Annotated in this window: 34 protein-coding genes; 18 read left to right on the top strand and 16 right to left on the bottom strand. The window is 63.2% G+C overall.

Annotated elements, in window-relative coordinates:
- Positions 1-282: 282 nt before the first annotated feature.
- On the bottom strand, positions 283-519 hold the full coding sequence (locus tag VJ811_RS01935) for a hypothetical protein (RefSeq protein WP_324070587.1): 237 nt from the start codon (positions 517-519) through the stop codon (positions 283-285).
- Positions 520-610: 91 nt separating this feature from the next.
- Positions 611-1,897 (bottom strand): cytochrome P450, encoded by a 1,287-nt coding sequence (locus VJ811_RS01930; protein WP_324070586.1) that lies wholly within the window; start codon positions 1,895-1,897, stop codon positions 611-613.
- A gap of 126 nt (positions 1,898-2,023) precedes the next feature.
- On the opposite strand from VJ811_RS01930, the gene VJ811_RS01925 reads away from it, so the two are divergent.
- Positions 2,024-4,723 (top strand): M1 family metallopeptidase, encoded by a 2,700-nt coding sequence (locus VJ811_RS01925; RefSeq protein WP_324070585.1) that lies wholly within the window; start codon positions 2,024-2,026, stop codon positions 4,721-4,723.
- A 16-nt stretch (positions 4,724-4,739) separates the two neighbouring features.
- Here the strand turns inward: VJ811_RS01925 and VJ811_RS01920 are convergent, their stop codons facing one another.
- From VJ811_RS01920 to VJ811_RS01910, 3 genes are all read right to left on the bottom strand, one after another.
- Positions 4,740-6,377, bottom strand: coding sequence for a recombinase family protein (locus VJ811_RS01920; protein WP_324070584.1), 1,638 nt, complete (start codon positions 6,375-6,377; stop codon positions 4,740-4,742).
- Between the two features lie 73 nt (positions 6,378-6,450).
- Positions 6,451-6,657: a hypothetical protein gene (locus VJ811_RS01915; protein ID WP_324070583.1), complete on the bottom strand. Its 207-nt coding sequence runs from the start codon at positions 6,655-6,657 to the stop codon at positions 6,451-6,453.
- A complete protein-coding gene (locus VJ811_RS01910) occupies positions 6,654-6,881 on the bottom strand; it encodes a helix-turn-helix transcriptional regulator (RefSeq protein WP_324070582.1) in 228 nt (75 codons plus the stop codon). The genes VJ811_RS01915 and VJ811_RS01910 overlap by 4 nt, the downstream gene beginning before the upstream one ends.
- A 339-nt stretch (positions 6,882-7,220) precedes the next feature.
- Here VJ811_RS01910 and VJ811_RS01905 point away from each other — a divergent pair, with 339 nt between their 5' ends.
- Complete coding sequence (locus VJ811_RS01905) at positions 7,221-7,877, top strand: hypothetical protein (RefSeq protein ID WP_324070581.1); 657 nt, start codon at positions 7,221-7,223, stop codon at positions 7,875-7,877.
- A gap of 29 nt (positions 7,878-7,906) precedes the next feature.
- On the opposite strand, the gene VJ811_RS01900 is transcribed toward VJ811_RS01905, so the two are convergent.
- Entirely contained in the window at positions 7,907-8,509 is a 603-nt protein-coding gene (locus VJ811_RS01900; protein ID WP_324070580.1) for a poly-gamma-glutamate hydrolase family protein, read from the bottom strand.
- Between the two features lie 50 nt (positions 8,510-8,559).
- Between VJ811_RS01900 and VJ811_RS01895 the strand changes: the two genes are divergently transcribed.
- The 3 genes from VJ811_RS01895 (at position 8,560) to VJ811_RS01885 (ending at position 12,723) form a co-directional block, all read left to right on the top strand.
- Positions 8,560-9,504 carry a hypothetical protein gene (locus VJ811_RS01895; RefSeq protein WP_324070579.1) on the top strand — a complete coding sequence of 315 codons (945 nt, stop codon included), beginning with the start codon at positions 8,560-8,562 and terminating at the stop codon, positions 9,502-9,504.
- 214 nt (positions 9,505-9,718) lie between these two features.
- Positions 9,719-11,677 carry a ParB/RepB/Spo0J family partition protein gene (locus VJ811_RS01890; RefSeq protein WP_324070578.1) on the top strand — a complete coding sequence of 653 codons (1,959 nt, stop codon included), beginning with the start codon at positions 9,719-9,721 and terminating at the stop codon, positions 11,675-11,677.
- Between the two features lie 125 nt (positions 11,678-11,802).
- Complete coding sequence (locus tag VJ811_RS01885; protein WP_324070577.1) at positions 11,803-12,723, top strand: nucleotidyltransferase and HEPN domain-containing protein; 921 nt, start codon at positions 11,803-11,805, stop codon at positions 12,721-12,723.
- Between the two features lie 7 nt (positions 12,724-12,730).
- Here VJ811_RS01885 and VJ811_RS01880 read toward each other — a convergent pair whose 3' ends face one another.
- Positions 12,731-13,213 (bottom strand): GFA family protein, encoded by a 483-nt coding sequence (locus tag VJ811_RS01880; protein ID WP_324070576.1) that lies wholly within the window; start codon positions 13,211-13,213, stop codon positions 12,731-12,733.
- A 286-nt stretch (positions 13,214-13,499) separates the two neighbouring features.
- Between VJ811_RS01880 and VJ811_RS01875 the strand changes: the two genes are divergently transcribed.
- The 3 genes from VJ811_RS01875 to VJ811_RS01865 are packed head-to-tail and all read left to right on the top strand — an operon-like array spanning position 13,500 to position 14,996.
- Positions 13,500-13,991 carry a hypothetical protein gene (locus VJ811_RS01875; protein WP_324070575.1) on the top strand — a complete coding sequence of 164 codons (492 nt, stop codon included), beginning with the start codon at positions 13,500-13,502 and terminating at the stop codon, positions 13,989-13,991.
- Entirely contained in the window at positions 13,988-14,500 is a 513-nt protein-coding gene (locus VJ811_RS01870; RefSeq protein ID WP_324070574.1) for a sigma-70 family RNA polymerase sigma factor, read from the top strand. Before VJ811_RS01875 ends, VJ811_RS01870 begins: the two co-directional genes overlap by 4 nt.
- A 52-nt stretch (positions 14,501-14,552) precedes the next feature.
- Entirely contained in the window at positions 14,553-14,996 is a 444-nt protein-coding gene (locus VJ811_RS01865) for a MucR family transcriptional regulator (RefSeq protein WP_324070573.1), read from the top strand.
- A gap of 3 nt (positions 14,997-14,999) precedes the next feature.
- Here VJ811_RS01865 and VJ811_RS01860 read toward each other — a convergent pair whose 3' ends face one another.
- The 5 genes from VJ811_RS01860 to VJ811_RS01840 form a co-directional block, all read right to left on the bottom strand.
- Positions 15,000-15,167, bottom strand: coding sequence for a hypothetical protein (locus VJ811_RS01860; protein ID WP_324070572.1), 168 nt, complete (start codon positions 15,165-15,167; stop codon positions 15,000-15,002).
- A gap of 224 nt (positions 15,168-15,391) precedes the next feature.
- Positions 15,392-16,045, bottom strand: a complete 654-nt coding sequence (locus VJ811_RS01855) for a hypothetical protein (RefSeq protein WP_324070571.1) — start codon at positions 16,043-16,045, stop codon at positions 15,392-15,394.
- A gap of 167 nt (positions 16,046-16,212) precedes the next feature.
- On the bottom strand, positions 16,213-17,178 hold the full coding sequence (locus tag VJ811_RS01850; protein WP_324070570.1) for a hypothetical protein: 966 nt from the start codon (positions 17,176-17,178) through the stop codon (positions 16,213-16,215).
- Between the two features lie 92 nt (positions 17,179-17,270).
- The gene (locus tag VJ811_RS01845) at positions 17,271-17,489 is read right to left on the bottom strand and encodes a conjugal transfer protein TraD (protein ID WP_324070569.1); all 219 of its coding nucleotides are present in this window, start codon (positions 17,487-17,489) and stop codon (positions 17,271-17,273) included.
- A gap of 22 nt (positions 17,490-17,511) precedes the next feature.
- Entirely contained in the window at positions 17,512-17,817 is a 306-nt protein-coding gene (locus VJ811_RS01840; protein ID WP_324070568.1) for a conjugal transfer protein TraD, read from the bottom strand.
- A 172-nt stretch (positions 17,818-17,989) separates the two neighbouring features.
- Between VJ811_RS01840 and traA the strand changes: the two genes are divergently transcribed.
- From traA to VJ811_RS01795, 9 genes are all read left to right on the top strand, one after another.
- Positions 17,990-20,995, top strand: a complete 3,006-nt coding sequence (gene traA, locus VJ811_RS01835; protein ID WP_324070567.1) for a Ti-type conjugative transfer relaxase TraA — start codon at positions 17,990-17,992, stop codon at positions 20,993-20,995.
- Between the two features lie 13 nt (positions 20,996-21,008).
- Complete coding sequence (locus VJ811_RS01830; RefSeq protein WP_324070565.1) at positions 21,009-21,755, top strand: DUF6118 family protein; 747 nt, start codon at positions 21,009-21,011, stop codon at positions 21,753-21,755.
- Positions 21,756-22,315: 560 nt separating this feature from the next.
- On the top strand, positions 22,316-24,280 hold the full coding sequence (locus VJ811_RS01825; RefSeq protein ID WP_324070564.1) for a putative bifunctional diguanylate cyclase/phosphodiesterase: 1,965 nt from the start codon (positions 22,316-22,318) through the stop codon (positions 24,278-24,280).
- A 250-nt stretch (positions 24,281-24,530) separates the two neighbouring features.
- Positions 24,531-25,169 (top strand): PilZ domain-containing protein, encoded by a 639-nt coding sequence (locus tag VJ811_RS01820; RefSeq protein WP_324070563.1) that lies wholly within the window; start codon positions 24,531-24,533, stop codon positions 25,167-25,169.
- 1,628 nt (positions 25,170-26,797) lie between these two features.
- Positions 26,798-27,418 (top strand): hypothetical protein, encoded by a 621-nt coding sequence (locus VJ811_RS01815; protein ID WP_324070562.1) that lies wholly within the window; start codon positions 26,798-26,800, stop codon positions 27,416-27,418.
- A 151-nt stretch (positions 27,419-27,569) separates the two neighbouring features.
- On the top strand, positions 27,570-32,495 hold the full coding sequence (locus VJ811_RS01810; RefSeq protein WP_324070561.1) for a YadA-like family protein: 4,926 nt from the start codon (positions 27,570-27,572) through the stop codon (positions 32,493-32,495).
- 41 nt (positions 32,496-32,536) lie between these two features.
- Positions 32,537-32,977 carry a hypothetical protein gene (locus tag VJ811_RS01805; protein WP_324070560.1) on the top strand — a complete coding sequence of 147 codons (441 nt, stop codon included), beginning with the start codon at positions 32,537-32,539 and terminating at the stop codon, positions 32,975-32,977.
- Between the two features lie 19 nt (positions 32,978-32,996).
- On the top strand, positions 32,997-33,527 hold the full coding sequence (locus tag VJ811_RS01800; protein ID WP_324070559.1) for an OmpH family outer membrane protein: 531 nt from the start codon (positions 32,997-32,999) through the stop codon (positions 33,525-33,527).
- Positions 33,528-33,896: 369 nt separating this feature from the next.
- The gene (locus VJ811_RS01795; RefSeq protein WP_324070558.1) at positions 33,897-34,187 is read left to right on the top strand and encodes a DUF1153 domain-containing protein; all 291 of its coding nucleotides are present in this window, start codon (positions 33,897-33,899) and stop codon (positions 34,185-34,187) included.
- 640 nt (positions 34,188-34,827) lie between these two features.
- On the opposite strand, the gene VJ811_RS01790 is transcribed toward VJ811_RS01795, so the two are convergent.
- The gene (locus VJ811_RS01790) at positions 34,828-36,207 is read right to left on the bottom strand and encodes a tetratricopeptide repeat-containing sulfotransferase family protein (protein ID WP_324070557.1); all 1,380 of its coding nucleotides are present in this window, start codon (positions 36,205-36,207) and stop codon (positions 34,828-34,830) included.
- A gap of 34 nt (positions 36,208-36,241) precedes the next feature.
- Positions 36,242-50,212 carry an autotransporter-associated beta strand repeat-containing protein gene (locus VJ811_RS01785; RefSeq protein ID WP_324070556.1) on the bottom strand — a complete coding sequence of 4,657 codons (13,971 nt, stop codon included), beginning with the start codon at positions 50,210-50,212 and terminating at the stop codon, positions 36,242-36,244.
- Positions 50,213-50,384: 172 nt separating this feature from the next.
- Here VJ811_RS01785 and VJ811_RS01780 point away from each other — a divergent pair, with 172 nt between their 5' ends.
- Positions 50,385-51,320 (top strand): helix-turn-helix domain-containing protein, encoded by a 936-nt coding sequence (locus tag VJ811_RS01780; protein ID WP_324070555.1) that lies wholly within the window; start codon positions 50,385-50,387, stop codon positions 51,318-51,320.
- Positions 51,321-51,431: 111 nt separating this feature from the next.
- Here VJ811_RS01780 and VJ811_RS01775 read toward each other — a convergent pair whose 3' ends face one another.
- Positions 51,432-51,581, bottom strand: a complete 150-nt coding sequence (locus tag VJ811_RS01775) for a hypothetical protein (protein WP_324070554.1) — start codon at positions 51,579-51,581, stop codon at positions 51,432-51,434.
- On the bottom strand, positions 51,578-51,886 hold a 309-nt coding region (locus tag VJ811_RS01770; RefSeq protein ID WP_324070553.1), incomplete at its 5' end, for a helicase HerA-like domain-containing protein. The genes VJ811_RS01775 and VJ811_RS01770, both read right to left, overlap by 4 nt.

Raw genomic sequence — 51,886 nt, 5'->3', positions numbered from 1 at the left:
CTAGGGTCAGGACCCATTAATTGCACGATCGAGGCGTCGAAATGGCGAAGATATTGGGTTCGGGTGGCCGCAGCGGGTAGCATCGCTACCCGCAAGGTCGCGCGGACCCAAGATCGAAGCCATTTCGACGTCCCTTCGGGATTTGATCGATTTTGTCCATTGCGTCGTCGGCAAGTCTTGAAATATCGACATATTTCCGCGCCTTGCCTCCTCGCACTGAACAAAATCGCTTCAAACCTCGATCGCGCAATTAATGGGTCCTGACCCTAGCTTAGGCGAATATTACGGGCTTACCGGCTCGTCGTCATCGTCGCCATCGACCACCAGCCAGATTCCGCCGGCAATGATCGCAAGACCCAGCACAATCGGAAGCCAGCTTGCCCCGTCGAGTTCATTTTGACCATCAATGACGGACGCCGCACGGGCACCGTCCAGCGCAGGCGCCGCCGAAGCAGCGACCGGCGAAAGAACCATCGACACGGCGGCGATCGAAATCGCGGCTTTTTTCCATAAAATCATGGCAGACTCCTTTTTTAGGCCGGTGTGAAACGCGGCCGACCGGCCTTCGTTCCATTTGTCCAACGCGACGTAACGCGCCCGGTGCCGGCGCTTAGGCTGCCGTGAACCGGATCGGCAGGCGTTTCAGTCCGCCGACGAACACCGATTCGACGCGCGCGGGCACACCGGCCAGCTCGAGGCTTTTCAGCCGCGGCAGCAATTCCTCCATCAAGATGCGCATCTCCATGCGCGCAAGATGCTGGCCAAGGCAGACATGCGCGCCGAACCCAAAGGCGATCTGCTGGTTCTTCTCGCGGTCGGGGTCGAAGGCGAAGGGGTCGCCGAACACCGCCTCGTCGCGGTTGCCCGAGACATAGTTGAGCATCAGCCAGTCGCCTTCGCGGATCGTCTGTCCGCCGATCTCGACGTCCTCTTTCGCGCTGCGCATGAAATGCTGGACCGGGGTCGTCCAGCGGATCGCTTCTTCGATCAGCCCCGCCTTGTCGCTGTCAGCGGCGCGGAAGCGGTCGAACAGCGCCGGGTTCTTCGCCAGTTCCATGATCGCACCCGCGGTCGACGCGCTTGTGGTGTCGTGCCCCGCGGTCGCGACGATCATATAATAGCCCGCCAGTTCGCGGTCGGGGATCGGCTCGCCATCGATCGTCGCATTGGCGATGACCGTCGCGATATCCTCGCGCGGGTTGGCGCGGCGTTCGGCGGTGAGCGCGCCGAAATAATTTTCGAAATCGGCGATGACATAATTGAGCATCGTGATCGCCTGTTCGGCGCTGGTGATCGCCTCGCGGCTGCGATTGAGGTCGGGGTCTGTCGATCCGAACAATTGCTGCGTCAGCATCAACATGCGCGGTTCGTCTTCGGGCGGCACGCCCAAAATGTCCATGATGACGCGCAAGGGATAATGCGCCGCGACGTCGCGCGCGAAATCACATTCACCGCCCTGTTCGAGCATATGATCGACCGTCTCGCGTGCGATCTGGCGGATGCGGTCTTCGACGATCTTCAAATTCTTGGGCATGAACCAGCTCTGGGTGAGCAGGCGGTATTTCATGTGATCGGGCGCATCCATCTGGACCAGCGAGCGGATCAGATGCCCGTCGTTGTTCGGGGTCGCCGCGCGCGCGATCGCCTCGCCGCCGCGATTGGTGAGCACCGTCGGGCGGATGCCGTTCGCGAAACGCTGCGGGTCGCGGCTGATCGCCATGATGTCGGCGTGCCGCGTCACCAGCCAGAAGGGATCGATCTCGGGATTTTCCGCGACCGCGAGCGGCGCATTGGCGCGCGCCCAGGCGAGCTGTTCGTGCAGCGGATCCCATTGGCCATATGCGACGGGGTCGACGACGGCGGCGGCTACCTCTCCAGGCAATATAGGTTTTGTCATGCAACCAAAGCTGCCGCATCGCGTGCCGTCTGTCGAGCCTCGACGACGGCCTGCCGAAAGGGGGGCGTTGCGGGAGCTGGCGCATGCGCCTAGCCGGGACCGCAAAATCATACGGGGATCGCAATCATGAAACTCTCGACTCGTCATTTGCTTGTTGCCGCCGTTTCGTCACTCAGCCTCGCCGCCTGCGCCGCGCAGCCGGGAGTCGAATCGCCCGCGTCCGTCGCGGCGGCGCCCGCGCTCGCCGGCGCACCGCTCGATGTGAGCGTGCCGAGCCAGCTGCCGCGCATCGCACGGCCGGTGCATTACGACATCAACGTCACGCCCGACACCAAGGCGCTGAGTTTTGCCGGCGACGCGGGCATCGACCTCGAGCTTTACGAACCCTCGGCAACGCTGACGCTGAACGCGCTCGACCTCAGCTTTTCGAGCGCGAGCCTGACCGGCGCCGACGGCAAGGCGACTCCGTTGACCGTCGCGGTCGACGCCGCGGCGCAAACCGCGACCTTCACCGCCCCGGTGCCGCTCGCACCCGGCAAATACCGCCTGACCACAAGCTACACCGGCACGATCAACACGCAGGCGAACGGGCTGTTCGCGCTCGACTATCCCGACAAGGCCACGGGGAGCGAGGTGCGCGGGCTGTTCACCCAGTTCGAGGCGCCCGACGCGCGGCGCTTCGTCCCGAGCTTCGACGAGCCGAGCTACAAAGCGACCTTCACCCTCGCGGCGACCGTTCCCGCGGACGATCTGGCGGTGAGCAACATGCCCGTGGCGAGCGAAACGCCGGTCGAAGGCGGCAAGAAGAAGGTAACCTTCCAGATCTCGCCCAAAATGTCGTCCTACCTGCTTTTCTTCGCGACCGGCAATTTCGAGCGGCTCGCGGCCAAGAGCGGCAGCGGCGCCGAGGTCGGCATCGTGTCGCCCAAGGGGTCGGGCGAGCAGGCGCGCTTCGCGCTCGACAGCCTCGGCCCCTTGCTCGGATATTACAGCGACTATTTCGGCCAACCCTATCCGCTGCCCAAGCTCGACAATGTCGCGGGGCCCGGCCAGTCGCAATTTTTCGGTGCGATGGAAAATTGGGGCGCGATCTTCACTTTCGAGCGTATCCTGCTCGACGACCCGAAGATCACCAGCGATGCGACGCGCCAGCAGATCTACTCGACGCAGGCGCACGAGGTCGCGCACCAATGGTTCGGCGATCTCGTCACCATGGCGTGGTGGGACGACCTCTGGCTCAACGAAGGCTTCGCAAGCTGGATGGAAACCAAGGCGAGCGACCATTTCCACCCCGACTGGCAGCCCTTGCTCGACCGCGTCGACGGCCGTGAGCGCGCGATGGGGCTCGACGCCTTTGCGACGACGCACCCGATCGTCCAGACGATCCGCACCGTCGAGGACACCAACCAGGCGTTCGACGCTATCACTTACCAGAAGGGCGAGGCGGTGATCACGATGCTCGAGGCCTATGCCGGCGAGGATGTATGGCGCGGCGGGCTGCAGAGCTACATGGCAAAGCATAAATACGCCAACACGCGCACCGACGATCTGTGGAACGCCGTCGAGGCGGCGGGCGCCAAGGGGCTGACCGCGATCGCGCATGACTTCACGAACCAGCCGGGCATCCCGCTGCTCCGCGTCGGCGGCGTGACCTGCGCGGGTGGCAACACGACCGTCGAGCTGACGCAGAGCGAATTTTCGCGCGATCGCAAGGACAGCATCGCCGCCGAAGGCCGCCGCTGGCAGGTGCCCGTCCTCGCGCGCGCCGGCGATGGCGCGGTCGCGCGGCAGGTGATCACTGGCGGGACGGGCAAGTTGACCCTGCCCGGCTGCGGCCCGGTGCTGATCAATGCGGGGCAAGCGGGCTATTACCGCACCCTCTATTCGCCCGCCGCGCTGACCGCACTCCGCGGCGATTTCGCGAAGCTGGCCCCGATCGACCAACTCGGACTGCTCGGCGACAATTTCGCGCTCGCTTATGCCGGATACCAGCCGATGGGCGCCGCCCTCGATTTGCTCACGGTGGCACCGCGCGATGCGAACCAGAAACTGCTCGGCGACGTCGCGGGGCGTTACGCGGCGCTATATGGCTATTTCGACGACCAACCCGCCGTGCAGAAGCAGATCGCGGCACGCGGCACGACGGCGCTTGCCCCCGCGTTGGGACGCCTCGGCCTCGACGCGCGCGCCGGCGAACCCGTGCTCGACAGCATCCTGCGCTCCGAACTGCTCGGCGCGCTCGGGACATTGGGCGACGCCAAGGTGCTGGCGGAGGCCCGCCGCCGCTTCGCATTGCTCGATAGCAATCCCGCGGCGCTCGATGGCCCGCTGAAATCGCGCTGGCTCGACATCGTCGCGGCGAACGCGAGCGAGGCCGAATGGACCAAGCTGCGCGCCATGGCCAAGGGATCGAAATCGGCGGTCGAACGCGGCGCCTTCTACACCTTCCTCGGCAATGCGAAGGACGCAGCGTTGGCAAAGCGCGCGCTCGACCTCGCGCTCACCGCCGAACCCGGCAAGACCGTCAGCGCCTCGATCATCGGCGCCGTCGCGAAGAAACACCCCGAACGGGCGGTCGATTTTGCGCAGGCGAACCAGGCCGCGGTCGACCGGCTGATCGACGCTTCGGCGCGTGCGCGTTTCCTCGCGGGACTGGCGGCGTCGTCGAACGATCCCGCGATGATCGCCAAGCTCGAACGGATCGCGGCGCCGCTGCCCGCCGATGTCCGCAAACCCTATGACAAGACGCTGGCGTCCTTGAAGGAACGCAGCGTCAGCCGCCCACGGATCAAGGGCGAAATCGCCGGCTGGCTGAAGGCGAAATAAAAGATATTCCATCTCGTCATCCCCGCGAACCCGAGGACACCTTTGTTATAACTCGGGCTTCGCGGGGTTGCTGGCTGTCGCTGGCGAAGTCAAGAATACCCATTAGCGAGCCATGGAGGGTCGCATGGACCTCACCGCGCCTGTCGCCCGGATAGAGGACGATTTTGCCGACGAGCGAGCGGATGTCGCTTGAAGCATCAAGCCGCGTGTCGGGCTCGCCGAGCGTTTCAGTGAGCCGGGCGACCTTGCGCTTGTAGATTTCGGCGATGCCGGGATACACGTCGGGAACATCCTGCGGCGCTTCGGCAAGCCGCGCGGCGATCTCGACCCGCTCGCGTTCGAGTTCGGCCATGCGCGCCTTCATGACCGGCTGATACAGCCCGTCCTCGATCGCCGCGATGATGCCCGTAACCGCCTTGTCGACCTTGGCGAGCGCCCGCCGGTCGGTATCGGCCTGTATCCGCCGCTCACGATTCTCGCGGTTGATATGCTTCGCATAGGCCGCAACTGCCGCCTCGATCTTGTCGGCGGACACCAGTCGGTCGGCAATGCCCGTGAGCGCGCGGCGCTCCAACTCTCCGCGCCGGATCGTCCGGTTATTGGAACAGGAGCGGCTGCGATGATGGCGGACGCAGCCATATCGGTCGCCAACGACGACGGCGTAGGTTCCGCCGCAGTTGCCGCATTCGAGCAGTCCCGAAAGCAGGTAGGCCGGACGGCGCAGCCCTTGCGCACCCCTCGACTGTGCGGCCTCTTTGACCGATGCGTAGCGCTCAGCAAGCGCCTGCTGCTGACGTTTGACCGCTTCCCACAGCGCATCGCTGACGATGCGGAGCTCAGGAACCGCATTCCTGATCCATTCGGATTCAGGGTTGAGCCGGGTTACCTCCCTGCCGGTGCTCGGGTCTTTCACACTATGCTTGTGGTTCCAGACGCGGATCCCGACATAAAGCTCGTTGTTCAATATGCCTGTTCCCCGGCGCACATCACCGCGGATGCTCGTGTCACGCCACGGCTTCCCTGCCGGGCCGGCGATGCCTTCGGCGTTGAGATCGCGCGCGATGGCGCGCGGGCTCTTACCTGCCGCGAACTCCCGGAAGATGCGCTCGACGATCAGCGCCTGGGCCGGATCGACCTCCCGCTCGCCACGTACCAGTTCGCCTTCGCTGCTGAGGCGCCGGATCATGCGATATCCATAGCCTACCGCTCCTGCCGAAAAGCCCTTCTCCACGCGCCCGCGCAGGCCGCGGTGCGTCTTCTTGGCGAGGTCTTTCAGGAACAGCGCGTTCATCGTGCCCTTAAGCCCGACATGCAGCTCGGAAATTTCTCCTTCGGAGAGCGTCACCAGCGGCACCCTTGCGAACTGGAGATGCTTGTAGAAGGTCGCGACATCGGCCTGATCGCGCGACACGCGATCAAGCGCTTCGGCGAGCACGATATCGAACTTGCCAGCCTGCGCATCGGCGAGCAGCTTCTGGACACCGGGCCGCAGGATCATGCTCGCGCCCGAGATCGCGGCATCCTCATAGCTGCCGACAATCTGCCATCCTTCGCGTGTCGCGCGCTCGCGGCAGATGCGCTGCTGGTCGGCGATCGACGCGGCATTCTGCTGGTCGGAGGAATAGCGGGCGTAGAGCGCGGCGCGGATCATCATGTCTTCCTTTCGAGTGGCGGGACAAGGTCCTGCACAGCCGGGTAAGACAGTGTCCCGCGCGAATACCCTATGGTCAATGCTTTGGCGCGTTCGGGTTTTTCGGCGCGGCGTCATTGTCGTTGGCGGCTTTTCGGGCATTGACATGCTCGCGCGCGATGTGCCGTCCGATCGCCTCCGCGATGCGGATCAGGGCTGCGTCGATGACAACCGGATCGGAAACGATGTCATTATCGTTCGCGGCTGTGACGAGGCGAGAGCCGCGTGCCTCGTCCTTTTTCATACCGGCCCCGGACCCAATTCCCGATTGTCGTTGTCGGCCCGGTAACTGGGCGGGTCCGCAATCCAGCGATTGATCGCGGATTCACGCCAGCCAGCGCCATGAACACTGATGCGCACCTGCGGAGGGAACGTGCCTTCGGCGATCTTGCGATAGATGGTTGAGCGGGATAGCCCGGTGCGGGTAAGAACGGTCTGAAGGCGGATAATCCTGTCAAGGTTAGGCATGATCGAGCTTCCATCGTCTGAGTGTGGGTGGCGCGCCCCAGGATCAGAATTGGCGATGGAATAATCTCGCGCAAGAGTGCCAAAAACAGTGCCGGTGTGGCTCCTGTTTCCTGTTGCTTTCCGTTGCGCTCCATTGCGTCCCAATGTTGTCAAATGCGGTGAAAGAAATTTTCCCATACTGTCCCGAAAGGAGCGAGGCGCTCAGCCGGCGGCACGATTAAATATGGATTCAATCGGGATAGCGTGATTCGCGAAACCCTCTGGCTAGCGAAGACCGACTAAGCCACACTGCTGCGAACTACTAAATGGGCGCAATGGGAACGTGGAGTAATAGCAACAGTGACGCAAGCACTAGCCGAGATTGTCGCCGCGATGCCTTGGCTCGAAGTCATCAAAACCGTGGCGACCGTCGCGACGGCGTACATCGCCTTTCGAGCGCTACGGAACTGGCAGCGCCAGGATCGCGCGAAGCGCGAGGTCGAGTTTTTGGACGGCCTCATTGATGCGGCGCACCAACACATCATCGAGATGCAAAGGCCAGTCGAACTGTTGCGTGCCGCAAAGATCGGCATGGCCAGTCATGTTCAGAGTTGGAACGCGGGTGACGAAAATGACAAGATCACTGCCGGGGCGATCGCATACATAAAGCGGCGTGGCGAAGATGACGGCAAGCGATTGGGCGACGCGCTGACAGCGATCGAACACCCGGTTATCAAACTGAGGTCGCTCGCTGTGAAGGGGCAGATGTTCAATTTCAAGGAATACCGAAAATGCCAAGACGCGGTGACAAAACTCACTTGGCACTTTGGCCGCATCCGCGCCTTTACATCGATGATCGACAATCCGTCGTGGAACTGGGAAAATCCACAGGTCAGCAGCCTTCTCGCGAAAGTCATGGTAATCGATCCCGATGAGATCATTCAGGATCTGAGCAGCAATAACGCGATCATCATCAGCTTTGCCCGCGACACATATTCCTGCATCTACGGCAAATAGACTCGCCCACGAGCAGGGCGGCATTGCCCCTAGACGAGACTCGCTTCGCCGGCCACCGCCGCGCTGCGAACGGCATTGCAAAACGCCGCTAATCTCATCGGCTTGGTGCTCAATTGAATGCGCAGCGTCCGAGGCAGCTCAAGTTGTGCCCCCGCGCCGGTCGCGCCTCGGTTACAGATATTCGCTGCGTCCCGCCCTGCGAGACCACCGTGGGTGACGGGAACTGCGTCGAAGCCGGCTGCTGTCAATGCGGCCACGATTGCGTCGCGAAGCGCCGTATCTCGTCCGCCCACTCCCACCGTCACCGGGTCACCGTTATCGGCGCGTCCGTGGATAGCGATCGCCTTTTGGGCCGCACCGACGAGCGCAAGCGCTTGCGGCTCGTCGAATCTTGTCGACGTGATGTGCAAGCTCCCGCGCTTGCCGGAGGCGCGGAGCGCCTCGAAAGCGTAGAATGATAGTGCGTCACCCGCGATCGTTGCGGCGATCTCCAATGTTCCCGGTTCGATGCGTCCGCCATGCGGGGCGATGATGACTACGGGCGTGCCTCGGTTCTCGGCGCGAATTCTGTAGTCGACCTCGGCCGTCTCATTCGCCGCCAGCTCGGCGAAGTTAGAATATTTGTCGACCATGCCGCGAAGCAAGTTATGCAAGCGTGGGGAATTTGGCGAGGGGAAAAGCTGTGAGACAAGGCCTGCGGATCGACGCCAACTATACGGAAGATGTCGTCGGCTTCGCATTGGAATCCTTCCTGACCCTGCTGAGCTTCCCGAGACAGCGCTTTTCGATCGAGCCCTTTTCAAGAAGCAAGGAGCGCTGGCTTGGGGCCGACGCGCGGCTCCACACTAGAATCCGCGGGTTTCGGGTCTTTTACATGCAGTTCAAGCGACCGGCCGCTTATCCGGATTTCAGCACCTCGAAAATCATCACCGACCGCCGCAAGGCGGGGCTGGCGACGACACCCCGCGCGCTCTACTTTCCGCTGCGCCAAAAGCGGGAGACGCATCGTGACTTTCAGCACAATGTCCTGTTTCGCTTGCGGGAGCGATTGCTCAATCGCGGGCTAGGCGACGCAGCCTATGTTTGCCCGCTGTTCATGGATCGCTCGGCCTACCGGCTCAACCTGCATTGGTCTGGTCTCACGCGGTGGGGGCGTTTCTGGCGCCACTATCCCTGGGAACTCGATGAGGTACTGATCGAGGATGGCGGACGCTGGATTCGGTTCGATCGAATGCCGGTATTCGCAGAACATATCTCCGTGCCGCCGCACGCCGCAGTCACCACTGCGTCGCATAAATACAGTTTCACCGAAAGCGGGACCGAACTTTGCTTTCACTCACCCGAGGCGCTGCCGGACGGATCGATGGACCTGGCAACCTTTCTGGGCAAGGTCTCGGCGGGGTTCCTCGATCGCGGAGAGAAACTGCGCCCGGATGGATCGGATCACCTGCTGAATGACCTGATCGCCGGCGTTTATGGTGATGAGAAGACCGTGGCGCCGACGTTCCACGTCGAGGGGGAAGATCCTATCGTGCGCTGGTTCTCCTGGGGCGATCATCTACGCAGCGAATATGCGATCGAGCAATTTGCGTTGGTCCGATGGGAGGACGAAACGGACCTGTACTAGAACGACCCAACCAACAGCAATCGCCTAGCTTCGGGCGATATTCCGCCTCATGGTACGAAGCTGGAGTGGCGCCCCGCCTTCGGCGGCCGCGCTCTATTCCGCTTCGCTCCACCGAGCCACCGCTGCGCGCCGTCTCGTCGGCGTCGCCGTAACAATCGCTGACGTAAGGGCCGGAGCCAGGCTCCGGCTCTGAAGGTCATCGCGCGTTCGCGCGATGGCGGTGGCCTCCGGCCGTGCGGAGTGGTCGTCGCTCTCCTCTGAGGCCCGCCCGGCAGCGCGCAACCCCTTCGGGGTTCTCCACATTCGTTCCGACCCTTCGGGTGCGCCCTGCCTTCATGGCGAACCTCTCCGGTCGCTCTCGCCGCCCACCCCGCTCAGCCGGGGCTGCGGTGGTTTGGAAGAGCACAGGAGACAAGTCATGGAACTCAAGCATATCGACATCGCACACCTGTCGGTTTCGCCCGTCAACATGCGCGGGATCACGAAGAAGCCGGACCTCACCAATATCCTGCCGTCCGTTCGGGCGCGCGGCATTCTCGTGCCGTTGATCGTCAGGCCGGGGGCAGAGGACGGCGGTTACGAGATCGTTGCGGGCAAGCGGCGTTATCATGCGGCGCTGACTATCGCCGAAGAGTGCGGCGACATCGACCCGCTGCCCTGTGCGGTGATGGAAGCCGGGGATGATGCTGCGGCGCTCGAAGCCTCGCTGATCGAGAATATCGCCCGTCTCGATCCCGACGAGATCAACCGCTGCGAATCCTTCACGCGCCTTGTCCGCGAAGGGCGGAGCGTCGAGGACATCGGTTTGACCTTCGGACTCACGTCGTTGCAGGTGAAGCGGACGCTGGCCATCGGCAATCTTTTGCCCCGCATCCGCAATTTCTACCGGGCCGAGAAGATCGATGTCGTCACCATGCGCCACCTGACGCTGGCATCGAAGGCACAGCAGCGCGACTGGCTGGCGCTCGTCGATTGTCCCGAGAAGCACGCCCCGATCGGCACCCAATTGAAGGCATGGCTGTTCGGCGGCAGCGCGATTGCGGCCAAGGTCGCGATGTTCGATGTCGCAAACTACGCCGGCGAGATCATCTCCGACCTGTTCGGAGAGGACAGCTATTTTGCCTGTGCCGATACCTTCTGGACGGCGCAGATGGCCGAGGTCGAGAAACAGGCAAGCTTCTATCGCGAGACGGGTTGGTCCGAGGTCGTGGTCATGGAGCGCGGCGCATACTTCAATTCGTGGGAGTACGAACGCTGCCCGAAGAAGAAGGACGGCAACGTCTTCGTGTCGGTCAGCCATCGCGGCGAGGTCGGTTTTCACGAGGGCTATATCACCATGAAAGAAGCACGGCAGCGCGCCAAAGGAGAAACGGGTTCCGACACTCCCAAGCCGGTGCGTCTTGAGGTCAGCGCGGCGCTCGGCAACTATATCGATCTGCACCGCCACGCCGCCGTGCGCGCGTCGTTGCTGTCCGAACCGGGCGTGGCGCTGCGCATGATGGTTGCCCATGCCATCGTCGGATCACCGCTATGGCGCGTCGATGTCGAACGGCAGCGCGCCGCGAGCGATGCCATCGCCGAGAGCGTCGAGTTGTCGGAGAGCGAAGTGGCGTTCGATAAGGCGCGCCATGTGGTGATCGATCTGCTCCGTTTCGATCCCGAAACGCCCACCGTGGTCGGTGGCTACGACGGCGAGCAGGGTATCGCTGGACTGTTTGTTCGCTTGGCTGCGCTGTCAGATGAGGCGGTGATGAGCATCCTTCCCATCATGATGGGCGAGGCGCTTGCCGTTGGCAGTGCCGAGGTCGATATGCTGGGCCAGTTGCTCGGAACCGACATGCGGGCTTGTTGGCAGGACACGGCCGTGTTGCCCGACCTGATCCGCGACAAGCAGTTGCTCACCGCCGTTGTTGCCGAGGTTGCGGGTGCCGATGTGGCAGAAGCCAACGCGGGAGCGACCGCCAAGGTGCAGCGGGGCATTCTCGTCGATTGCCTCACTGGCAGCAATGGCCGCGCCAAGGTCGAAAACTGGCTTCCCAAATGGTTCGCCTTCCCGCCGTCCGGCTATACCGAGCGCGGCGGCATCGGCTGCGTCGAACGGAGCGGGCGCATGGCGGCGTTTTTCGCCCCCGCCGAAATCGAGGAGGAACCGGCGATGCGCGAAGCAGCCTGATCGCCGTCCGCAAGCAGCACTGGAGGAACGACTTCGCCCGTTCCTCCAAATTTTTGCCCGGCGCGAAAGCGCCGGGCATTCTGTCCTTGCCAAAGCGCAGGAACTTCCCGAAGATTCTCGGGCACATGCGTACCGACATCGATCATCTTCCTGCCGCGAAGCAGCGCGAGCTTGAGCGCATCGTCGAAATCATTTTCGACGAGTTCGGCCAAGCGACGGAAAATGCAACCGGGCGCCGCAAGGGCGCTCGCATTTTGAAGATCATCCTATTCGGGAGTCACGCGCGCGGCGATTGGGTCGATGCGCCGATGTCGGCGAACCAGTATAAATCCGACTATGATATTCTCGTCATCGTCAGCCAGAAAGAGCTGACCGACCGCGCCGCGTATTGGGCGAAGGCCGAGGAACGGCTGATCCGCGCCTACACGATCGAGAAGACGCTTCGCACGCCTGTCAATTTTATCGTCCATTCGCTGCATGAAGTGAACGATGGCCTCGCTCATGGCCGCGTCTTCTTCATGGAAGTCGCCAAGGACGGCATCGCGCTTTACGAGGCCGATGATCGCGAACTGGCTACGCCAAAGCCGAAGACACCAAAACAGGCGCTGGGAACGGCCAAAGAGTATTTCGAGGACGGTTTCCCTTCGGCGATGAAACGATATGAAGGGGCGCAATTCTATCTTCAGAAGGGATATTTGAAGGACGCGGTCTTCGATCTGCATCAGGCAACAGAGCGCCTTTACTCCTGCGTCCTGCTAACGCTGACTTTCTACACGCCCTACAATCACAATATCGCCTTCCTGCGCTCGCTCGCCGAAGGGCTCGACCGGCGGCTTTATGGCATCTGGCCCGAGACCAATCGCCGCGAGCGTGCGACGTTCCAGAAGCTAAAGGAAGCCTACACCAAGGCGCGCTATTCCAAGCATTACAAGATCAGCGAGGAGGAACTGACCTGGCTCGGCGAACGTGTCGAGGAACTGGGCCGGGTCGTCCATCAAGTCTGCACCGACAAGATCGCCGAACTTAGTGAAGCCGCGCGCGGATAGTTGAAACTCAATCGTCGAGAGGCGCGGGAATACCTTCCGCAAATTCGGGCGTCCCGGTAGCGGCTTCCAAGCTATGGTTTGAATGGCTCATCCATATATGCACTTTGGGACGCTCGCTTAGCTTGGTGTCGACTGCGCCAACGCGCAGTATCACCTGATCCTGATCCGACCATTCTGCCATGAGATGTGTTCCGCATTTTGGGCAGAACCAGCGAGTTTTCCCCGGCGTGCTCATGAATCCCGCCACTAGATCGGCACCGGTTTTCCACTGAAAATCAAACCGGGCAACTCGCGCCGTCGCAACGGCGCCGCTTGCATGGGCTTTCTGGCAGGTGCGGCAATGGCACAAGCCAATCGGAGTCAGCAGATCACCGCATTCATATGCAACGGCACCGCACAGGCAACTTCCTTCTATCACTTGTTCGCTCTTCCAAAATTCGCCCACAAAACGTGGGATGCTGAGTGTCCCATCATGGCGGCTTTCAGGCAAGGCGCTTCGCGACGTCGATGATCGATGCCTGCCGATTCCGAACAGGCGGTCTTTGGGCCGCGTGCGTGGTCGCAGCACAACTTGTCGAGACTCCCCGATTCTGGCATAATCGCCGTCACGGGATGGAGTGACTGGCGGCCATCCCGAGGATAACCCTGCCAGGCATCATGTAGGTTCGGCCATCACGGTCGGGCAGTTGCTGTAGGCCGATAGATCGGCGCCACACAGCGGACACCGCTTGCACATCCGCGCGCCGACGCGCGGACCGCCAGTGTGCGAGCTTACCATGACCACCCCAACGAACGACGTTTACGCGCGCGAAGTCGTGATGGCGCGCGTCGGTCATCTCATCCGCCGCAAGCAGAGCGAGATCGAACGGATCACGCGCATCCTGCGATGCTTCTTCGATCCCGATCAGGTGCAGGCGCCCGAACCGGGCATCATCAAGCGCATCATCCTGATCGGCCCTTATGCGCGCAGAAATTGGTACGAAGACAAGCATACGATCGATTTTTCCGATTACGAACTTTGGTTCGTCGTCAATCATCCGCTGTTTACCGACGAACGCTGCTGGCGTCGCGCCCGCGATGTCGTTCGCAGCGAGTTCGGCAATCGCTGCGCGGTCGATCTGGCAATCTATTCCAAGTCCGACATCCGCATCGCGAAAGCCGAGCGCGACACCTTCATCCTCGATCGGATCGAAGCGGGCATCACCCTCTATCGCGCATCGCGCGATGCGCCGTTGGGCGCGCGCGAACGTCAGGGGCCACGGCCATGATGTTTCCCGGCTCGGTCGCGTCGTTTGACGCATTCTATCGCTCCCAGAATGAACGGCTCTTTCACTATTTCAGAAAGAGGGCTGGCCGCGACGCGGCGCCCGATCTGGTGCAGGAGGCATTCACGCGAATGCTCCGCTGCGGGGCGTTTGAAAGGGTCGAAAATCCCCAAGCCTATCTGACCCGGACTGCGCACAATCTGCTGATCGAGCGCGCGCGTCATTGGCAGCGGAAGCAAAGCACCCTCTGTCCCCTTGACGAAGGGCGCGACGCGCCCGTGCAACCTGAACAGGAATGGAGGATCGAGGCAGCGGAATTGCGGCGCATCTTTCGGCGGGCGCTTCGCGCCATGCCGCGCAGGACGCGGCGCATCTTCCTGATGCACCGGCTGCGAGGCATGTCCTACCGGGAAATCGGCGAGAGGCTTGGCATCGGTGACAAGGCCGTCGAGTATCATATGATGCGTGCCTTGGCGCGGTGCCGCAGGGCCGCCGCGGCGCGATGCTCTTGAAGTGACGACTGCATGCGTGCATGTCGCTGGCAATAACAATAAGGTCGCGCCGATGGAGATTGTAATGGAAGATCAGGAAGCCTTGATAACACTGACCGCCGACATCGTTGCGGCGCATGTCGGTAACAACAGCGTCGCGGTGTCAGACCTGCCACTCATCATCAAGACGGTGCATAATGCGCTTGCGGGACTTGGCGAAAAGACCGAGCCCGAGGTCAAGCAGGAGCCGGCGGTATCGATCCGCGCGTCGGTTAAACCCGATTACATCGTCTGCCTCGAAGACGGTAAGAAGCTCAAGATGCTACGCCGTCATTTGATGACGCATTACGACATGACGCCCGAAGATTATCGCGCCAAGTGGAACCTGCCGAAGGATTATCCAATGGTCGCGCCCAACTATACCGAGAAACGCCGCGAGCTTGCGAAACAAATCGGCCTCGGCACCAAGGGCCGCGGCGGCGGGCGCAAGAAAACCATCACGCGCCGCGCGAAATAGCAGTCAAACCTCGGCGTCAGCCTGCTGATCGAGCGCATCGGCGATCATAGCCGCGAGCAATTCTTCTGCACGGATGCGCGCGACCGGATCTTTCGCATCGAGGTCGCGCCGAATCCATCGTGGCGCGCGTTCGACCGCTCGAAGAACGATGTTTGTCGGTTCCCGCGTCATGGCGCGCGTATGACACGACAGTCATCATCGGGCAACGCGTCTGGGGCGAACGCCCGCTTGCTCTTACGGCTCCAAAGCGCCGAGGCAGGTTCGGCATCGGCGCTTCGGGAGTGCCGCGCGGGATGCGGCGGTCGAAGACGTTGACCGCGCCGCCGATCGCCTGGCCGCCTGCGCCCAAATCGATTGTCGGCTGCCAACTCGGTCGAGCATGAGCGAGCATATGGTTATGTCGGCTTGGGGTCGTCGTCCGCTATCAGCTCCGGGCCACCACCGCCCACGCCCTCCATAATCTGGAGAGTTTGTAGCACCATCACGAGGTTATCCCGCCGCTCCTTCAGTTCCGCGTGGAAGCCATCTTTTTGTTCGACGGAGAAGTCGCCGTAATGTGGCCCAGGCCCGGCCATCCAGGAAACCTTCAGCTGCCGGGCCTGCATTGCCCGGCGGACCACTGAAAGGAAATTGTCGCGCGCCTGGTGGCGCATGTAATCGTGCCAGGCGCGATGCTGACGTTCCAACTGCGGCAGTTGCGCCTCGATTGTTCCGTGCCGCAACTCGCCGTCCTCAAGCAGAGTGTTCGTAATCGTCCGAGTCGCATAAATGAGGTCGTTGAGGGTCCGGCCTTTGGGATCGGCAGCCTGCTCAGGAGCAGGGGCGGTGATAGCTTGCGATGGTAGCCGCTCGCGCTTGCCAAGGAAGTATCCAAATGTCGCGGCAGCGTACAGCGAGAGAAGCACCATGGTTGGGTAGATCAACCATAGCCATTCTTTCAGGCTGGCGAGCAATGTATCCGGCTTGTGCTCGGCCATGACCGGCACGGCGGCAAGGCCAACTGCCAGCGCGAGAGCCCCGATCGCCTTATATTTCGTAAACAGGACCATTCTCACCCCCGACGCGAAAAGTATCAGGCACCGCCTCACACTTCAATTCGTTCAGACACGACAAAGGCGAATGAGGCGGTGATCAGCTTTCGCCGACAATACGGCGCGAACTACTGGTAGCCATCCCGACTTGCAAAGTCCGGTATTCGTGGCGCCGCCGCGGTCCATCAATCGACAAATCTTTCGGGCTTTCGCGAGGGGGTGAGTTCGATGATAGCAAGGAAATCGGAAAACAACTCGGCCGCCCTATTGAGCTGTCCGGCGAGCAAATCCATCTCGTCACGCGGAGTACGAGGACGCAGCTTCTCTCGATGCGCGACATCGAGGTGATTGAACTGGGACTTGAAAACGTCCTCCTGCACGGCCTCCACCGGATGAAGATGCAGGCTATGAACGACGAGATTGCGCCGCTGAAGCAGCCACTTCAGCCCGTCCTCCTTTTCGGAGCACTGGAATGTTCGAAGCCGCTTCCAGCTTCCGCTCGCCTTTAATCGGGCATCCATCGGCACGGCATTGACATGGATGCGGTCCATCACCGAGTTGAAGCCGTTTTGATCGAACTTCCTGATGTTAAAGAACGCGAAGTCCAGAACCTGCCCCACCCGATCCCAAAAGGAATAGAGCCGGATGTACGCCGCCTCAGCGTGCTCCCAGAAAGCCGATTGGGCCTGACTCACCAAAGCTTGGGCCACGGCAGGCTCGTCGGACATGTCCGTCAGGTCTGGGTTCTCGCTTAACACTTGGAATCCCGCGCTGAACATCAACGCTCGCAGCACTGATTTCCGGGCTCGCGCAAAGACGTCGGTCGCCTCTTGAAGCGCCGCAGGCGGGTAGTTGTCGGCCGGCGGCGCCTGATGGCCGTCGCGCACAACATAGATGTCCAGCGGTCCGCCAAGGTGCTCTGCCACCCGGTCCATGCGCATTGAAAACTGCCCGTCATCGTTTCGCGCCCAGAGGTGGGGAAATGGCTCGTCTTGGATCGCCTCGAATTGAGCGAGTATTATGGCCTCGTTCGAAACGTGCGAAACGGCATGACTCAACACCGTTAGCAGGCGGTTATGCTGCTCGTCCTCTGCATCAATGTCCGACATCGCGTTGCCCGCCTGCACATATTTTAAACCCGTCAACTTCACCGGAAAACTCTACCAGTCAAGCGTCGGTCGGGAGCATGCTCTAAACATGGAGCGGCCCGTTGACTCGGGTGATTTGCTCGAGGTCAACGCAGCTACAAATCCTCGAATGCCCGTTTCCCTCTCCGTTTCCAAAGCACCGATGCTTGTTCGCCCTGATCACTCCGTAGCTTATCGGCCATCCAGAGGAAGGAGCCGTAGAGCATCGCGCGATCATCGTCGGTTAGTTCGACGAGCCCTGACTTCATGACAAGTCCGCCGAGCTCGATCAGGTGACGCGTGCGTTCGCGCCGTTTGATTTGCCATTCGCGCATGTCGGTTCGTGCCTTCTTCGCCTCAAGCCGATGCCGCGCCGCCGTCGTGCGGCGGAGCGTCGCCCGCGCTACATGCAGAGCCCGACGCAGACCGGCGTACCGTGCGCAGAAAGAAACTCGCGCCCGCCTTGCGCCAGCCCTCCTTCGTTTGTCCGTCCTTCGTCGTTACCGCGCCGAGCAACGCACCGGTCAGCATCTCGGCATCGAGTGCATCGGCGCCAGTGGCAATGACGAGTTCGCCGAGTTGGCGAACGCGGCGTTCCTTGAGGGTCTTCGCCTTGGCTTCGAGCGCCTTCAGTTCCGAATCGATATCGCGGGGTTTGCGCATGTCGCATCTCCATGATGGGGTGATGCGCCCATCATAAAGACGCGCCTCCCGATGCGCAGCAAGGTCGTCGGGACAGTCTGGCACCGCCTAGTCCCTCCGCGGATTTTTCCGTGTGAGGGCGCGCTTATACGTCGTGCCGACGTGGCTTTTGAAGTGTAGATGGATGGTCGCCATGGCGATCTATCATCTCTCGGTCAAAGTCATCAGCCGCGCTGCCGGACGGAGCGCCTTAGCCGCTGCCGCCTATCGCTCCGCCGACCGGCTGCACGACGAACGGCTCGACCGCGATCATGACTTCACGAACAAATCGGGCGTCGTGCACAGCGAAGTACTGCTGCCCGACGGCGCACCCGAACGCCTCTCCGATCGCGCAACGCTCTGGAACGAAGTCGAGGCGTTCGAGAAGCGCAAGGACGCGCAGCTTAGCCGTGAGGTCGAGTTCGCCATTCCGCGCGAGATGAACCAGCAGCAGGGCATTGAGCTGGCGCGCGATTTTGCACAGGCCGAGTTTGTCGATGCCGGCATGATCGCCGACCTCAATGTCCATTGGGACATCGGCGCCGACGGCATGGCGAAGCCGCATGCCCATGTCATGCTGACTATGCGCGAGGTGGACGCAGAAGGGCTCGGCGCGAAGGTCCGCGACTGGAACCGAACGGAGTTGGTGGAACAGTGGCGCGAGCGTTGGGCCGATCATGTCAACCAGCGGCTCGCCGAACTCGACATCGACGCGCGCATTGATCACCGCAGTCTGGAAGCGCAGGGGATTGCGCTCGAACCGCAAAACAAGATCGGTCCTGCCGCATCGCGCATGGGGGACCGCGGCCTTGAAGTCGAACGGATCGAAGATCACCGCGCGGTAGCGCAGCGCAACGGCGACCGCATCATCGCGGAACCCCGCGTCGCGCTCGATGCGATCACCCATCACCAGGCGACGTTCACGCAGCGCGATATAGCAATGTTCGTGCATCGTCATAGCGACGGGAAGGATCAATTTGATGCCGTGATGTCAGCGGTCAAAGCATCGCCCGACCTGGTCGCGCTCGGTAAGGACGGACGCGGCGAGGACCGGTTCACCAGCCGCGAGATGATCGAGACCGAGCAGCGGTTGCAACGCGCCGCCGAAGTCATGGCGGAGCGCGAGCGGCATCGCGTCAGCGAGGCGGACCGGGAAACGGCGCTGGCCCGCGCGGCGGAGCGCGGAATGGAGTTGTCGGGTGAGCAGCGCGCGGCGTTCGATCATGTGACGGGCGAGCGGGATTTGAGCCTCGTCGTTGGCTATGCGGGCACCGGCAAGAGCGCGATGCTGGGCGTGGCGCGCGAGGCGTGGGAGCGCGGAGGCTATGAGGTGCGCGGTGTGGCGCTGTCAGGCATCGCGGCCGAGGGCCTGGAGAACGGCTCGGGCATCGCTTCGCGCACTCTTGCCAGCATGGAGCATGGCTGGTCGCAGGGGCGCGACATGCTTACTTCGCGCGACGTGCTCGTCATCGACGAGGCCGGCATGGTCGGCACGCGCCAGATGGAACGCCTCCTGTCCCATGCCGAAGCGGCGGGCGCGAAGGTGGCGATGGTCTTCGACCCCGAGCAGTTGCAGGCGATCGAAGCGGGTGCGGCGGCACGTTCACTCCACGAGCGGCATGGCGGCGTCGAGATCACCGAGGTGCGCCGCCAGCATGATGGTTGGCAGCAGGACGCGACCCGGCACCTTGCGACCGGACGGACCGGCGAAGCGATCGTCGCCTATGCCGACCGCGATATGATCCACGCGGCCGGCACGCGCGAGGTGGCACGCAGCGACCTTGTCGAACGCTGGGATCGCGAGCGGCAAGCAAATCCCGACGCCAGCCGGATCATCCTGACCCACACCAATGCCGAAGTGCGAGAGCTGAACGAAGCGGCGCGCGAAGCGATGCGTGCCAGCGGCGATCTTGGCGACGATGTGCGGCTCAAGGTCGAGCGCGGCGATCGGGATTTTGCAACCGGCGACCGTATCATGTTCCTCAAGAATGAGCGCAGTCTTGAGGTGAAGAACGGCACGCTGGGCACCATCGACCGGGTGACCCAGCACAGCATGACCGTCCGCACCGATGATGGCCGGTCGATCGCGTTCGACACCAAAGACTATCGCGACGTCGATCATGGCTATGCCGCCACGATTCACAAGGCGCAGGGCATGACGGTGGACCGGACGCATGTGCTGGCGACGCCGGGCATGGACCGTCACGGCGCTTATGTCGCGATGTCGCGCCATCGCGACGGCGTGGCGCTCCACTATGGCCGCGACGACTTCAAGGACCAGGGCAAACTTGTCCGCGTGCTCTCTCGCGAGCGCGCCAAGGATATGGCGCAGGATTACGCCAAGGCCGATCCCGCCCGGTCCTTTGCCGAGCAACGCGGCATCACGTTTGGCGAGCGTGTCGCGGAAATCGTCAAGGCCGTCCCCGAGAAGGCGCGCGGCATGTTCGATGGTCTGCGCCTTGCGATCAGCAAGCCGGAACGCGAAGTGGTAGCACCCGAACGCGAGCGCTCGATCTTCGCGGATTTCCGGCCAATGGCCCGGTCGCACGAGCCGGATCGGAGTGACCAGTTCGCCCGCGACCAGCAATCCATTCCCGCCGGTGGCGTTCGTGCAGCGGTCGAGCGCTACGCCAAGGCGCTCGACGCTGTGCAGCAAACCCGTGCGCAGGGTCTCGAAGCGATGCCGCACCAGCGCGCGGCGCTCGACCGGGCGAAAGATGCGCTCGATACGATCCGGCCCCACGCCACCACAGATCTTGGCGCGGCTTTCGAGCGCCAGCCGGAGCTTGTCCGCGAGGCGGCAGAGGGACGCGGTCAGGCTGCGCTAAAGGCGATGAGCAAGGAAGCCGAGGTCCGCATCGATCCATTCCAGCGCGCCGACCGCTTCGTCGAGGGTTGGCAGCAGTTGCAGCGGCAGCGCGAAGTGCTGGTGCGCGACGGCGATCTACGCGGCGCGAAGCGGGTCGCGCAGAGCATGGCGGGGATGGCGAAAAGTCTCGAACGCGACGCCCAGCTTGAATCGGTGCTCTGCGGGCGCAGCCGCGAACTTGGTCTCGAGATCAGCCGCGACATGAGGCGCAGCCTGTCGCGCGATCTCGCGAACTCCATCCCCTTCGATCAGGTCCGCGACCTTGGGCGCGGCATGGGCATCGGCCATTAGCAGGAGAATATAGATGGACGAACAACGATTGCCGACGAACGCACCGGGGCCGGAACCCCATGCGGAAACCGCGGCGGAAGCGTTCGCGCGGCTCGACGACCGGGTGGCGGGACTCGACGGACGCATCGCGCTCATGGTCCGCGCGGTCGAGCATATGGCCGCCGAGCGGTTCGAGGTCGAGATCCCGGACTATAATCCGACGCTAGAAAAGACGAACGCCCGGCTCGCCGACATCTTGCAACGACTGGAGAAGATCGAGGAGGCACCGGCGCTTGGAGTGACGCCGGAAACGATGGGAAGCCGCATCGCGGCGGCCGCGCACAGGGCGCGCGAGGATGACGACGCCAGTATCAGGCGCGTACAACAGGACCGGCGCGACGCCGTGCAGGCGCTGCACCAGATCATCGGCCATGCGCGCACGAGGCAAGGCCAACGCGAGTATATTCAATGGGGTATCGGGGGCGGCATCCTCGCCGGGTGCCTTCTTTGGTCGTTTCTGCCCGGCATGGTCGCACGTGCCGTTCCGGAGAGCTGGCACTGGCCCGAGCGCATCGCGCGTCGTACGGTTGGCGAGCCGAGCCTATGGGAAGCCGGGAGCCGCATGATGCAGGTGGGCAGCCCGGAGGCGTGGCGGGCGATAACCGCCGCCGCTGTGATGCGGCACGAGAACAAGGAGACGATCGCCGCGTGCGAACAGAGGGCCGCGAAGCGGGAGAAGCCCGTTCGCTGCACCATCGATATTGGCGTCGATACAAAGTGATGGTGAGAACTTGTCGCCTGGGCGGCCGACTGACTTGACCCATCGAAATCAATGCAGCCGGCCGATCTTATACAAGATTGCTGCGGCTAATTGCACAACCAGTACGTCGACAGGACCTCATTCCCTCATGCGTGTAGAAATCCGCCGGCCTGACGAGTTCGCGGGCAATGCCGCCATGTACTGGCCCCTGACTGCGCGCCTTGCCACGCAGACGTGGCCGTCTAATTTCTCCATCGATATGAGAGGCGTGTCCAGTTCGCCTGCGGCTAGCGTAGACAACGCCCGCCGCAATTGTCCCAGCGGACCGTCCGACGATAGCACCGCTTCCTGATCTGCCCCCTTTAAGTGGCCCAAAAATCGGTGATATTTACGGCCCTAGGCCGCTAATACCGATTAAGCTGCCGACATATTCCTACCATCCGGCGACGTGCGCAAACTATCCGGCGGGGTACCGGCGGTGACTCGTTTTGGGACTGATCTAATCCTTGGAGTTACGTGAAAAGTTTTCGTTAAGACTTGCGGCATAGGCAAGTTCCATGCTGTCAAAATCCTCGCTATTCTTGAAACAATATTTCGGAGCGGGAGAGGCGGCTACGGCAAGCGGCAGAGCGCTGCTGGAAGCTCGCTACGCAAGCCTGGGGACCCAGATACCCCTCATTTACGCCATCGCGCTGGCCAATTTCGCGGCGTTTCATTTCGCTTCCGGGCGGGACTGGCAATCATCGATCTGGCCCGCCGGATTGCCGATCCTCGTCATGGCCGGACGCGCCATCTATTGGACGGAGCGCGAGCGCGAAGCGCTATCGCCCGATATAATTCTGCGTCGCCTGCGGCCGATGCCCCTGATCGCGGCACTGTTGAGTGTCGGATGGGGCGTGGTTGTTTTCGAGAACGTCACAACTCCGGAGCTCAATTTCGCTATCCTCTTTTGCAGCCTCACTAGCCTCGGCTCGGCGTTCGGATTGAGCAGTTTTCCCAATGCTGCCCGCATGCCTCTCCTTTTTCTCGCGCTTCCCCTGGCCATTTGGCTGATGGCCAAGGGCGAACCCGCCTTGATGGGGGTCGGGATTTGCCTGGGCCTGGTGATCTTGATGGTGTTGCGGTTGCTGGATGGGAACGAGCGCGGCTTTGTCGAACTTGTGCGTACGCGGTGGGAGATTGGCCTGGAACGAACGCGAGCTATCGAGGCTGAACAGCGCGCACTTGCCGAAGCGGCGCGCGTCCATAGTATAGCTTACACCGACCAACTCACTGGACTTCCAAATCGGCGCGCCTTCATCGACGCAAGCAATGGCTGGGCGGTTGCAACAACCGCGGGCTCCGGTTCAACTTCGGGCGCCATTGCAATCATCGACATCGACGATTTCAAGCCCATCAACGATGTGTTTGGCCATGAAGTAGGCGACGCGCTGCTAAAACAGGTGAGCGACCGCCTTCTGCAACTTGGAGGCAGGACAGAGTTCGTGGCGCGTCTCGGTAGCGATGAATTCGGGCTCTTATTGGGCGGTGTGGACGAATATCCGCCCGATCACATCGCGACCGAAATTGCCGCAATGTTCGCCGAGCCATTTCTTGAAGGCGAGCGCCCGTTCCGGCTCAGCGCGGGTTGCGGCGTTGCGCTACTTCGTCCGGGCGCTTCGGAGGCGTCGGTAGCAATGATGCAGGCCGATATCGCGCTTCACTCTGCCAAGCGGCGCGGTCGGGGCGAATTTGCCCTGTTTCACCCTGGCGACGAAGAGGCGCGGAAGCGGAAATCGGATATCGCCAACGCACTCAAAGAGCCCGCCGCCCGCAACGATATTTATCTAGTCTACCAGCCGATTTTTCGGCTGTCCGATATGAAGTTGGAGGCGTTCGAAGCTCTCGCCCGGTGGGAACACCCGAATCTGGGAGCGGTGTCACCCGCGGAGTTTGTTCCGATCGCCGAACAGCTTCATCTTATCGACGAAATGAACGATGCATTGATCGTCAAGGCCATGGTTGCCGCCCGTGACTGGCCCGAAACTGTCCGGCTGTCCGTCAATCTGAGCGCCGTCCAGCTTTGTTCGCCCGGTTCGGCTACCCATCTGATCGCAGCGCTTTCGCGATCGGGGATGGATGCGGGTCGGCTCAGTATCGAAGTTACCGAAACTACGCTGCTCGTCGACTTCGACACGGTCCGTGCCAATCTCCGACTCTTGAAGGCCGCGGGCGCCCGGATCGTGCTTGACGATTTCGGGGCGGGCTACGCATCGGTCGCCTATTTGCGCGAACTCCGCTTCGACGCCATCAAGCTCGATGGATCGCTGGTCGCGTCAGTTGTCGATTGTGCGGCAAGCCGGCAGCTACTGGAAGGCGTGCTTCAGCTATGCGCGGCGCTCGATACGCCTTGTATCGCCGAGCATATCGAGACCGAGGCGCAGCGAGAGCTGCTTCTTCGGCTTCGTTGTTCCAATGGGCAAGGCAATCTGCTCAGTCGCCCGCTGACGCACGACGATGCACGAAGTCTTGCCTGTTCTTCAGTCCTGTTTGCGAATGATACGTGATTACCCGGCTGGACCGGATACACAGCCCCATCGGGCGCAACATATTCGTCCTTGTATCACTCGAAGAATATCTTGCTGATTGCCTGCTTGCCGTAGCGTAAACGTGGTGTAGCGCCATTGTTCGGACCACTTCATAGCCGCGCGTGTTGGGGCACAGAGGCTAATAGGAACCAGGCAAGATCGTCTGGCTCCGGCGATAATGCGCGGCTCCTCATTCGATCGAGCCCGCAGTTGGGATGAGGAGGGCTCCATGCCCCAGAAGGATGATAAGTTTTCGGAGCGTCCAGCTGTCGAGGACAAAAATATCCTTGCGATGGCCGATCGCCGCGCATCGGATCGCTATCGCTCGGTATGCCGGATCGCCCGCGTGCGGCGCGCCAGCGATGCCGGCCTGTGGCTCGTTCGAAATATCTCGGACAAAGGGATGATGCTGGTCGCCAATGTCGCGCTAAACGGTGGCGAAGACGTGGAAATCGATCTCTCCGACAGCATTACAATCAGCGGAAGAATTGTGTGGTCAGACAAGGGCCGCTGCGGCGTCGTTTTTTCGAGGAAGATCGACGTGGCAGCGACCCTCGCCGCGCTCGCGGCGGAACAGCGGGCCGAAGGCTATCGCGCCCTTCGCCTGCAAGTAAGCGCGAAGGCGATTCTGGCCTTACCCAGTGGAGCCCGGCCGATCGACCTTGTCGATATTTCGCAGGCCGGCGCGGGGTTCCACTGCGAAACTTCACTGAATCCCGGCAGCATTCTCAATATTATTCTCCCCGGCGAAGACCATCCGCGGTGTGCACTCGTCCGGTGGTCACGCGAACTGTGTGGGGGACTCTGGTTCACTACGCCGCTTGAGCGTGCCGTGCTCGAAAGTGTCGCTCGATTTCAACTCGATTAACTTGCTCGCGTCAGGGCTCGCTCTTCGGGAGAACATCGCTTCAACGGATTTCCTGCCATTGAAGGTCAGGTTAATGGTGTCGTGCATAGTGAGTTGTGCACGATTGCGATCGTTCAACAATGCCTGTCGAGAGCGATATCGAGAGCGCACCATCAAGTGCCAAGACCAAAACATAGACGCGTGCGCTATGCCTAAACCACTCGGAATCCGCGGATATTGGCCTGCCTGTCGAGCCAGAACGCATCGTTCTCGAAGCGATGAAAAATGTCCGGCGGCAATATCGTCCTGCGGTCGTGCGCGGTCACCTTGTCGCCGACCGCGCCCGCCTATCGGCTTCCGGCGGCAGACCGGGAAAAAGCGGGCGTAGGGGCATAGCAATCTCGGTGATGGCCCGATCCACAGGTTCACATAGAGATTCGCGTGTAAATTTCCCGCCGCGAACTTATGCGCCGGGTCGGTACAGGACCGTCGCCTTCTGGTAAGTGACCGCTTTTTCGACAGTTACGCCTTGCGCGGATAGGGCGAATCAGGCAGTTTGAACGCACTCGGCAAGGATGCCGGAGCAGGATAAAGCGGCTACGGCTCCAACGACGGGGCCGGTCCGCGCGGCAGGTGGGGAGTCTTTCGCCGCACTCCAACAGGCAATGAAGCCGTCAGGATGCGCCCGCGTGGCGGCCGTCCTGGCGGCTTTTTCATTGCCCGTCTTAGAGGGGGATGAACAATGACGTATAAATCGAGTTTCCGGGCAAGCGAGCTGACTGCGAAGCCGGAAAGCGGACGGCCCCCTGAATGGACGCTTCAGGCCGCATACCACGACTATCGCAGCGATCGCGTCAGCCGAGCCTATGGCAACGCGATCGACTGCTCGCGAACGCGAGGTTGGCAAAGTCGCCGCCTCCGCGCTCTACGCGCATTACAATGCCGACGGTTTGCGGCCGACACCGATAGATTTCGCACCAACTGGGCTGGATACTCATGGAACGTCACCCCTTAGGCCGCGTCCGACACTCGCCACCCGCCACCATCGGTCGAGACCGGAAGCGCCGGTTGCCGTATCTGACAACATATTGGAAACGATAACAAAGTGACTTTTCACGCTCGATCCAATGTGTCACTATATCATCACCATGATATTGGTAGCGGGGCGGATGAGATCGCGAGAATATCTGGCGCGACCTCCTCGTCCGCATTTTATCGGCCGCATTTTTTTTGAAATTTGGACGCACGGCGTGCGGATGCGTTGCGATGACGCGTGTCAGGACAAGGGCGTCAGATACGGAACTGGTAAGGTATCGCGCCGTACAGCTTCAATCGATAGAATAATAAGGCTCAAGTTATGACGTAACTATATTTTAGATAAACATTCAGATTTTTTCGAGCCTTTAAATAAAGGCGATATAGCTCTTGATCGCTTCTAGCTCAAGAATAGGAAATCTGTATCTGTGTAATTATATTTTAATTATATGTTAAGTATCTTTTTTCAAAAATATATTTGACGACCCCAATGTCATTACATATCCCTATCCATATGAAATATAGTGATTCACTAATTTACAAATATGTAAGTTAGACTTTTTTTACAACTATGTAAATAGCTTGGTATTTCAATAAAAATAGGGGGTCGTCACATGAGCTATGAGGCAGGGATCTATAATAAGCGGACGGGAAGCCGGACGCTTTCGGCGCGGAAGAGGTTGCATATTCTCGTCGCGGGTCCGATGATCGCCTGTGTAGCGAGCGCGCCCGCATCGGCGGCGCCCACTGCGACCCCGTCGGCTCGGACGGCACCCGACACACTGTCACCGGGCACGCGAGTATTCGCCGAACAGGCAGGGAAACTCGGGGCACAGAAGTGCGCCCGCCTTTATTCGGTGCTGGGCGATCTGGTGTCGCAGGGCGCCAACTATGCGGTTCGCACCGAGACGAACAAGCAAGCGCCCGATGCGCATCCCATCCAAGGGGCGGTCGGGATGACCTATAATCTGCCCGATCTGAAGGGACAGGCCGCGGGACTGGTCTTCGCCGCGCCCGTCGCGAACGGCTGCGAAGGCCATTTCGTGCGGATTGCCCCGTTTCAGAAACCCTGTGAGCAGGTCGTGAAAGACCTGCCGGCGGGGAGCGTTGGCGCAGCCAATTTGTCGGGCGTTCCGGTCTATCAGCTCGGCGGTGGTCAGGGGCAGGCGCTGATGATCCCGAGCGGCGCAAGCTGCGTGGTCGTTACCGTCACGCCGGGTAGCCAAGCACTCTAGACAGAAGCCGTCAGCCAGCGCCCGCGGGCGCTGCTGCAGAATTTTTCAATCACACATTGCAGATTCCGGGCGTGCGTCACCGCGCAACGGTCCTCTGCACCCTTTCAGCACCGGATCGCGCATGTGGCCGGGACAAAGCAGGAGAAGCATTATGGACAAGATCGACACCGTATCGAACGGACGGCGCATGGCGGAATTCGCGCAAAACTGGACGCCGGGTGCGAATGGCATGGGCTGGTCGCAGCGGCGCCGGCTGATGGCGGTGCTGCGCCGCGCGCACCGCGTGTTGGGCATGAAGCGCGACACGCTGGGGCTTGGCGCGTTCGGCGGCGGCGGCCGCGCAGCGCTGCTCTCATCGGTCGGTCCTGCTGGCCTGATCGGCGGTCTCGCGGTGATCGCGGCGGGTGGCATAGCCGCGCCGGCCTATGCGCAATATCAGGCCGGCGGCGGTTCGGCGACGGCTCCCAACTCCATCGCCATCGGCAACGCGTCGGCATCCGGATCAGGCTCGATTGCCGAGGGCGTCAACGCCAATGCCGGCGCCACCAACGCCGTCGCGATCGGCGTCGGGTCGATCGCATCGGAGGTCAACACGATCTATCTCGGCGCGCGCACGGTGCCCGGCACGGGCGCCACGGGCGGCGGAGCTATCGCAATCGGCACGGACGTAACAGCAAGCGACTCATGGGCCGTCGCGATCGGGCTTCAGAGCACAGCCTCAGGCCCGGCCGCTGTGGCACTGGGCCGCCTCAGTATAGCGTCAAACAGTGCCGCTACCGCCGTTGGCAACCGCGCCCAGGCGACGGGGGACAGCGCGACCGCACTCGGTGCGCAGGCCTTGGCCATTGGTGCAAGCACCGTCGCCGTGGGCCAAGGTGCCGGCGCGGGATCTACCACGGGCAATGCCAGCTCCGTTGCGGTTGGCATTGCTGCCGGCACGCTCGTTCAAGGCGCGCAGAATACCGCGTTGGGGGGTGGCATCGCCAGTGTGATGCGCGGCGCCGGTTCCGGCGTCACGGGGGTACGCAACGTCGCCCTCGGAACCGGCGATGGCACCGTCGCCTATGACGCTACGCTCTCCGCATCCGCAGGCAATCTGGTCACGGGCAGCGACAACGTCGCGATCGGAACCAATGCCGGTATCGGCGTCGCTGCCAACGGGACGACGTCGATCGGCCACAATGCCAGAGCTAGCCAGACCAACGGCACTGCCATCGGCTTTGGAGCAACCGCCACCGGCGTGAACGCCATCTATCTGGGCGGACGCACCGGCGCCGGAACGGGTGCTCTCGCACAAAGCGCCATCGCCATCGGGACGGACGTAACGGCAAATGTGGCGGACGCCACCGCGATCGGACGCCAAAGCGTGGCATCGGCCCAATTCGCAGTCGCGATCGGAGTAAATTCCCGTGCATCGGGCATAAGCTCGTCAACTCTCGGTCCCAATGCAAATGCTTCGGGTAACTTCGCATTGGCACTAGGCAATGCTGCTGTGTCGAGCGGAATCGGCTCGATTGCGATCGGGTCGGGCGCCGAAGGTACGGACATTGCCGCTGTAGCGCTCGGCAACGGCACCCGTGCGACCCTCGCGCGCTCGACAGCGCTGGGGGTTAGCGCTTTGGCGAGCGGCGCAAGCGCGCTGGCCATGGGCGACACCGCGAATGCGAGCGCCCAGAATGCGATAGCTGCTGGAACGAACGCCGTCGCGGACTCCGCTGACTCGGTCGCCATCGGCACAGGCACCAGGGCCACCGGCGGCAAGGCGGTGGCAATCGGCGCGGGCAACGTCGCCAATGGCGACGGCGCGGTGGCGATCGGCGACCCCAGCACCGCGACCGGCGATGGCGCGGTGGCGCAGGGCAAGGATAACACCGCGACCGGCAATGGTTCGGTCGCGATGGGCAATACCAACATGGTCGGCGGCGGCGGTCAGGCGATCAGCACGCCCGGCACGGCGGCGCAGGGCGCGGTCGGCATTGGCTATCAGAACACCGTCATCGGTCAGGGCTCGGTCGCGATCGGCAGCACCAGCAGCGCGCTGGCGGCGGGCGCCGTGGCGTTCGGCGATACGGCGGTCGCAAACAATGCGGGCGATGTGGCGCTAGGCTCGGGCAGCGTGACCGACGTGGCGGTTGCCACAACGAACGCTACTATCAACGGCACAAACTACGCCTTCGCCGGCACCACGCCCACCCGCACGGTGAGTGTCGGCGCCGCCGGCACCGAACGGACGATCACCAATGTTGCAGCAGGCCGAATCAGCGGTAGCTCGACCGACGCGATCAACGGTTCGCAGCTGTTCGCGACCAACCAGGCGGTGGACAGCATCGGCACGCAAGTGACACAGAACACCACCGACATCACCAATCTCGACGGGCGCGTGACGACCACGGAAGGCGATATCACCAATCTCGACGGCCGGGTGACAATGGTAGAAGGCGATATCACCAACCTCGGCAACACGATCACCAACATCAATAATGGCGCGGGGATCAAATATTTTCACGCCAACTCGGCGCTGGCGGACAGCCAGGCGCTGGGTACGGACTCGGTAGCGATCGGCCCGAACGCGGTCGCCAACAATGCCGGGGACATCGCTTTGGGCAATGGTTCGACCACCGACGTTGCGGTGGCGACCACGGGTACGACGATCGGCGGCACCAACTATGCCTTTGCGGGCATCGCGCCGACGTCGACGCTGAGCATCGGTGCGTTGGGTGCCGAACGGACGATCACCAATGTCGCGGCAGGCCGGATCGACGGCAGCTCGACCGACGCGGTGAATGGCTCGCAGTTGTTCGCGACGAACACGCAGGTGACCCAGAACACCACCGATATCGCCACTCTCGACGGGCGCGTGACGACCGTCGAGGGCGATGTCACCAATCTCGACGGAAGGGTGACGACCGTCGAGGGCGACGTCGCCAATCTCGATGGGCGGGTGACCACGGTCGAGGGCGACGTCGCCAATCTCGATGGGCGGGTGACCACGGTCGAGGGAGACATCGTCAATCTCGATAACCGCGTAACCACCGTCGAGGGCACCGTAACCAACCTCGGCGATGCGCTCACCGAAATCGCCGGCGACACCTCGACCACTTACACGGACGCGAATGGCGATGGCATTCGTTATGCTCGCACCAATGAAACCGGCCTCGCGGAAACTGATGCTTTCGCGCAAGGCGTGGGTTCGACCGCGCTCGGCTATCAGGCGGCCGCTACCGGGACGAATACGGTCGCGCTGGGCCGGGACAGTCAGGCGACCATCGACGGGTCGCTGGCGCTCGGTTCGGGCTCAGTCGCCGATCGCGCGATCGCGCCAATCAGCGGCACGATCCCCGCGGGCATTGGCTTCGTTCCCTATAATACCACCGATGCGACGCTGCTGGGCGCAGTCTCGGTCGGCAATGCGGCGACGAGCGAATATCGCCAGATCACCAATGTCGCCGACGGCACCGCGGCGCAGGACGCCGTGACGCTTCGCCAGTTGCAGGGCGCGATCTCGTCGGTCTCGGTGACGCCGATCCAATATTTCCACGCCAACTCGAGCGCGGTGGACTCGCTAGCGGCCGGTGCGGAATCGATCGCGGTCGGTCCGACCACGGTGGTCAACGGCGACAATGGCATCGGCATCGGCAATGGCGCGATCGTCGACCAGACCGCGCCGGGAGGTACGGCGATCGGCCAGAACGCCCGTGTCAGCCTAGCTGACGGTATCGCCTTCGGCACCAACTCGATTGCCAACGGCATCCAGTCGATCGCGATCGGCCCCGGCGCCAATGCGAGCTTCGCGGGCAGTGTAGCGCTCGGTGCAGGCGCGACGACAAGCGTGGGTTCGCGGACCGGCTATGCGGGGTATGGCCTTGCCGCGCCGCAAAACTCGGCGGGCGAGGTTTCGGTGGGCAGCGCAGGGGCGGAGCGGCAGCTGACCAATGTCGCCGCGGGCTCGGCCCCGACCGATGCGGTCAACGTCAGCCAGCTCAATCAGGTGGCGCAGAATACTGCCACCAGCCTGGGTGGCGGAGCGTCCTATGATCCGACCACGGGCGCTTATACCGGGCCGACCTATAATGTAGGCGGAAACACCTATAATAATGTCGGCGATGCGCTCGGTGCCCAGAATACGGCGGTCACCAATCTCGACAATCGCGTAACCACGGTAGAAAGCAACGTCACCAATCTTGGCGACAGCGTCGCGGCGGGTCTCGGTGGCGGCTCGACTTATAATTCGACGACCGGAACGGTGACGACGAACCTCAATGTCGGTGGCAATAATTACAACAACGTCAACGACGCGCTGCAGGCGCTGAACCAGACGGCGAGCGCCGGCTGGAACATCCAGGCCAATGGCGGACCTTCGACCAATATCGCGTCGAACGGTACGCTCAACGTGACCGCGGGTTCGAACACGGTGGTGACGCTGAGCGGCAATCAGCTGCAAATCGCCATGGCGGACAATCCGACGTTCAATGGCGTGGTCAATGCCAATGGCGGCCTCAATGTGGGCGCCAACACCAGTGTCAACATGGGCGGTAATGTCGTCCAGAATGTCGGAGCCGGCGCGATAAACGCCACTTCGACCGATGCGGTGAACGGGTCGCAGCTCTATCCGATCCAACAGCTGGCCAATAATTCGGTGCAATATGATGCCGCCGGCAACTCCGTGACGTTCAATCCGGGCGGATCGGCCACAACGCTGCACAATGTCGCGGCCGGCGTCGCGCCGACCGATGCGGTCAATGTCCAGCAGCTGGGCGACGGGCTCGCGAACACGCTCCAGTCGGCCAACGCCTACACCGATTCGCGGCTGGCGAACTTCGAGTTCGATCTGGGCAACGCGCGACGTGACAGCTTTGCCGGGACGGCGGGCGCGCTTGCCGCGGCGGGGCTTCCGCAGGCCTTCGAACCCGGCCGCGGAATGCTCGCTTTCGGCGCGGGCACCTATCGCGGGCAGTCGGCATTCGCGCTCGGGTTGTCGCGCGTGATGGATGACGGCCGCACCGTCATCAAGGCCGGCGCGACCTACGACACGCAGCAACGCGCCGGAGCGAACGTGGGCGTCGGGTTCCAGTTCTAATTTCGTCCATCATCGATCGCTTTTTCCTCAAGGAGGATGTCATGAAAACCAAGTTCTTCGCCACCCTTTGTCTCTCGGGCGCCTGTTTGACGAGTCCGGCCCTAGCCTTTGAACACGCCCCCTCGCCTGCATCGTCCGCCCCCACCTATCAGGCGACGGTCGATCCCGCAGCCTTTCGGCCGGTGGTGCTCGAGCACAAGAAGCTGGGCGTCACCACAACCCCGGCCACGATCCGGCTGATCACGCCCGGCGTCGACAAGTTCAGCATCTATCCGCTGATCGGCGCGCCGCATTTTGCCGAAGGGATTACGCGGCGATGGAATTATGTCCTGTTTTTCCCAGTCGCACCGGGAAGCACGGAACGGGTGCGCTGCCGCATGGAAATCCGGTTCGAACGCCCGCGCGGGCACTATAGCGTCGTGGTGTCCGAAGTCGTGTGGCAGGAGCAATCCTGCGCCGACCGGGTTGCGGCGGCAAGCTGATTGGGCAAGAGGTGGCGTCATGCGCATAATCATACTGTTCGCCGCCTCTGCCTTCTCCTTCGCCAGCGTCACCGCGTCGGCGCAGACCTTCGGCCCGCCGATCCAGGGCCTTTGCCTGCTCTCCCGGAACGGCGCTATCGCCGCGTCGCGGGCCGGCCAGTCGATGCAGGCCCAGCTTAAGCAGATGCAGGGTGCGCTGTCGGGCGATCTCGCCCGGCAGCGCTCCTCGATCGATCAACAACGCCGAACGCTTGAGGCGCGGCAGAACTCGACGGCGCCGATAGAATATCAGCGGCAAGTTTCCGCTCTCAACCAGCAAGCGCAGTCGATTGAACAGCAGCAAAATCTGCGATTCATTTCAGCGCAAACGCGCGGGCAGCAGCAGATCGACCAAGCTCTCAATACGGCGTTGGGCCGTATGGTGACGAAAGCCAACTGCAGCGTCGTCCTCGAGCGCGATAACAGCTACGGCTGGAACAACGCGATGGATATCACGCCGGCCGTCACCCGCGAAATGGATGCTCTGCTTCAGAGCGTGGCGTTGCAATAACGAAACCGGATATGATGGACTAGCGTGCGATGCGCTTGACCTCCCGCCGTAAATTAACGAGATGCTTACCTCGACAGCCGATCTGGTTACATGCAGCGAAAACTGAAAAGCAGTGAGCTTGTGAGCTTCATGCTCCTGCTAGTGGCCCTATTGGTCCTCGCGCTGAGATAATGATCGATCCGGACGCGCGCGCCAACGGTCGAACGATAGCTTGTGCGTCATTTTCTTTGTGCGCAGGTGCCAACCTCAAAATCGCTTAGTCAGCCTGCTGCATGGTCGCCTTGTCACACGCTGACAATTGGCAACATCTTGTTAACCAATTTGGCGCAAGCTCGGTTTGGGGCCACGTTGGCGGCGCGAGCCGTGCGAATGGAGTTCTTCGCGGTGTTCGAATGCGACACGAAGCCTACATCGGTCATCGGACCGTTCGGTCGTCTGACGATCGGTGATTTGCCGTCCTCGTCCACCACCTATTGGGTGAGCCGGCGCAAGGCCGAAGTGCTCGCCGCGATCGACGGCGGTTTGCTGACGGTCGACGAGGCCTGCGAGCGATATCGATTAGGTCTCGAGGAGATTGTTGCGTGGCGGCGCTCGATGGCCGACGCCGGCGTAGCCGGACTTCGCATTACGAAGGACCGCCGCTATCGTCATCCCTTGTAATTTGAACCAGAAATGCCGCGCCACCCCCACCACTGCGCGCGGTATCGACGGGACGGCGCGAGCTAGTTGGTCCTTCTCGCGCCGTCCTTATTTTGGGGCGGCTAGCCAATGCTGTTCTGTGATGGGTCAAGGTCTGGCTACTCGGTCCTGAGCGGATGATGCCTTGGAGTGACCGCGTTCTTCGCGTGCTCAATATCGGCACTTGATGGGGTCAGCCGGGTGCGAGCGTGGATTGGTTGAAACCGCCGTCGGTCGACGGGTCGGCCGCATGCTACAGAATAGGCGCCAGCATCTGCTCCCTTCGCTCCCGCTCGGGAGCTCGGTGCGGCCTCCTGTCTTGTATTGCGGCCAAAGGTCAGGCCTGCTGGAACTCAGTGCTATTGCGCAGCATCCCGAGCCGGAACGCCGCAATAGCTGCTGCGCGGGATTTCACCATCGCCGGAACGCGGCGGTTGGCCGAGGCTGATCTACCTCAAGAGTTCTTGGTCGAATGTGGCCGAGAGGGGACTGACAGCTTTCGGGGACGGATCTTGAGAAGCAGACACTGCTGATCTGCCAAGGCGGGAAAAGCGACGGCTTGCGATAGCCGGGTCCCATTTCAATCAGCCGCGCGCGCTACGGATATCATTGACTCGATGTTTCAGGCTCTCAAAGGTTCAAGCCATCGTTCATAAGCGCACCAACGATCAAGGCCGTCGCGATTGATAGGTCTTCGAACCTGCTGGGCGCTCGGCGTATGGACCGCGCGTGAATTTTCATGGAAGCGCAGACAGGCGGGATCGAAAGGGAGGTCCAGCCGGGTGAGCAGGCGGCGCACTTCGCCATCTAGGTCTTTGACAACCTGCTCATAATCCGTCCGGTGAAGGACGCCTGGGGTAATCCTCTCAAAATGACTGATCGCATCGACATAAAGCTGATAATAGCGTCCAAGATCGAACAGGTTTGTAGGCACGCTGGTACGGCTGTTGAAATAAGTCGTAAATGTCGAAAAACAGCAGGCGATCCGGTGCCGCCGCACGTCGACGATTTTCGCTTGCGGCAAGATAAGTCGGATCAGACCGAGAAATTGCCAGTTCGCAGGCATCTTGTCGGTGAAGAAGGGGCGATCGGTGCGTCTATATCGGCGTATGGATGCCAGATAGCTCTCGCCCAGCCCTCGGAGTTCTACTGCATCGAGCGTTGCCCAGCCGGCGGGTGAAGCGCCGCCGATCCGCGTCGCGATCTTCTTGAGCTCGGATAATTCGCCCAGCCCCTCTACCAATGGATGACTGGCAAGGATCTGCTCGATCAAGGTGGAGCCCGATCGCGGCATGCCGATGATGAAGATCGGGGTGGACGCCCCGTTGTCCGGTTTAGCGCGCCGTGCGAGCAGATCAGGTGTAAAAACGGCTTCGATCTCTCGGACAAGGTCGCTCGTCGCTTCCGCAGCATATGGAACCAGCCGCCCTCGAAGATCATTTGCCAATTCATAATGGCGAAAGGACGCCTCGAACCCTCCAAGGTCGGCATAGGCCTTTCCCATGGCGAAATGAAGCTGGACCGTGCCGAGGTCGTCTCGCGCTTGTCCGAGCGCCTGCTCCATCCGTGCGATGTCGTCGGCCTCGAACGGTATGACCCGAAGGTCGGCGAGCCCCCACCATGCAAACCCGCTGGCGGGATCAATCGCCAGCGAACGCCGGTACGCGGCGACCGCATCGGCGAGACGTCCGACCGTCCTCAGGGCATGGCCATAGTTGACCCAAGGAATCGCCGCCTGCGATGCGCGCTCGATCAACGCCTCGTGGACAACCAGCGCCTCGTCTGCGCGACGCTCGGCGTCGAGCACCGCGGCCTTGAGTGAAAGCGCCCACAGCTTATCCGGTTGGCGGTCAAATATCATGCCGAGCAGAGCCAGCGCATCGTCGCAACGCCCTTCACTGCACAAGAAGGAACAAAGATCGGCATAAGCCTGCACCGAACCGGACGAACGCTCGACCGCCTGCCGCAACAGATGCTCCTGATGGCCCATGGCGCCGATCACCTTCGCTGTTTCGCCGACGTCGTCAACCGCGTCGCTAGAAGCGCATCCGGAAGCCCGCGTTGCCGCGTAGGCTGTTGCTGTCGCCGAAATCCTTGAGCGCCGTGTTGGCGGACACTTCAGAGTATATGGTGAACCGTCCATTTGCCCAGCTGTAGCTGCCACCAAAACCAATCTCGCCCCAGAGCCGATCGTCCTGGCGGGCGAGCGGGGTGCCGGAGACATCAACGATGCTTCCGTCGAGCCATTCATAGTTGAGATTGACGATGCCATAGAGATGGCTCTGCCGAGATCCGTTGCCGCCATCCCAGCTCCGCTGGTGATCGAGCGAGATGCCCCAACGGCTCCGCAGGCTGTCACCCTTGTCGGTCGCTACCGATGCCTCATTCGGATCGGCGAACCTGTCGAATCGCACATTGGAGTAGGTCATCTGGATCTGCGGCGTGACACTGAGACCGCCGTCAAGCGGAGCACGCTTGCCAAGTTCGAGACTGAACGCTTCGCCCGAGCCGTGATTGTCATCGACCAGTTTGCCCAGCACCGCCGAGTCCAGATCGCTGCGATACCAGCTCATCTGCGCCTGGGCATCGGCATAGAAGCCGCTGCTCTCGTACCAGGTCAGCGTCGCGCCGACGGCATAGCCGCGGATATCGATCGAGCCGTCGCCGAACCGCGAGCGGACCTGGGCATCGGCCTTGCCATAGCGACCGTTGATGCCGGCGATGATCACATCCTCGGCGTTGTCGACAAGCGCCTTGTCGAATCCCGCCTGGAGCGACCAATTGTCGACGTCGAGATCGGTGCCGCCGGTCGAGAAGGCTGCATCGGGACGATGGCGGGTGCTTTCGATGCGGCCCCACATGCCGACGCCGCCCTGGGTGAACCCCGACCATTGCCGGTTGCCCACCCGCTGCTGAAGCGTTCCCACGCGGTTCAGCGTCTGCAGCGTCGCGACATAGCTTTCATAGAGCGGCACGCCGGGCTGGTAGAGCGGACCTTGCGGTTCGTTCTGGGGATCGAGCAGCGCCGAGCGCAGATACCAGTCGCCATCGGCCGGCGTTGCAATGCCGCCCTGGAACAACCGGTAGCCGAAGGCACCCGCGATCACCGCCGGACTGCCCTCGAAGTTGTAATCGCCGCTCAGCGTGAACATGCCCGCCGACGTTCCGCCGGTCACGTCGATGATCTTGATGCCCTCGACCGTCTGGCCGCCCAGGCCGCCGCGATTGACGACGTTGATCGCCGCCGTGCCCGAGGTGCCGTTCGTCACGACCAGCCGGTCGCTCTGCGACCCGTCGCCGCCAAGCGCGGTCTCGATCTCGAGCGTGCCGCCCGCGCCGGTATAGCTCCCATTAATCGTGAGCGTGCCGAACCCGTCGCGGCCCGGTGCGATGGTTCCGGCATTGGTGACGCCGCCGACCGAGCCGGTGCCCTCGAGGCGGCTGCCGCTGTTGACGGTGACCGCCCCGCCAAGGCTGCCGGTGATCGCCAGCGTGCCGTCCGACACCGTGGCCGCGCCGGTATAGCCGCCATTGTCGCCGGTCACGAGCAGCGTGCCTGCGCCCGCCTTGGTCAGCGCGCCGGTTCCCGACAGCAGGCCATTGAAGGTGAAGGTTGTGCCGCTCGTGGTCGCGATCGTCCCCGCCCCCGCCATGGCGATCTCACGCGCGCTGGTGAGGCTGGCGCTGGTCGCCAGCGTGCCGCCGTCGAGCGTCACATCGCCTGAAGCGGCGCCGAGATTGGCATCGGCCGCGATCTGCACGGTGCCCCCGCTCACCAGCGTTCCGCCGGTATAGCTGTTGGCACCGCCAAGCACGAGCGTGCCGGCATCGGTCTTGACCAGCTGCGTGTCGCCCGAAAGCGCCGTAATGATCGTCGCGGTGAACCCGGCGCCCGCCGCGCTCCCGTCGCCGACGCGGATGGTCGATTGCGGACCCGTGAGCGCGACGCCGCCGCCGGCGATCGTGTAGCCGTTCACCGCAAACTGCATGCCGGCCGCAGTAACCGGGCCCAGGCCGTTGTCGACCGTCACCGTGCCGCCGGTGCCGCCGAAGATCGCGAAGGCTGCATCGGTATAGGGCGCGTTCACCGCGCCGGTGGCGTCGGTCCAGTTGTCGTTGCCGGTGCTCGCCTGCCAGGTGCCGTTGCCGCCATTGATCACGCCATTGTTCTTCGGCCCGGCCGTGCCGTCCCAGAAGTTGAGCGTAAGGCCAGCGCTGTTGACGAGGTTGACCTGGCCCGCGATCGAGGTCTGCACCGCGACGTCGCTGCCGGCCGGCAGCGATCCCAAAGCGAGGCCGTTGTTGGTGAGCGCACCGCCATAGTTGAACATGCGATAGACGCCGACGTCGAACGCGCCGCCCGTCGGCACGGTCACGTTGATCGTGCCATCGAGCACGAGGTTGCCGCCGACATTGACGAGATCGTTGAGCGCGCCACCCGCCATGTTGGCCGCGCCGAACTCATAAGCGAGCGTCGTGCCGGCGGCGAGCGACAGATCGCCGCCGATAGTCAGCGTGCCCGCTCCGTCCGCGCCCGGGGTCAGGATCGCGCCGTCGGCAAGCGTCACATTGCCGCCGATCGTGCCGGTGCCGCCGAGGCTTGCGCCCGAGGCGACGCTGGTCGCACCGGTCGCACCCGCAAAGTTGCCGTTGACCAGCAGCGTCCCTGCCGTGACGCTGGTCGCGCCGGCATGGCTGCCGGCGCCGCCAAAGACCAGCGTGCCGGCCCCATTCTTGGTCAGGCCGCCCGCGCCCGAGACCGCGCCGGTCAGCGTCAGCGTGGTGCCCGCATCGGTCAGGAATGTACTCGCGCCCGCAAGATCGGCGGCGCGCGCCGAGCTGAAGCTGGCCGTGGTGTGGAGCGTGCCCCCGTTAAGGCTCACGCCCCCGGCCGCCGCGCCGAGATTGGCATCGCTCGCGATGCGGATCGTGCCGCCGTTGATAGCGGTGCCGCCGGTATAGCTGTTGGCGCCCGAGAGCACGAGCGTGCCCGCGTCGGTCTTGACCAGCTGGGTCGCGCCGGTGATCGCGCTGTTGATGGTCGCTGTGTAGCCCGCCCCCGCCGCCGTACCGTCGCCCACCCGGACCACCGACTGCGGACCGGTCAGGGCCAGGTCTCCGCCGGTGATGGTGTAACCGTTGGCCGCAAACTGCAGGCCCGAGGCGGTGACCGCGCCCAAGCCGTTGTCGATCGTGACCGTGCCTGCCGCGCCGGTGAAGATCGCGAACGCGCCGTCGTCGAACGGCGCGTTGGCCGTGCCGGTGGCATCGGCCCAGTTGTCGTTGCCGGTACCGTTCTGCCACACACCATCGCCGCCATTGACCGCGCCGTTGAACTTCGGTCCGGCTGCGCCGTCCCAGAAGTTCAGCACCGCCGAGCCGGTGTTGATCAGATTGACCTGGTTCGCGACCGCGGTCTGGACGAACACATCGGCGCCGGTCGGCATGGCGCCGATCGCAAGGCCATTGTCGGTGAGCGTGCCGCCGTAATTGATCACGCGATAGAGGCCGATGTCGAACGCGCCGCCCGGGGTCACCGCAACGTTGATCGTGCCGTCGAGCGTCAGGTCGCCGCCGACATCGACCACGTCGTTGAGCGGGCTGCCCGGCGCGTTCGCGAGGCCGAAATCGTATGCGAGCAGCGAGCCGCCGGACAGGGCAAGGCTGCCATTGACGGTGAGCACACCCGCGCCGCCCGCGCCCGGCGCCAGCGTTGCGCCGTCGGCCAGCGTCACATCGCCGCCGATCGTGCCGGTGCCGCCGAGCGTCGCGCCCGAGGCGACGCTCGTCACGCCGGTCGCGGCGCTTTGGTCGCCATTGATCAGCAGCGTGCCGGCAAGGACGTCGGTCGCGCCGGTATAGCCGTTGGTGCCGGTGAGGAGGGTCGTGCCCGCGCCCGCTTGGGTGAGCGTACCGGTCCCGGAGATCAGCCCCGCGAAGGTCACCGCATCCGAACGGTTGAAGGCGAGCATGGCATTGTTCACGACATCGCCCGTGATGCCGCCGCTCGTGCCGCCGTTGCCGAGTTGCAGCGTGCCGCCACTGATCGTCGTGCCGCCCGTATAGCTGCTGGCGCCTGAGAGGATGGTGGTGCCGGTGCCGATCTGGTTGACCGCCCCGCTGCCCGTGATCGCGCCCACAAAGGTCGCCGCGTCCGAGCGGTTGAATGCCAGCACGCCGTTGTTGGCGACGTTCCCGGTGATCGAACCGCTGGTCCCGCCATTGCCGAGCTGAAGCGTTCCGGCAGCGATGGTCGTGCCGCCGGTGTAGGCATTGGCGGCCGTCAGCACGAGCGCCCCTACGCCGTCCTTGGTCAGCGCGCCCGCGCCCGAGACCGCACCGCCCAGCGTCAGCGTCGTGCCGTCGTCGGTGAGGAAGGTGCCTGTGCCCGCGAGATCCACCGCCCGGTTCGAATTCATGTCCGCCGTGGAATTGAGCGTGCCGCCGTCGAGCGCAAGTTCGCCCGCCGCATCGCCGAGGTTGGTATCGGCCGAGATGCGTAGCGTGCCGCCGCTCACCGTGGTGCCGCCCGCATAACTGTTGTTGCCGGTGAGCACGAGCGTGCCGGCATCGGTCTTGACCAGGCCTGCCGTGCCGGCGAGGGCTGCGTCGATCGTCGCCGTATAGCCCGCGCTTGCCGCGCTGCCGTCGCCGACCTGCACGATCGCCTGCGCGCCGGTGAGCGTCAGCGGATCGCCGTTTATGCGATAGCCGTCGCTTGCGAACTGCATGCCCGAAGCGAGGACAGTGCCGCCGCTATTGTCGACGCTCACCGTTCCGGGCGCGGCCGAGAAGATCGCGAAGCTATCCTGCGCATAATCGGCATTGGGCGTGCCTGAAGCACTGGTCCAGTTGTTGGAGCCGCCGCCGACCCGCCACACGCCGTCGCCGCCATTGACCGCGCCGTCATTCTTGGGGCCCGCGTTACCGTCCCAGAAGCTCAGCGTCAGCCCGGCGGTGTTGACGAGGTTGACCTGGCCCGCGATCGCCGTCTGCACCGACACGACGCTGCCACCCGGCAGCGCACCCAGCGCCAGGCCGTTGTCCGTCAAACTGCCGCCATAGTTGAACACGCGATAGATGCCCGGACCGAAACTGCCGCCCGTCGGCACCGAAACGTTGATCGTGCCGTCCAGCACCAGGTTGCCGCCGACATCGACCAGATCGTTGAGCGCGCCGCCCGCGACGTTCGCCGCGCCGAACTCGAAATCGAGCACCGAGCCGGCGCCGAGCGCTAGGTTACCGTTGATCGTCAACGTGCCGACATTGCCTGCCCCCGCAGCCAAAGTCGCGCCGTCGGCAAGCGTGACATCGCCGCCGATGATACCCGAGCCGCCAAGCAGTGCGCCGGACGCGACGCCGGTGAGGCCTGCCGCCGCCGATTGGTCGCCGTTCACGAATAGGCTGCCCGCGGTCACGTCGACATCGCCGCCGAAACTGTTGGTACCGGACAGGATGAGGCTGCCGGTCCCGGCCTTGGTGAACCCGCCCGTGCCGGAGATCACGCCGTTCAGCGTAAGGATCGTTTCGGTCTCGGTGGCCAGGGTGCCGGCGCCGATCAGATCGACCCCACGGCTCGACGTTACGTCCGCTGTGGTGTTGAGCGTGCCGCCGTTGAAACTCAGCCCGGCCCCCGCCGCACCAAGATTTACGTCGCTCGCGACGCGCAATGTCCCGCCGTTCACCGCGGTGCCGCCGGTGTAGCTGTTGGTCCCGGTCAGCACCAGCGTGCCGAGATCGGTCTTGACGAGTTGGCTCGCGCCCAGCAGTTGGGAGGAAATCGTGGCCGTGATCGCCGCGCCCGACGCCGAGCCGTCGCCGACACGGATCACCGAACCCGATGCGCCGGTCAGGCTGATCGGATCGCCTTCGATCACATAGCCGTCGCTCGCGAACTGCATGCCTGCGACGTTGATCGCACCAAGGCTCTGGTCGACCGTCACCGTTCCGCCGACGCCGCCGAAGATCGCGAACGCGCTGTCGAGGAACGGGGCGTTGATCGACGCATCGTCCAGCGTCCAGTTGTCGTTGCCCGATACGTTCTGCCACACGCCGTCGCCGCCGGTAATGACGCCATCGTTGCGTCCGCCCGCCGCCCCGTCCCAGAAGCGCAGCGCCAGGCCGTTGGTGTTGATGAGGTTGACCTGGCCGGCGACCGACGTCTGCACGAAGAAATCGGTGCCCGAGGGAATGGAGCCGATGGCAAGGCCATTGTTGGTCAGCGTGCCCGCATAGTTGATCACCCGGTAGATGCCCGGATCGAAGCTGCCGCCGGCGCTGGTGGTCACGTTGAGCGTGCCGGCAAGCGTAAGATCGCCGCCGACATTGACGAGGTCGTTGAACGCGCCGCCAACGACATTGGTCTGACCGAAGTCGTAATTGAGGAGCGCTCCGCCAGCCAGGGCGAGATTGCCGCCCACCGCAAGCGTGCCTGGTCCCGTACCGTCGCCCGGCGCGAGGATACCGCCGCCGGCAATCGCGACATCGCCGCCGATCGTGCCGGTACCGCCCAGGGTCGCGCCCGCAGCGACGCTTGTCGCACCGGTCGCGGCACTCTGGTCGCCATTGATGAGCAGCGTGCCCGCGCTCACAGCGGTTGAGCCAGCATAGCTGTTGGCGCCGATGAGGATGGTCGTGCCAGAGCCCATCTGGGCGAGCGTGCCGGCTCCGGAGATCAGGCCCGCGAAGGTCACCGCATCCGATCGGTTGAAGCTGAGCGCGGCATTGTTGACAACGTCGCCGGTGATGCCGCCGGTCGTCCCGCCGTTTCCGAGCCGAAGCTCCCCGGCGCTGATCGTCGTGCCGCTCGTATAGCTGCTGTTGCCGGTGAGGATGGTAGTGCCGGTGCCGATCTGGTTGACCATGCCGCCGCCCGTGACCGCGCCCGCAAAGGTCAGGCTGTCCGAGCGGTTGAATGCCAGCATGCCGTCATTGAATACATCGCCGGTGATGCTGCCCGCCGTCCCCCCGTCGCCGAGCTGCAGCGTGCCGGCGTCGATCGTCGTGCCACCGGCGTAAGTGTTGGCGGTGGTGAAGACGAGCGAACCCGCGCCATCCTTGGTCAGCGCGCCCGCGCCCGACGCAGCGCCGCCGAGCGTGAACGTCGTGCCGACATCGGTCAGGACCGTGCCCGCGCCCGCGAGATCGACCGTGCGGTTCGATGCGAAGCTGGCGGTCGTATTCAGCGTGCCGCCATTGAGGCTAAGCGCCCCGGTCGCGTCCCCCAGATTGGCGTCGGCCGAGACGCTGAGCGTGCCGCCGCCCACCTGGGTGCCGCCGGTGTAGCTGTTGATGCCGGTCAGGACGAGCGTGCCTGCCAGATCCTTGACCAGTCGCGCCGAGCCGGTGAGTTCGGCGGTGATGGTGGCGGCGATCCCGGCATCGGCTAGGCTGCCGTCGCCCGTGCGGATCAGGGCATCGGTACCGGTCAGCGTCAGCGGGCCCCCCGTAATCGTGTAACCGCCGACCGCGAACTGCATGCCCGCCGACAAGACATTGCCGCTGCTGTTATCGACGGTGACGGTCCCCGCCGTCCCCTGGAAGATCGCGAAGCTGTCCTGCGCATAGTCGGCATTGACCGTGCCGTTGACTTCGGTCCAGTCGTTCTGGCCGCCGCCTACAACCCAGGTGCCATCGCCGCCCTGGATCGTGCCGTCGTTCTTCGGCTGACCGGTGCCGTCCCAGAAATTGAGCGTGAGGCCGGCCGTGTTCGCCAGATTGACCTGACCGGCGATGGCAGTCTGGACGAACACGTCGCTGCCCGGCGGCATCGTGCCAACAGACAGGCCGTTGTCGGTCAGCGCGCCCGAATAATTGAGCATCCGATAGACGCCGGGACCGAAGCTGCCGCCGGGCGTCTGCGTCACGTTGACGATACCGTCGAGCGTCAGGTCGCCACCGACATTGACGAGATCGTTGAGCGGGCCGCCCGGCACGTTCGCCTGGCCGAACTCGAAATTGAGTTGCGACGTCCCGCCGAGCGCGAGGTTTCCATTGATTGCGAGCGAGCCGACGCCGTTCGAGCCGGCCGCCAGCGTGCCGCCATCGGCGACGGCGACGCTGCCGCCGATCGTGCCGGTGCCGCCGAACGTCGCGCCGGATGCCACGCTTGTCAGGCCCGTCGCGCCCGCCTGATTGCCGTTGACGAGCAATGTGCCCGAATTCACGGTCGTGGGACCAGCATAGCTGTTCGCGCCCGTCAGCACCGTCGTGCCCGGTCCCGACTGCGTCACCGATCCGCCGCCGATGATCGTCCCACCCATGGTCAGCGTGCCCGAGCGGTTGAACACCAGCGCGCCATTATTGAGGACATTGCCGGCGATGCTGCCGGACGCGCCGCCATCGCCGATGCGCAGCGTGCCGGCACTGATCGTCGTGCCGCCGGCGTAGGCGTTGTCCGCTGCCAGCACGAGCGTTCCGGCACCCGCCTTGGTCAGTGCGCCCGCACCAGAGACCGCGCCCGCCAGCGTCAAGGTCGTTCCGGTGTTGGTCGAGAAGGTGCCCGCGCCCACCAGGTTGGTGGCGCGACCGGATGTGAAGCTCGCCGTGCTGTTCAGCGTCCCGCCGTTGAAGGTTAGCCCCCCGCTCGCCGCGCCCAGATTGGTGTCGCTCGAGACTTGCAGCGTGCCCGCGTCGATGCGCGTCCCGCCCTGGTAGCTGTTCGCGCCCGTCAGGATCGTCGTGCCGGTGCCCATCTGCCGGACCGCACCGGTGCCCGAGATGGTGCCGCCGAAGCTATAGCTGTTATTCCGGTTGAAGCTGAGCGTGCCGTTGTTCGCGACGTTGCCCACAATGCTGCCGGTCGTCCCGCCATTGCCGAGTTGCAGCATGCCTTGGGCGATGGCCGTCCCGCCGGTATAGGTGCTGGTCCCGGTCAACACGGTGGTGCCAGTACCGAGTTGCTGGACGACGCCAGCGCCCTGAATGATGCCACCGATGGTCAGCGTGTCTGACCGGTTGAATCCCAGCGTCCCGCCGCCGACGACATTGATCGTGCCGCTGACGATCGATCCGGCGGTGCCGCCGTTGCCGACGATCAGCGTCCCGGCGTTCACATTGGTCGCGCCGGTGTAACTGTTGGTGCCGGTCAGTATCCATTTGCCGCTGTCATTCTTGGCGAGCGACGTAATGCTGGTCGCGTTCTGGTTGCCGATCGTCGCGCCCATGATATTATCGCCGGCATTGGTGCCGCCGAGCGCCATCACGCGCACGCCATTGCCCGAATAGGAAACGGCGCCCGTGTTGGTGAAATTGACAGCGCCGGTGCCGGAGGATTCGATGAAGGTCGACCCCACGGCCAACGTGAACCGCCGGTCGGTGCTGTCGCCGATGCCGGTGTAACGCAACGTCGAACCGCTACCGATGACCAGATTGGTGGCCGCGTTTGAGGACGCGCCGATGCTGCTCGCGCCGCCGCCGTCCGACAGCTTGTCGACGCCCAGCACGCCCCCGAGGATTTGGGTGGTCCCGGTATAGCTGCTGCCCGGATTGGTCAGGATCCAGGTGCCTGCGTCCTGCTTGATGAAAGAGGTGACGCCGGCACCATTGTTGTCGAGCCGCAGCCCGAACCGGTTGTCATCGGCATTGACGCCCCGAAGCTGAACGGTCTGGGCGGTGTTCGGATTGGCGAAGACGATCGCGTCCGTATTGGTAAAATTGACCGCACCCGTGCCCGAAGAATAGATCTGGGCCGAGCCGCCGATTGTCATCAGCCGGTCGGTGCTGTTGCCGGTGCCGACATAGTTGAGAAAGGCGTTGTCGATGACAAGGTTGCTGGCTGCGTTGCTCGACGCGCCGATCGAACTGTTGGTGCCGCCGTTGGTCAGGCATTGCACTTGCAGCCCGCCGCCGCTGACCGTCGTGCCGCCCGTGTAATTGCTGACGCAGCCGGACAGAACCTGCGTGCCGCCGCCCGCTTTGGTCAGGCTGCCCGTCCCGGTGATCAGACCGGCGTAGGTGGCAGTTCCATCGGTGAGCGTGAGATTCCCCGAGCCGAGCTGGATGTTGCCGCCCGCCGCGCCGCCGCCGCTCAGGACGTTCGTGGACATGTTGTAGCCGTTGAGGTCCAGCACCGCGCTCGCGACATTGGCGAGCGTGTAACTGCCCGTGCCAAACGCCGTCGCCGAACCGGCCCGCAGGATGCCAGCCTGCACGTTGACGCCGCCGCTATTATTGTTGTCGCCGGTCAGGACGAGCGTGCCCGCTCCATATTTCTGCAACTGTCCGGCGCCCGTCACGGTGCCGGTGAAGGTCAAGGTGGTTGCGGCGTTGTTGACGTCGATCTGGCCCGTGCTTTGCAGCGTAAAGCCGCGGTCGGTTGTCACGGTGCCGCCGGTATAGCGCAGCATCGATCCGATGAAGACAAGGTTGGACGAGGCGTTGCTCGAAGCACCGATGCCGCTGCTCGCGCCGCCGTTCGCCAGGCAATCTACGATCAGAAGACCCTGGATTGTGGTCACGCCGGTATAGGTGTTGTTGCAGCCCGTGAATGTCTGGGCGCCGCCACCCCCTTTGGTGAAGCCGCCGGTCCCGGTTATCGCGCCGCTGAACGTGGCGTTGTTGCTCTGCGATGTCAGCGTCGCCGAACCGAGGGTGACGAGACCACTGCCGTTGAGCCCGCCGACTGTGTTGTTGAAATTGGCGAGATCCAATGTCGCGGCGGCGTCGACGTTCATTGCGCTGGCCGCCGCACCAAACGCGCTGGTGGAGCCGGCGCGCAGCGTGCCCCCCATCACCCAGGTTTGGCCTGAATATGTGTTCGCGCCAGCCAGGATCAGTGTTCCGTCGCCATCCTTGGCGAGGCCGCCGGTGCCGACCGCGGTTCCGCTGACCGTCAGTACTGTCCCGGCGGTCGCCACGCCAATCCGACCGCCTCCGGCTCCCACCGTGAAGCCACGGTTCGTCGACGCCGTGCCGCCGTTATATTGCAGCCGTCCACCGCTCTGGAGAATGATGTTCGACGAAGCGGTGCTGGCCGCGCCAATGCCACTGGCAAGCCCGCCGCCCGCGAGCGCGTTGGTTGAAAGCGTGCCGCCCGAAATGGTGGTCACGCCGACATAGTTGTTCGTCGCGTTGTCGAGCGAGAGCGTGCCGGTTCCGGTTTTTACCAGGCCTTCGTCGTCGGGACTGGTGACCCGGCCGGTGAAGGTGAGGTTGGCGGTGCCGTCGACCTGGATCGTCGGCGTGCCCGAGCCGCCGTTGACGAGTGTGAAGCCGCGATCGCTGGTCGCCGTGCCGCCGGTATATTGCAGGGTTCCGTCTTGGAGCACCAGATTCGATGACGCCGCTCCGGAAGCGCCGATCGCGCTCGTCGCGCCGCCATTGGCGATGCTGTTCACGACAAGGCGGCCGTTGCTGAGCGTTGTCGCGCCGGTATAGCTGTTGGCGCCGGTCAGGCTGACGGTGCCCAGCCCGCCTTTGGTGAAACCCGTGGCGCCGCCATTGTCCACGATCGTCGATTCGATGCTGAGCGTGCCCGTGCCGTTGTGCAGCACCCCCAGCGCGCCGCCCGCGCCGGAAAGGCCCGTCAAATTGCCGCCGGTGATTGTCTGGTTGTTCGCGAGGACCGAGGGGGCGACGATGATCGTGCCGTCAACGCCCAGCGTCTGGCCGCCGGCAACGGTAACCGTCGTCGTAGCGTCGGGCGTGGTGAATTGCAGGCCGCCGAGCTGGATGCTGCTCCCGACCGTGCCGAAATAGCTGTCGGCATCGCCGTCGCTGTCGGAGATGAACTCGCCGGCCGCCCAGGTCGAGGCGTCGTCCTTGTCGATATAGTCGGTATCGGTAAAGGCAAGGATATTGCCGCCGACTACCTTTGCATAGTCGGTGCCGTTGACGGTCGCCCAGCCGCCCAGGCTGGTGTTGCTGGTCGTGAAGTTGCCGCTGGTCGGCAGATTGAAATTGACGATGCCGCCGGTTCGGGCAATCGCGCCGAAATTGACGGTCAGGCTTCCGCCGCTGCCCGACGTTCCGGTGATCGTGTTCGCGCCGGTGGTGATGTTGAGGCCGTCAAAGGTTTGGACATTGGGCTGGCCCGCGGCCCCCGCGATGCTCAGCGTGCCCCCGGACATGTTGAGCGTCGACGATGCGCCGATGATGTTGCTGGCCGGCGCGCCCGCCGCGGCGAAATTGAGCGCGACCGTGCCGCCCTCGATGCTGGTGTCGCCGCTGTAGGTGCTCGCGCCACTTAGCGTCAGCGTGCCCGTGCCACGCTTGATCAGCCCACCGCTTCCGGTGATGCTGCCCGCGAAGCTGTTCGCCGTCGTGGTGTCGAGCGTCAGCATGGCGCTGCCCAGCTCCAGCGTCCCCCCGGTGCCGTTCAGCGTCGGGGCGGCAAGGTTGAAACCGTTGAGGTCGAGCGTCCCGGCATTGATCGTAACGCCGGTCGTAGTGCCAAGCGCCGACGCATTGCCGGCCCGGAGCGTCCCGCCGTTCATCGTGATGGCGCCAGTCCGCGTGTTGAGGCCGTCCAGTATCCAGGTGGTACTGCCGCTGCTGGAGAGATGGCCGTTGCCTGAAATAATACCGGAGAAGCTGTTTATTCCGGCAAAGCTGCCGCCCAAAGTCAGGGTATCGGTCGACCCCGCGGGATTGAAGGCCAGATTGCCGCTGAGCGCCAACGCGCCCGTGCCGTCGTTGAGAATGGAGGTGGCGCCGTCGCTGCTCCATGTGCGGTTGCTGCTATCGCCCGACCCCGTGTAGCTGAGCTGGCCGAGATTGCCGAGGCTGATCGTCGGCGCCGTACCGAGCGAACTCGCAAGCCCCCCATCGGCGAGGACGGACGCCCGGACAATCCCGCCGGAAACTCCGGCATTGCCGGTGAATGTGTTTGCGCCGCCCAGCGTGATGCTGCCCGCGGCGCTGGCGCCGAACCCGACGTTCCCGCTGCCGCTGATCACCCCCAGCAGCTCAAGATCGGCCGTTTCGGCGATGAAGGACGTCGGCGTTACGGAAATGTCGCCAGTCAGGGTCAGCGTGCCGGTACCCCGCTGCCTGAACACGCGAGTTGGCCCGCCCGCCAGCACCCAGTTGCGGTTCGAGCTGTCGCCGTCGCCGGTGTAGACGATGGAATCCGAATATTGGCTTCCCCCGGCGAAGGTGATCGTGCCGTTAGCCACGGTCGTCGGTGCCCCGAGCGAACTTGCTTCACCGAGATTGCGGACCGACGAGAAGAAGACACTCCCCGACCCCTGACTCAAGCCGTTCAGCCGCGTCGTGCCGGTATAGGTGTTCGCGTCGTTGGTCAGCCTCGCGCCGCTGAAGACACTGATATTGCCGCTACCTGTAAGAAGGGCAGACCCTGTCCCGGCACCACTGACCGAGAGGGTCGTGCCGCCGCCGATGGCAACAGTCCGGTTGGTGGTCCCGGTATCGACAATAAGACCGGCGTTCGCTGTGGTCGTGATGTTGTTGCTGGCGTTGCCGAGAGCCGCATCATTGGCGACCCGCAAGGTCCCGCCACCCAGCGTTATGCCGCCGCTGAACGTGTTGGCACCGGTGAGGAAGAGCTGGGCGCCCCCGATCTTCGTAAGCCCGCTGGTTCCCGCGATCACCGAATTGATGGTCGTGTTACCAATCGTATTGATGGTTGGAGCGGTCCCGCCAAGTGTCAGGGTGTTTCCATTGATCACCCAGTTATTCACTGTCTGGAACGTCATGTTGTGGACCCTGATCGGCTCGATCAGATTCACGGTACCGACCGTCGTGGTCGTGCCGCCCGCGGTGATGCCAAAAATGGCGTTGTCGAGCGCGTTATTATCCCAGGTCCGGTAAGGTCCCAGCACGTCGCTGTTCGACTCGCTCCAGACCGGAGCGCTCGTGTTCCAGTCTCCGTTTCCGCCGCTGCCGGTTGCCGTGCCGTTGGCGTCCCAATAGCGGTCCTGGTCCTGCGCGCGCGCGATTGATGGCAGCCCGAACACGACGAGCGCGGAAAGCGAAGCACCGCAAAGCAAGCGAGCGGGGCCGAACCCGGCGCGCCTTCGCCCGGCCGGTGCGATACGCTTCGTCATGCTGCTTCCCCTTCGCCCTATGAAAGAATTTCTCGCATCCGCAACGCCCCAGGGAACGCATTAAGCAAGGAATTCAGGTGTATATCGTAAAGAGTTGTTGAATATTCGCTATCCGATATCGGAAGTCGCCGGGTTAACCACGATAGGGCTTCGAGGCTTTTTGGGGGGATGAATGAAAAAGCTGGTTGCGCGCGAGTTTCACGATCTCGATCACTTTCGCGAACAATTGCAGGGTCGCGACACGCCAGCGATCCAGATCGAACCCGGCCGGATCAGCATCCGGTTCCGGCGAATTAATCTGAGCGGCATGATCTTCAGCGATAACCGGGTGAACCGCCGGTTGATCGATCACTCGCGCATAGAATGCGGCTGGACCTATTTCGTCATCAATCTCGCGCCGGCCATTTTCTGCGGAATCACATTGAAAGAGAGCCATCTGACCATCCTCCAGCCAGGACGTGAATATCGCAGCGTCATTGCCAGCAACTGGCATGCTATCGGAATCATGATCGAGACATCCGTGCTGGCCGAAGAAGGCATCTCGCTGCCCCTTCGTTGCCTTTTGAAAACCGAAGACGCGTCCATTCGCTTGCCGGTCGAGCTTGTCGGCATTTTTCGCCGACTGGCGGAAACGGCATTTGACGGAAGCGACAGCAGACCGGTCGACCACGCTCGACTGCGCAGCACGATCTTGCGGGCACTGGACAAAGCGCTGAGGTTCGGCGCACCCGAACGGGATACTCCCCGTCCTCATCAACCCATTGGAGGCTATGACCTGACATCGAGGATGATCCGATATGTCGAAAGCCGGTTTGGTCAGCAAATCGGCGTGAATGAAGTTGCCGGTGACCTGAATGTTACGCCGCGCGCGCTGCATTATGCCGCCCGATCAATGCTCGGCATAAGTCCACTCGATCTGATCCTGACACTCCGCCTCAACCACGTCCGCAACGAACTTTGGGATATGCGCAGGTCCGAAGCGAGCATTACACATGCCGCGCTGACGCAGGACTTCGGACATCTCGGACGATTCTCCCAGCAATATCGCGCCTTATTCGGAGAATTGCCTTCGCAGACGCTGCAAAGGATCCGATCGCTCGTCGATTGACCGAAAAGCCCAAGCCGATCGCAGCATGTCGGCCAGCAGACTCAAATGGCTACTTTCAGTGAGTTATAACATAAGTGTGCCCGCGAAGGCGGGGATGACGAGGGTGGGCTATTACTCGGCTGGCTGCGGCATTCCGGCTGGCATCGCGCTCTCCCATTCGGCGCGCGCGCGGGGGATCATCGCCAAGGCCGCGCCCGCCGCGTCGCCCGGTTCTGAGACCGTCAGGCTCGCCCCCATCAGCGCGGCATCGGCTTCGCTCACTTGAACAGGCTGCCCAATATCCCGCGCATCAGCTGGCCGCCGAGCTTGCCCGCGACCTGACGCCCGAGGCTCGTCGCCGCCGAGCGCGCCGCGGACTGGACCATCTTTTCGGTCATCGACGGCTTCGCGGCTTCGCGCGCCGCGGCCTTTTCGAGCCGCAGCCGTTCGCGTTCCTCGGCCGCCTTGACCTTCGCCTCTTCCTTCGCGGCGATCGCGGCCTGCTTGTCGGCCTCGGCCTGCGCCTTGGCCTCGATCGCGGCGGCTTGCGCCTGCTCGGCCTTGGCGGCGAGCAGTTCCTCGGCGCT

Origin of the sequence: Sphingopyxis sp. (genome assembly GCF_035250425.1) — a bacterium.
GTDB lineage: Bacteria > Pseudomonadota > Alphaproteobacteria > Sphingomonadales > Sphingomonadaceae > Sphingopyxis.
This window is presented reverse-complemented; position numbering and strand designations above follow the sequence as displayed.

Coding starts and splice junctions, on each gene's coding strand:
- VJ811_RS01935 (WP_324070587.1), bottom strand. CDS start 519: ATGATTTTATGGAAAAAAGCCGCGATTTCGATCGCCGCCGTGTCGATG.
- VJ811_RS01930 (WP_324070586.1), bottom strand. CDS start 1,897: ATGACAAAACCTATATTGCCTGGAGAGGTAGCCGCCGCCGTCGTCGAC.
- VJ811_RS01925 (WP_324070585.1), top strand. CDS start 2,024: ATGAAACTCTCGACTCGTCATTTGCTTGTTGCCGCCGTTTCGTCACTC.
- VJ811_RS01920 (WP_324070584.1), bottom strand. CDS start 6,377: ATGATGATCCGCGCCGCGCTCTACGCCCGCTATTCCTCCGACCAGCAG.
- VJ811_RS01915 (WP_324070583.1), bottom strand. CDS start 6,657: ATGAAAAAGGACGAGGCACGCGGCTCTCGCCTCGTCACAGCCGCGAAC.
- VJ811_RS01910 (WP_324070582.1), bottom strand. CDS start 6,881: ATGCCTAACCTTGACAGGATTATCCGCCTTCAGACCGTTCTTACCCGC.
- VJ811_RS01900 (WP_324070580.1), bottom strand. CDS start 8,509: ATGGTCGACAAATATTCTAACTTCGCCGAGCTGGCGGCGAATGAGACG.
- VJ811_RS01890 (WP_324070578.1), top strand. CDS start 9,719: ATGGCGGTGGCCTCCGGCCGTGCGGAGTGGTCGTCGCTCTCCTCTGAG.
- VJ811_RS01885 (WP_324070577.1), top strand. CDS start 11,803: ATGCGTACCGACATCGATCATCTTCCTGCCGCGAAGCAGCGCGAGCTT.
- VJ811_RS01875 (WP_324070575.1), top strand. CDS start 13,500: ATGACCACCCCAACGAACGACGTTTACGCGCGCGAAGTCGTGATGGCG.
- VJ811_RS01870 (WP_324070574.1), top strand. CDS start 13,988: ATGATGTTTCCCGGCTCGGTCGCGTCGTTTGACGCATTCTATCGCTCC.
- VJ811_RS01865 (WP_324070573.1), top strand. CDS start 14,553: ATGGAGATTGTAATGGAAGATCAGGAAGCCTTGATAACACTGACCGCC.
- VJ811_RS01860 (WP_324070572.1), bottom strand. CDS start 15,167: ATGACGCGGGAACCGACAAACATCGTTCTTCGAGCGGTCGAACGCGCG.
- VJ811_RS01855 (WP_324070571.1), bottom strand. CDS start 16,045: ATGGTCCTGTTTACGAAATATAAGGCGATCGGGGCTCTCGCGCTGGCA.
- VJ811_RS01845 (WP_324070569.1), bottom strand. CDS start 17,489: ATGCGCGAATGGCAAATCAAACGGCGCGAACGCACGCGTCACCTGATC.
- VJ811_RS01840 (WP_324070568.1), bottom strand. CDS start 17,817: ATGCGCAAACCCCGCGATATCGATTCGGAACTGAAGGCGCTCGAAGCC.
- traA (WP_324070567.1), top strand. CDS start 17,990: ATGGCGATCTATCATCTCTCGGTCAAAGTCATCAGCCGCGCTGCCGGA.
- VJ811_RS01830 (WP_324070565.1), top strand. CDS start 21,009: ATGGACGAACAACGATTGCCGACGAACGCACCGGGGCCGGAACCCCAT.
- VJ811_RS01820 (WP_324070563.1), top strand. CDS start 24,531: ATGCCCCAGAAGGATGATAAGTTTTCGGAGCGTCCAGCTGTCGAGGAC.
- VJ811_RS01815 (WP_324070562.1), top strand. CDS start 26,798: ATGAGCTATGAGGCAGGGATCTATAATAAGCGGACGGGAAGCCGGACG.
- VJ811_RS01810 (WP_324070561.1), top strand. CDS start 27,570: ATGGACAAGATCGACACCGTATCGAACGGACGGCGCATGGCGGAATTC.
- VJ811_RS01805 (WP_324070560.1), top strand. CDS start 32,537: ATGAAAACCAAGTTCTTCGCCACCCTTTGTCTCTCGGGCGCCTGTTTG.
- VJ811_RS01800 (WP_324070559.1), top strand. CDS start 32,997: ATGCGCATAATCATACTGTTCGCCGCCTCTGCCTTCTCCTTCGCCAGC.
- VJ811_RS01795 (WP_324070558.1), top strand. CDS start 33,897: ATGGAGTTCTTCGCGGTGTTCGAATGCGACACGAAGCCTACATCGGTC.
- VJ811_RS01785 (WP_324070556.1), bottom strand. CDS start 50,212: ATGACGAAGCGTATCGCACCGGCCGGGCGAAGGCGCGCCGGGTTCGGC.
- VJ811_RS01780 (WP_324070555.1), top strand. CDS start 50,385: ATGAAAAAGCTGGTTGCGCGCGAGTTTCACGATCTCGATCACTTTCGC.